Origin of the sequence: Streptomyces sp. MMG1121 (assembly GCF_001280015.1) — a bacterium.
Lineage (GTDB): Bacteria > Actinomycetota > Actinomycetes > Streptomycetales > Streptomycetaceae > Streptomyces.
This window is the reverse complement of the sequence record NZ_LGDV01000038.1, coordinates 1-57,031: the sequence shown is the minus strand read 5'-3', so window position 1 is coordinate 57,031 and position 57,031 is coordinate 1. Positions and strand designations below refer to the sequence as shown.

51 protein-coding genes, 2 pseudogenes and 1 riboswitch (1 of these 54 cut by a window edge) are annotated in these 57,031 nt (G+C 71.3%); of the genes and pseudogenes, 16 read left to right on the top strand and 37 right to left on the bottom strand.

The genetic code is table 11. The features are described 5' to 3' along the window. Positions 1–136: the 5' portion of an APC family permease gene (locus ADK64_RS05235; RefSeq protein ID WP_053655272.1), read on the bottom strand. 1,919 nt of this gene lie to the left of the window's left edge; only the first 136 of its 2,055 coding nucleotides appear in the window; its start codon is at positions 134–136; its stop codon lies off the left edge, out of view. 161 nt (positions 137–297) lie between these two features. Here ADK64_RS05235 and ADK64_RS48340 point away from each other — a divergent pair, with 161 nt between their 5' ends. The 3 genes from ADK64_RS48340 to ADK64_RS05225 all read left to right on the top strand — a co-directional run bounded on the left by ADK64_RS48340 (position 298) and on the right by ADK64_RS05225 (position 1,914). Next, positions 298–426, top strand: coding sequence for a hypothetical protein (locus ADK64_RS48340; RefSeq protein ID WP_267888525.1), 129 nt, complete (start codon positions 298–300; stop codon positions 424–426). Positions 427–571: 145 nt separating this feature from the next. Next, positions 572–1,243 (top strand): potassium channel family protein, encoded by a 672-nt coding sequence (locus tag ADK64_RS05230; RefSeq protein WP_053655270.1) that lies wholly within the window; start codon positions 572–574, stop codon positions 1,241–1,243. Further along, entirely contained in the window at positions 1,243–1,914 is a 672-nt protein-coding gene (locus ADK64_RS05225) for a potassium channel family protein (RefSeq protein ID WP_053655268.1), read from the top strand. The genes ADK64_RS05230 and ADK64_RS05225 overlap by 1 nt, the downstream gene beginning before the upstream one ends. Positions 1,915–1,988: 74 nt before the next feature. Here the strand turns inward: ADK64_RS05225 and ADK64_RS05220 are convergent, their stop codons facing one another. From ADK64_RS05220 to ADK64_RS05190, 7 genes are all read right to left on the bottom strand, one after another. Further along, positions 1,989–2,756, bottom strand: a complete 768-nt coding sequence (locus ADK64_RS05220) for a DUF3159 domain-containing protein (RefSeq protein ID WP_053655266.1) — start codon at positions 2,754–2,756, stop codon at positions 1,989–1,991. A 3-nt stretch (positions 2,757–2,759) separates the two neighbouring features. Further along, a complete protein-coding gene (locus tag ADK64_RS05215) occupies positions 2,760–3,158 on the bottom strand; it encodes an OB-fold nucleic acid binding domain-containing protein (RefSeq protein ID WP_053655264.1) in 399 nt (132 codons plus the stop codon). A gap of 73 nt (positions 3,159–3,231) precedes the next feature. Beyond that, complete coding sequence (locus ADK64_RS05210) at positions 3,232–3,918, bottom strand: response regulator (RefSeq protein WP_053655262.1); 687 nt, start codon at positions 3,916–3,918, stop codon at positions 3,232–3,234. Continuing rightward, positions 3,915–6,482 (bottom strand): sensor histidine kinase, encoded by a 2,568-nt coding sequence (locus tag ADK64_RS05205; RefSeq protein WP_053655260.1) that lies wholly within the window; start codon positions 6,480–6,482, stop codon positions 3,915–3,917. The genes ADK64_RS05210 and ADK64_RS05205 overlap by 4 nt, the downstream gene beginning before the upstream one ends. Positions 6,483–6,724: 242 nt before the next feature. Beyond that, positions 6,725–7,492 carry a DUF3710 domain-containing protein gene (locus ADK64_RS05200; protein ID WP_053655258.1) on the bottom strand — a complete coding sequence of 256 codons (768 nt, stop codon included), beginning with the start codon at positions 7,490–7,492 and terminating at the stop codon, positions 6,725–6,727. 1 nt (position 7,493) lies between these two features. Next, complete coding sequence (dut, locus tag ADK64_RS05195) at positions 7,494–8,039, bottom strand: dUTP diphosphatase (protein ID WP_053655256.1); 546 nt, start codon at positions 8,037–8,039, stop codon at positions 7,494–7,496. A gap of 14 nt (positions 8,040–8,053) precedes the next feature. Beyond that, a complete protein-coding gene (locus ADK64_RS05190) occupies positions 8,054–8,638 on the bottom strand; it encodes a PaaI family thioesterase (RefSeq protein ID WP_053655254.1) in 585 nt (194 codons plus the stop codon). Positions 8,639–8,696: 58 nt separating this feature from the next. Here ADK64_RS05190 and ADK64_RS05185 point away from each other — a divergent pair, with 58 nt between their 5' ends. Next, the gene (locus tag ADK64_RS05185) at positions 8,697–9,161 is read left to right on the top strand and encodes a DUF3093 domain-containing protein (protein WP_053655250.1); all 465 of its coding nucleotides are present in this window, start codon (positions 8,697–8,699) and stop codon (positions 9,159–9,161) included. Here the strand turns inward: ADK64_RS05185 and ADK64_RS05180 are convergent. The 4 genes from ADK64_RS05180 to ADK64_RS05165 all read right to left on the bottom strand — a co-directional run bounded on the left by ADK64_RS05180 (position 9,158) and on the right by ADK64_RS05165 (position 12,683). After that, complete coding sequence (locus ADK64_RS05180; protein ID WP_107092924.1) at positions 9,158–10,072, bottom strand: hypothetical protein; 915 nt, start codon at positions 10,070–10,072, stop codon at positions 9,158–9,160. The genes ADK64_RS05185 and ADK64_RS05180 overlap by 4 nt on opposite strands. 13 nt (positions 10,073–10,085) lie before the next feature. Continuing rightward, on the bottom strand, positions 10,086–10,382 hold the full coding sequence (locus ADK64_RS05175; RefSeq protein ID WP_053655247.1) for a DUF4193 domain-containing protein: 297 nt from the start codon (positions 10,380–10,382) through the stop codon (positions 10,086–10,088). Positions 10,383–10,775: 393 nt separating this feature from the next. Then, the gene (locus tag ADK64_RS05170) at positions 10,776–12,023 is read right to left on the bottom strand and encodes a sensor histidine kinase (protein WP_053655245.1); all 1,248 of its coding nucleotides are present in this window, start codon (positions 12,021–12,023) and stop codon (positions 10,776–10,778) included. Between the two features lie 6 nt (positions 12,024–12,029). Further along, positions 12,030–12,683 (bottom strand): response regulator transcription factor, encoded by a 654-nt coding sequence (locus tag ADK64_RS05165; RefSeq protein WP_003993508.1) that lies wholly within the window; start codon positions 12,681–12,683, stop codon positions 12,030–12,032. 416 nt (positions 12,684–13,099) lie between these two features. Here ADK64_RS05165 and ADK64_RS46530 point away from each other — a divergent pair, with 416 nt between their 5' ends. Continuing rightward, positions 13,100–13,273, top strand: coding sequence for a hypothetical protein (locus tag ADK64_RS46530; protein ID WP_167357479.1), 174 nt, complete (start codon positions 13,100–13,102; stop codon positions 13,271–13,273). Between the two features lie 94 nt (positions 13,274–13,367). Here the strand turns inward: ADK64_RS46530 and ADK64_RS05160 are convergent, their stop codons facing one another. Further along, a complete protein-coding gene (locus tag ADK64_RS05160; protein WP_053655243.1) occupies positions 13,368–14,183 on the bottom strand; it encodes an inositol monophosphatase family protein in 816 nt (271 codons plus the stop codon). Between the two features lie 8 nt (positions 14,184–14,191). Next, on the bottom strand, positions 14,192–15,319 hold the full coding sequence (locus ADK64_RS05155) for a ferrochelatase (protein ID WP_053655241.1): 1,128 nt from the start codon (positions 15,317–15,319) through the stop codon (positions 14,192–14,194). A 183-nt stretch (positions 15,320–15,502) separates the two neighbouring features. On the opposite strand from ADK64_RS05155, the gene ADK64_RS05150 reads away from it, so the two are divergent. Both ADK64_RS05150 and ADK64_RS05145 read left to right on the top strand, forming a co-directional pair. Continuing rightward, entirely contained in the window at positions 15,503–16,741 is a 1,239-nt protein-coding gene (locus ADK64_RS05150) for an MFS transporter (protein ID WP_053655238.1), read from the top strand. Beyond that, on the top strand, positions 16,701–18,020 hold the full coding sequence (locus ADK64_RS05145; protein WP_053655236.1) for a D-arabinono-1,4-lactone oxidase: 1,320 nt from the start codon (positions 16,701–16,703) through the stop codon (positions 18,018–18,020). The genes ADK64_RS05150 and ADK64_RS05145 overlap by 41 nt, the downstream gene beginning before the upstream one ends. Here ADK64_RS05145 and ADK64_RS42465 read toward each other — a convergent pair. Next, positions 17,944–18,672: a hypothetical protein gene (locus ADK64_RS42465; RefSeq protein ID WP_078992495.1), complete on the bottom strand. Its 729-nt coding sequence runs from the start codon at positions 18,670–18,672 to the stop codon at positions 17,944–17,946. The genes ADK64_RS05145 and ADK64_RS42465 overlap by 77 nt on opposite strands. Before the next feature lie 480 nt (positions 18,673–19,152). Here ADK64_RS42465 and sepH point away from each other — a divergent pair, with 480 nt between their 5' ends. Beyond that, positions 19,153–20,202, top strand: a complete 1,050-nt coding sequence (gene sepH, locus ADK64_RS05135) for a septation protein SepH (RefSeq protein ID WP_053655232.1) — start codon at positions 19,153–19,155, stop codon at positions 20,200–20,202. A 55-nt stretch (positions 20,203–20,257) separates the two neighbouring features. Here the strand turns inward: sepH and ADK64_RS05130 are convergent, their stop codons facing one another. Further along, on the bottom strand, positions 20,258–21,109 hold the full coding sequence (locus ADK64_RS05130) for a sulfurtransferase (protein ID WP_053655983.1): 852 nt from the start codon (positions 21,107–21,109) through the stop codon (positions 20,258–20,260). Positions 21,110–21,430: 321 nt separating this feature from the next. Between ADK64_RS05130 and ADK64_RS05125 the strand changes: the two genes are divergently transcribed. Continuing rightward, positions 21,431–22,222 (top strand): VOC family protein, encoded by a 792-nt coding sequence (locus ADK64_RS05125; protein ID WP_053655230.1) that lies wholly within the window; start codon positions 21,431–21,433, stop codon positions 22,220–22,222. Positions 22,223–22,242: 20 nt separating this feature from the next. Here ADK64_RS05125 and ADK64_RS05120 read toward each other — a convergent pair whose 3' ends face one another. From ADK64_RS05120 to ADK64_RS05105, 4 genes are all read right to left on the bottom strand, one after another. Beyond that, positions 22,243–22,893, bottom strand: a complete 651-nt coding sequence (locus tag ADK64_RS05120; RefSeq protein ID WP_053655228.1) for a thymidine kinase — start codon at positions 22,891–22,893, stop codon at positions 22,243–22,245. Between the two features lie 46 nt (positions 22,894–22,939). Then, positions 22,940–24,130 (bottom strand): alkaline phosphatase family protein, encoded by a 1,191-nt coding sequence (locus tag ADK64_RS05115; protein ID WP_053655226.1) that lies wholly within the window; start codon positions 24,128–24,130, stop codon positions 22,940–22,942. After that, positions 24,130–24,726 (bottom strand): DUF5998 family protein, encoded by a 597-nt coding sequence (locus tag ADK64_RS05110; protein ID WP_078992493.1) that lies wholly within the window; start codon positions 24,724–24,726, stop codon positions 24,130–24,132. The genes ADK64_RS05115 and ADK64_RS05110 overlap by 1 nt, the downstream gene beginning before the upstream one ends. Before the next feature lie 442 nt (positions 24,727–25,168). After that, positions 25,169–27,994 carry a bifunctional GNAT family N-acetyltransferase/acetate--CoA ligase family protein gene (locus ADK64_RS05105; RefSeq protein WP_199829486.1) on the bottom strand — a complete coding sequence of 942 codons (2,826 nt, stop codon included), beginning with the start codon at positions 27,992–27,994 and terminating at the stop codon, positions 25,169–25,171. Positions 27,995–28,171: 177 nt separating this feature from the next. Here ADK64_RS05105 and ADK64_RS05100 point away from each other — a divergent pair, with 177 nt between their 5' ends. After that, positions 28,172–28,453 carry an HPr family phosphocarrier protein gene (locus ADK64_RS05100; protein ID WP_053655224.1) on the top strand — a complete coding sequence of 94 codons (282 nt, stop codon included), beginning with the start codon at positions 28,172–28,174 and terminating at the stop codon, positions 28,451–28,453. Between the two features lie 146 nt (positions 28,454–28,599). On the opposite strand, the gene ADK64_RS05095 is transcribed toward ADK64_RS05100, so the two are convergent. The 4 genes from ADK64_RS05095 to ADK64_RS05080 form a co-directional block, all read right to left on the bottom strand. After that, complete coding sequence (locus ADK64_RS05095) at positions 28,600–29,286, bottom strand: GntR family transcriptional regulator (protein WP_053655222.1); 687 nt, start codon at positions 29,284–29,286, stop codon at positions 28,600–28,602. 209 nt (positions 29,287–29,495) lie between these two features. Then, positions 29,496–30,236: a M23 family metallopeptidase gene (locus ADK64_RS05090; protein WP_053655220.1), complete on the bottom strand. Its 741-nt coding sequence runs from the start codon at positions 30,234–30,236 to the stop codon at positions 29,496–29,498. A 12-nt stretch (positions 30,237–30,248) separates the two neighbouring features. Next, positions 30,249–30,413, bottom strand: a riboswitch (cyclic di-AMP (ydaO/yuaA leader). Between the two features lie 221 nt (positions 30,414–30,634). Next, a complete protein-coding gene (locus ADK64_RS05085; RefSeq protein ID WP_053655218.1) occupies positions 30,635–32,023 on the bottom strand; it encodes a M16 family metallopeptidase in 1,389 nt (462 codons plus the stop codon). Further along, positions 32,020–33,414 (bottom strand): M16 family metallopeptidase, encoded by a 1,395-nt coding sequence (locus ADK64_RS05080; RefSeq protein ID WP_053655216.1) that lies wholly within the window; start codon positions 33,412–33,414, stop codon positions 32,020–32,022. The genes ADK64_RS05085 and ADK64_RS05080 overlap by 4 nt, the downstream gene beginning before the upstream one ends. Positions 33,415–33,680: 266 nt before the next feature. Here ADK64_RS05080 and ADK64_RS05075 point away from each other — a divergent pair, with 266 nt between their 5' ends. Then, the gene (locus ADK64_RS05075) at positions 33,681–36,140 is read left to right on the top strand and encodes a DNA gyrase/topoisomerase IV subunit A (protein WP_053655214.1); all 2,460 of its coding nucleotides are present in this window, start codon (positions 33,681–33,683) and stop codon (positions 36,138–36,140) included. A gap of 16 nt (positions 36,141–36,156) precedes the next feature. Here the strand turns inward: ADK64_RS05075 and ADK64_RS05070 are convergent, their stop codons facing one another. Continuing rightward, on the bottom strand, positions 36,157–37,257 hold the full coding sequence (locus tag ADK64_RS05070; protein WP_053655212.1) for a CobW family GTP-binding protein: 1,101 nt from the start codon (positions 37,255–37,257) through the stop codon (positions 36,157–36,159). Between the two features lie 76 nt (positions 37,258–37,333). Next, on the bottom strand, positions 37,334–38,500 hold the full coding sequence (locus tag ADK64_RS05065) for a citrate synthase/methylcitrate synthase (RefSeq protein WP_053655210.1): 1,167 nt from the start codon (positions 38,498–38,500) through the stop codon (positions 37,334–37,336). Between the two features lie 113 nt (positions 38,501–38,613). Here ADK64_RS05065 and ADK64_RS05060 point away from each other — a divergent pair, with 113 nt between their 5' ends. The 4 genes from ADK64_RS05060 (at position 38,614) to ADK64_RS05045 (ending at position 43,385) form a co-directional block, all read left to right on the top strand. Continuing rightward, positions 38,614–39,870: a citrate synthase gene (locus tag ADK64_RS05060; protein ID WP_199829485.1), complete on the top strand. Its 1,257-nt coding sequence runs from the start codon at positions 38,614–38,616 to the stop codon at positions 39,868–39,870. A 65-nt stretch (positions 39,871–39,935) separates the two neighbouring features. After that, the gene (locus tag ADK64_RS05055) at positions 39,936–40,877 is read left to right on the top strand and encodes a sucrase ferredoxin (protein ID WP_053655206.1); all 942 of its coding nucleotides are present in this window, start codon (positions 39,936–39,938) and stop codon (positions 40,875–40,877) included. A 97-nt stretch (positions 40,878–40,974) separates the two neighbouring features. Continuing rightward, entirely contained in the window at positions 40,975–42,708 is a 1,734-nt protein-coding gene (locus ADK64_RS05050) for an ATP-binding protein (RefSeq protein ID WP_234384464.1), read from the top strand. Next, a complete protein-coding gene (locus tag ADK64_RS05045; RefSeq protein WP_053655202.1) occupies positions 42,705–43,385 on the top strand; it encodes a DUF7342 family protein in 681 nt (226 codons plus the stop codon). Before ADK64_RS05050 ends, ADK64_RS05045 begins: the two co-directional genes overlap by 4 nt. 163 nt (positions 43,386–43,548) lie before the next feature. Here ADK64_RS05045 and ADK64_RS46975 read toward each other — a convergent pair. From ADK64_RS46975 to ADK64_RS05015, 7 genes and pseudogenes are all read right to left on the bottom strand, one after another. After that, positions 43,549–43,743 (bottom strand): annotated as a pseudogene (locus ADK64_RS46975) (hypothetical protein); the annotation flags it as partial. A 168-nt stretch (positions 43,744–43,911) separates the two neighbouring features. Next, positions 43,912–45,504 (bottom strand): cation acetate symporter, encoded by a 1,593-nt coding sequence (locus tag ADK64_RS05040; RefSeq protein ID WP_053655199.1) that lies wholly within the window; start codon positions 45,502–45,504, stop codon positions 43,912–43,914. Further along, on the bottom strand, positions 45,501–46,049 hold the full coding sequence (locus ADK64_RS05035; protein ID WP_053655198.1) for a DUF485 domain-containing protein: 549 nt from the start codon (positions 46,047–46,049) through the stop codon (positions 45,501–45,503). Before ADK64_RS05035 ends, ADK64_RS05040 begins: the two co-directional genes overlap by 4 nt. A gap of 60 nt (positions 46,050–46,109) precedes the next feature. Continuing rightward, positions 46,110–46,808 (bottom strand): response regulator transcription factor, encoded by a 699-nt coding sequence (locus ADK64_RS05030; RefSeq protein ID WP_053655196.1) that lies wholly within the window; start codon positions 46,806–46,808, stop codon positions 46,110–46,112. Further along, the gene (locus ADK64_RS05025; protein WP_053655195.1) at positions 46,805–47,956 is read right to left on the bottom strand and encodes a sensor histidine kinase; all 1,152 of its coding nucleotides are present in this window, start codon (positions 47,954–47,956) and stop codon (positions 46,805–46,807) included. The genes ADK64_RS05030 and ADK64_RS05025 overlap by 4 nt, the downstream gene beginning before the upstream one ends. Further along, the gene (locus ADK64_RS05020) at positions 47,953–48,474 is read right to left on the bottom strand and encodes a hypothetical protein (RefSeq protein WP_053655194.1); all 522 of its coding nucleotides are present in this window, start codon (positions 48,472–48,474) and stop codon (positions 47,953–47,955) included. The genes ADK64_RS05025 and ADK64_RS05020 overlap by 4 nt, the downstream gene beginning before the upstream one ends. Before the next feature lie 843 nt (positions 48,475–49,317). Further along, positions 49,318–51,441: a DNA gyrase/topoisomerase IV subunit B gene (locus tag ADK64_RS05015; RefSeq protein WP_053655193.1), complete on the bottom strand. Its 2,124-nt coding sequence runs from the start codon at positions 51,439–51,441 to the stop codon at positions 49,318–49,320. A 440-nt stretch (positions 51,442–51,881) separates the two neighbouring features. Here ADK64_RS05015 and ADK64_RS05010 point away from each other — a divergent pair, with 440 nt between their 5' ends. After that, entirely contained in the window at positions 51,882–52,112 is a 231-nt protein-coding gene (locus ADK64_RS05010; RefSeq protein ID WP_053655192.1) for a DUF7455 domain-containing protein, read from the top strand. A 144-nt stretch (positions 52,113–52,256) separates the two neighbouring features. Here ADK64_RS05010 and ADK64_RS05005 read toward each other — a convergent pair whose 3' ends face one another. The 4 genes and pseudogenes from ADK64_RS05005 to ADK64_RS04990 all read right to left on the bottom strand — a co-directional run. After that, the gene (locus ADK64_RS05005) at positions 52,257–53,084 is read right to left on the bottom strand and encodes a serine protease (RefSeq protein ID WP_053655191.1); all 828 of its coding nucleotides are present in this window, start codon (positions 53,082–53,084) and stop codon (positions 52,257–52,259) included. Between the two features lie 122 nt (positions 53,085–53,206). Next, complete coding sequence (locus ADK64_RS05000) at positions 53,207–54,745, bottom strand: RNA polymerase sigma factor (RefSeq protein WP_053655978.1); 1,539 nt, start codon at positions 54,743–54,745, stop codon at positions 53,207–53,209. 446 nt (positions 54,746–55,191) lie between these two features. Continuing rightward, complete coding sequence (locus ADK64_RS04995; protein WP_078992491.1) at positions 55,192–56,079, bottom strand: FadR/GntR family transcriptional regulator; 888 nt, start codon at positions 56,077–56,079, stop codon at positions 55,192–55,194. A gap of 162 nt (positions 56,080–56,241) precedes the next feature. Further along, positions 56,242–57,031: pseudogene (locus tag ADK64_RS04990) on the bottom strand (ABC transporter); the annotation flags it as partial.

The window sequence follows — 57,031 nt, the reverse complement described above, 5'->3', positions numbered from 1 at the left end:
AGGCGACGGAGGACAGCGGGTCGGAGGCGAAGACGGGGAGTGCGATGCGCTTCGGCAGGAGCGTTTCACCCAGCCGGTCACTGCGCAGTGCGCGCCCGATCAGAATCCGTTTGGGCACGTCGGTCAGTTTGGACACGACAGAGGATCGTAGGCCTTCGAACAGGCAGCCGCCCACCCGGCGTCGGTGTTCTGCCTCACGAGTGAAATCACAGGCGCACGCGACTGCGGATTCCGTGGTCCGCGCGCTCCCCGTGCCTAGATGGCAAACCCCGCCCATTATCGCACTTCGGAGGTTCCATGCCCGCCACCGCGGAGCTGATCGGGGCGACGGTCGCCCTCTTCGGCGTCGGAATCCTGACCCTGTGCAGCGTGCGCAGCATCACTCGCCGGCGCCCGCGCCCGGTGACCGCCGACGCCGAGCGCTGACCCTGCTCACGCGCGTGATCGCGGACGGTGATCACGGCGAACCCCCGCACGGGGGTGCCCACGCCCCGGCGCCCGTGTGTAGCTTTGGGCGTCGGTCTGAGACCCTGATGCTGAGCAGTAACTTTTGAACACCGGAAGGACGGTCGTGCACATCGTCATCATGGGCTGCGGAAGAGTGGGTTCCGCTCTCGCCCAGACCCTGGAGCAACAGGGCCACACGGTCGCCGTGATCGACCAGGACCCCACGGCCTTCCGCCGCCTCGGCCCCGGATTCGGCGGTCGCCGGGTCACCGGCGTCGGCTTCGACCAGGACACGCTGCGCGAGGCGGGCATCGAGGAGGCCGGCGCCTTCGCCGCCGTCTCCAGTGGTGACAACTCCAACATCATCTCCGCCCGCGTGGCCCGCGAGATGTTCGGCGTGGAGAACGTGGCGGCCCGGATTTACGACCCCCGCCGCGCCGAGGTCTACCAGCGCCTGGGCATCCCCACCGTGGCGACGGTCCGCTGGACCGCCGACCAGATGCTGCGCCGGCTGCTGCCCTCGGGCGCCGAGCCGCTGTGGCGCGACCCCACCGGCGGGGTGCAGCTCGCCGAGGTGCACACGTCCGCGAAGTGGGTCGGCCACAAGATCAGCAAGCTGCAGGAGGAGACGGGCGTCCGCGTGGCGTTCCTGACCCGCCTGGGCGAGGCGATTCTGCCGACCTCGCAGACGGTGTTGCAGGAGGGCGACCTCGTGCACGTGATGATGCGGCCCGACGACGTGGACAAGGTCGAAGCCGCCTTCGCCCAGGGTCCGGAAGAGGAGGGCGGTCACTGATGAGGGTCGCCATTGCCGGAGCCGGCGCCGTCGGCCGCTCGATCGCGGGCGAGCTGCTGGAGAACGGCCACGAGGTCCTGCTCATCGACAAGGCCCCGACCGCCATCTCGGTGGAGCGGGTGCCGCAGGCGGAGTGGCTGCTGGCCGACGCCTGTGAGATCACGTCCCTGGACGAGGCGGCGCTCCAGCGCTGCAACGTCGTCATCGCCGCGACCGGCGACGACAAGGTCAACCTGGTGGTCTCGCTGCTCGCCAAGACGGAGTACGGCGTCCCGCGCGTCGTCGCCCGTGTCAACAACCCGAAGAACGAGTGGCTGTTCAACGAGGCCTGGGGCGTGGACGTGGCCGTCTCCACCCCGCGCCTGATGTCGGCCCTGGTCGAGGAGGCGGTGAGCGTCGGCGACCTGGTCCGGCTGCTCCGCTTCAGCCACGGCGACGCCAACCTCGTCGAACTGACCCTGCCCGAGGAGTCGGCGCTGGCCGGTACCCAGGTCGGCGACGTCGAGTGGCCCGAGGACACCTCCCTGGTCACGATCATCCGCGGCACCCGCGTGCTGACCCCGTCCAAGGAGGACTCCCTGGAGGCGGGCGACGAACTGCTCTTCGTGGCCGCCCAGGCCCGGGAGGAGCAGCTCGAGGAGCTGCTGTCGGTGCGCCGCGAGGAAGCCTGACGGCTTTCGCCGCTACGACGACGAAGGGCGCCCTTGACGATCAAGGGCGCCCTTCGTCGTCGTACGACGGCTCGCTACGCCTCCCGGCGGTGGCGTCCGCCGGCCGCGTCACCGCTCTCGGCGGCCAGAGCGGCCTTGCGCTCCTCCTCGGCCTTCTCCTGCGCCTCCATCTCCGCGAACACGTCGATGGGCGCCGGGGCCTTCGCGAGGAAGACCCAGGTGAGCCAGACCGCCAGCAGGAACGGCGGGATCTTCAGGGCTACCAGGACCCAGCCGAGCTTGGTGGTGTCGGACCACCAGTACAGCGGGAAGAGGATCGCGCACTTGGCGAGCAGGATCAGACCCCAGGCCCAACTGGCCTTCGCGTAGGCCTTCTTGCGACCGGGGTTGCGGGTGCGCCAGGAGAGGTTCTCCTTGAAGACCGGGCCCAGGATGAGGCCGATCAGGGGCACACCGGCGATCGTGGTGACGATGTACGCCAGCGCCAGGCCCAGTGTGTAGAGCATGCCGGGGAGGTAGAAGTCCTTGGCGTTGCCGGTGAACATCGCGAAGACGACACCGAAGGCCACACCGAAGACGCCGCTGAAGGCGTGCTTGACGGTGTCCTTCATGGCGAGCCGGACAACCACCAGAACGAGGGACACGACGAGCGCGGCGATCGCCGAGACGTGCAGGTTCTTGTTGACCGTGAAGATCGCGACGAAGAGCAGGCCCGGCACGACCGTCTCGACCATGCCGCGGACGCCGCCGAACGCCTCGAACAGCGCGGCCTCGGTCACCGCCCGGGCGTCGTCGGTCGGCGCCTGACCGGCGTCTTCGGTCGGCTTGTCGAGGGACGTCACCGGCTACTCCCGTCCGAGGGGTCGCAGTTCGTATTTCGGGTTGAACAGCACCCGGCGGCCCCGGCTCATCGAGATCCGGCCCGATGCGATCAGCTTGCGCCCCGGTTCTATGCCCACGATGGAACGCCTGCCGAGCCACACCACGTCCAGCGCCGCGGAGCCGTCGAACAGCTCGGCCTCCAGGGCCGGGACTCCGGCGCGCGGGCGCAGGGTGACCGTGCGCAAGGTACCAGTTACGGTGACGATCTGCCGGTCCTGGCAGTCGCCGATCCTGGTGCAGCCCGTGGTCTCGGCGTCTTCCCGCAATTCCTCGGACTCCAGGTCCTCCTGCGACGAGGAAAGCCGGTCGAGCATGCGCCGGAACCGGCCGGCCGGCTTCTCGGAACGGGGAACAGCACTCATACCTGAAGCGTACCGGGGCCCACCGACAGCGCCGTAGCCCCGCTCACATCGAGCCTGCTCACATCGGCCCCGCTCACTTCTCGAACCGGTAGCCCATCCCGGGCTCCGTGATGAAGTGCCTCGGGTGCGAGGGGTCCGTCTCCAGCTTGCGGCGCAGCTGGGCCATGTACACGCGCAGGTAGTTGGTCTCGGTGCCGTACGACGGCCCCCAGACCTCCTGGAGCAGCTGCTTCTGGCTGACCAGGCGGCCGGTGTTGCGGACCAGGACCTCCAGCAGGTGCCACTCGGTCGGGGTGAGCCGGACGTCCTTGCCGGCGCGGTTGACCTTCTTGGCGGCCAGGTCGACGGCGAAGCCCTCCGTCTCCACGGTCGTCAGGTCGTCCTCCCCCGGTCCGACCGGCTCGGCCCGGCGCACGGAGGCCCGCAGCCGGGCCAGCAGCTCGTCCATGCCGAAGGGCTTGGTGACGTAGTCGTCGGCGCCCGCGTCCAGCGCCTCGACCTTCTCGTCGGAGGAGTGCCGCGCGGACAGCACCAGGATGGGCACGCGGGTCCAGCCGCGCAGGCCCTTGATCACCTCGACGCCGTCCATGTCGGGCAGGCCCAGGTCGAGCACGACGACGTCGGGGTGGCGGGACGCGGCGAGTTCGAGGGCGGTACGGCCGTCGGGGGCCGCGTCCACCTCGTACTTGCGTGCCTTGAGGTTGATCACGAGGGCGCGCACGATCTGCGGCTCGTCGTCGACCACGAGCACCCGGGTCATAGGGTCTGCCTTTCTGGTTCTTCGATGTCCTCTCCGGTGTCCTCCCCGGCGGGAAGGGCCTCGGGACGCGATCCTGCCGCGCGGAGGCTGAGGACCATGGTGAGTCCGCCGCCCGGCGTGTCCTCGGCGTTGAGGGTCCCGCCCATGGCCTCCGTGAAGCCCCGGGCGACGGCGAGTCCGAGCCCGACCCCGGCGCCGCGCGGGGCGTCACCGTACCGCTGGAAGGGCTCGAATATCCGGTCCTTCGCCTCGTCCGGCACGCCCGGGCCGCGGTCCACCACGCGCACCTCGACCCGGTCGGCCATGGCGCTCGCGGAGACCAGCACGCGTTTCCCGCGCGGGCTGTACTTGACGGCGTTCTCCACCAGGTTGGCCACGGACCGCTCCAGCAGCCCGGGGTCGACCGCGACCATGGGCAGCGTCTCGGGGACCTCCAGCTCGACGCTGTCCTCGGGCACGCCGACCAGGGCCATCGGGACGACCTCGTCCACGTCGATCTCGCGGATGATCGGTGTGACCGTGCCGGTCTGGAGGCGGGACATGTCGAGCAGGTTGCCCACGAGGTGGTCGAGCCGGTCGGCGCCCTCCTCGATGCCCTCCAGCAGCTCCGCCCGGTCCTCCTCGGACCAGGCCACGTCGTCGGAGCGCAGGCTCGACACCGCCGCCTTGATGCCGGCCAGGGGTGTACGCAGGTCGTGGCTGACGGCGGCCAGCAGGGCGGTGCGGATGCGGTTGCCCTCGGCGAGCGTGCGGGCCTGGTCGGCCTCCTCCTGAAGGCGCCGGCGGTCCAGGGCCACGGCGGCCTGCGCGGCGAAGGCCGCGAGCACCCGGCGGTCCTCGGCGGGCAGCACCCGGCCGGTGAGCGCGAGGGCCATGTGGTCGCCGACGGGCATGTCGACGTCCGCGTCCTCGGGCCGCTCCAGCGGGCGTCCGAATCCGGCACGGCCCGCGCAGGTCCAGGGCTCGACGTCGCTCGCGCGTTCCAGCAGCGCGGCCGACTCCATCGCGAAGGTCTCCCGGACCCGTTCCAGCAGCTCCTCCAGGCTGGTCTCGCCGCGCAGCACGTTCCCGGCGAGGAAGGAGAGGATCTCCGACTCGGCGCGCAGCCGGGCCGCCTGATGGGTGCGCCGGGCGGCGAGGTCCACCACGGAGGCCACCGAGACGGCGACGCAGAGGAAGATCGCGATGGCCACGATGTTCTTCGGGTCGGCGATGGTCCACTTGTGCAGCGGCGGTGTGTAGAAGTAGTTCAGCAGCAGCGAGCCGAAGGCCACCGAGGCCAGTGCGGGCAGCAGGCCGCCGAGCAGGGCAGCGGCGACCGTGACGGCCAGGAACAGCAGCATGTCGTTGGCGAGGCCGACGTCGATGGTGTTCAGCAGCACCGCGAGCGCGGCCGGGCCGCCGAGTCCGGACAGCCAGCCCGAGATGATCCGGGCCCGCCCGAGCCGGGCGCCCCGGGAGACGGGCAGCCCACGGCCCTTGGCGACCGCCTCGTGGGTGACGATGTGGACGTCGAGGTCGGGGCCGGACTCCCGGGCGACGGTGGCGCCGACGCCGGGCCCGAAGACGTACTGCCAGGCCTTGCGCCGCGAGGAGCCGAGCACGATCTGGGTGGCGTTGACGCCGCGTGCGAAGTCCAGCAGGGCGGCCGGTATGTCGTCGCCGACCACGTGGTGGAAGGTGCCGCCCAGGTCCTCCACGAGGGTGCGCTGGACGGCCAGCTCCTTCGGGGAGCCCGAGGTCAGGCCGTCGCTGCGGGCTATGTACACGGCGAGCACCTCGCCGCCGGCGCCCTTCTCGGCGAGCCGGGCGGCGCGCCGTATCAGGGTGCGTCCCTCGGGGCCGCCGGTCAGGCCGACCACGATGCGCTCGCGGGAGCCCCAGATCTTGGAGACCCGGTGCTCGCTGCGATAGGCGTTGAGGTACTCGTCGACCCGGTCGGCCACCCACAGCAGCGCCAGCTCGCGCAGGGCGGTGAGGTTGCCGGGCCGGAAGTAGTTGGACAGGGCCGCGTCGACCTTGTCGGGCTGGTAGATGTTGCCGTGGGCCATCCGCCGGCGCAGGGCCTGCGGGGACATGTCGACCAGCTCGATCTGGTCGGCCCGGCGTACGACCTCGTCCGGGACGGTCTCGCGCTGGCGCACCCCCGTGATCGACTCCACGACGTCGCCGAGTGACTCCAGGTGCTGGATGTTGACGGTCGAGATCACGTCGGTGCCGGCGGCGAGCAGTTCCTCGACGTCCTGCCAGCGCTTGGCGTTGCGGGAGCCGGGGATGTTGGTGTGGGCGAGTTCGTCCACCAGGGCGACGGCGGGCGCCCGGCGCAGCACGGCGTCGATGTCCATCTCGCCGAAGACGGCGTCCCGGTACTCCAGCCGCTTGCGCGGGACCTGCTCCAGGCCGTGCAGCATCACCTCGGTGCGCGGCCGCTCGTGGTGCTCCACGAACGCCACGACGCAGTCGGTGCCACGCTCCACACGGCGGTGCGCCTCGGAGAGCATGGCATAGGTCTTGCCCACACCCGGTGCCGCGCCGAGGTAGATCCGAAGCTTGCCGCGTGCCATGGCTCCATTGTCTTCCGGTAACTGCTGTCTACGCAGCGTCGACCTTACGGCCAACGATCCCGACAAAACGGACGAGGGCCGGGTCAACGGGGCTCTTTGACGCAACTCTGACGGGACGTACCCCGAAGGGGCGCGAGGCTCCATCACCGTGCGGCTCCGCCGCGTGGGCGCGACCAGCGAAACGGGCCGCACCCCTCGAGGTACGGCCCGTGTACGACTTGCTGAACCCGGTGCAGCGCCGGTCAGCGAACCTCGGTGATCTCCGGTCCGCGCTGCAGCTGGCCCATACCGCCGGAGAAGCGCGAGGACTCCTCCTGCTGGACGCCCTCGGGGACCATCTGGGCGTCGTTGGGCAGCTTGAGGACGATCGGGTCGCGGGGCGCCATCGGGCCCTCGCCGCGGACCACGACCGTGTCCCGGAAGATCTGCTCCAGCAGCCCGGCGGCCTGCGGCTGCACGGCGCCCTGGCCGGAGATCACTCCGCGCAGGAACCAGCGCGGGCCGTCCACGCCGACGAACCGCACGACCTGGAAGCCACCGGTGCCGTCCGGCAGCTGCACCGGCACCTGGGCCCGCAGCTCCCAGCCCAGCGGGCCCTCGACCTCGTCGATGATGCCACCCTGCTGGGTGATGCCGGCCCCGATCTCCTCGCGGACCTCGCCCCAGATGCCCTCGCGCTTGGGCGCGGCGAAGGCCTGCAGCTGGACGGCGCTGTCACGCAGCACGACGGTCGCGGCGACGATCGCGTCACCGGCGACCTCGACCCGCAGCTCCATGCCGTCGACGCCCGGGATGAACAGCCCGCCGAGGTCCACGCGGCCCTCGTTCGGGTCGGCCACCTCGGTGCTGTCCCACGGCCCGTCGGGCCGGGGCCCGGGCTCCAGCCGCACGCGCTCGCGCTCGGCCTGCTCCTCTTCGTCGTCCGCCTCGGTGTCGACGCTGTCGACGACCTGCTCGGCCTCGCCGGCCGCATCCTCGGCGGCACCCTTCTTCTTGCGACGTCCGAACACGTCACTGTCCTTCCCGGTCGGATACGACCGAAGCGTATCGATTCCCACCCGTCGGACCGCCTACGGCGGCCTGACCGCTTGTGCCGCTCTCGCCGCCCACCGCGGCATGACCACCGGTGGACCCGAAGCCCCCTTCGGCCCGCGCCGAGCCGGGAAGTTCCGCCACCTCCTGGAAGCGGACCCTCTCGACCCGTTGGACGACCAGTTGGGCGATCCGGTCGAAGCGCTCGAACCGCACGGACTCGTGCGGGTCGAGATTCACCACGATCACCTTGATCTCCCCACGGTACCCGGCATCAACCGTCCCCGGGGCATTCACGAGGGCGACACCGCAGCGGGCGGCGAGACCGGATCGCGGGTGCACGAAGGCCGCGTACCCGTCCGGGAGGGCGATCGACACACCCGTGGGCAGCACGGCCCGCTCGCCGGGTGCCAGCTCGCGCGCCTCGGTGGTGCGCAGATCGGCTCCGGCGTCCCCGGGGTGCTCGTACCCCGGAAGCGGTACATCGGGATCGACGCGCCGGATGAACACGTCGAGGGGGCTCACGGGACTGACGGGACTCACGGGTTCACCTCGAAAGCGCGGGCACGCCGGATCTGGTCCGGGTCGTTCATGGCCGCCTGGATCTCCTCCCTGCGGCCGTGGTCGATGAAGTGGTCGACCTTCACCTCGATGAAGAGGGCGTCGGCGCGGACGGCGACGGGCCCCTCGGGGCCGCCGATGCGTCCGGTGGCGGTGGAGTAGATCTTCCGCCCGGCGACGGCGGTGACCTCGGCCTCCAGGTACAGCGTGGTGCCCACCGGGACCGGCCGGGCGAAGTCGGTCTCCAGCCTGCCGGTGACGGCGATGGTCCGCAGCAGCCAGTTCAGCGAGCCGAGGGTCTCGTCCAGGGCCGTGGCCAGCACACCGCCGTGCGCGAGGCCCGGGGCGCCCTGGTGGGCGGACTGGACGGTGAACTCGGCGGTCAGCGAGACACCCTCGCCGGCGCGCGCCTCCAGGAGCAGCCCGTGCGGCTGCCCGGGGCCACATCCGAAACAGTGTTCGTAGTGGGCGCCGAGGAGTTCCCCGGGCGCGGGCGCGTCGGGGTGCCGTACCGGTTTCACCGCGTCGGCGGGAGGCTGAAGAGCTGCGGAACTACCACTCACAGCCGCAGACCTTACCCGCGCGTCGGCCAAGTACGGATCCCGTGCCAAGCTTGGCTTCATGCAGCTTTCCGCCACGCCCTACGAAGAACGCCTCACCGCCCCCCGCTCGTGGTGGCTGCTCAGCTTTCTCGTGGGTGTCTCGTTCGCCCTGATCCTGCTCCCCTTCGGCACCCTGCCGCTGCTCGGCGGCCTGGTCGGCGGTACGGCGGCGGCGGCGGTGGTCGCCAGCGCGTACGGCTCGCCGCGCATCCGAGTGGTGGGTGACTCGCTGATCGCGGGCGAGGCGAAGATCCCGGTGTCGGCGCTCGGCGGGTCGGAGGTGCTGGATCCGGAGGAGGCCCGCGCCTGGCGTACGTACAAGGCCGACACCCGCGCCTTCCTGCTGCTGCGCGCCTACATCCCGCAGGCGCTGCGGGTGGAGGTCACCGACCCCGAGGACCCGACGCCGTACCTGTACCTGTCGACGCGTGAGCCGGAGCAGCTGGCGGCGGCGATCGAGGCGGCGCGGAAGGCGAACGCCTAGAACGCTCCGGGAAGCCCGCGGACCTCCAGGGGCTCCGCCGGCTTCTCCAGCGGCGGCTGCTCGGGCAGTTCGTCCCAGGGCACCTGGATCTTGCGCAGGTCGGTGCGGATGCGGGCGGCGAGCTTTCTGGTGTCCCGGCGGTTCATGACCGCGCCGACCGCCGCGCCCACCATGAACGGCATGAGGTTGGGCAGGTCGCGCACCATGCGCTTCATGATCTGCTGGCGCAGTTCGCGCTTCATGTGGCCGCCGAGGGCGGAGTCGTACGTCGACGGCTTCATCACGTCGATCCCGCGCTCCCCCGACCAGGAGGACAGATACGCGGTGCTGCGGTTCGTGAGGTTCCCCGGCGGTCGTACGCCGTAGACCTCGTGGAGTTCGGCGATGAGCTTCAGCTCGATCGCGGCGACCCCGGTGATCTCCGCGGCCAGTTCGGTCGGCATGGCGGGCGGCACCGGCAGCATCGCCGCCGCTCCGATCCCGGCTCCGACCGTCGAGGTCCCTGCCGCCGCCCCGGCCACGAGCTTGTCGGCGAGTTCCTCGGGTCCGAGGCCCGGGAACTGCCGACGCAGGGCCGCGAGGTCGCGTACGGGGATGCGGGGGGCGATCTCGATGATGCGGTCCGCGAGGTACGCCAGCCCCGCGCGGGCGCGGCTGCCGCCCTTGCGGGCCCCTTCCCGGGCCATCTCCCGGGCTTTGTCGCGCATCACCGCGACCCGTCGCCTTGCGACGGGCGCGGGCTGCCGCACCGGCGCCGGGTGGTCCGCCCGGTCGGCCGCCGGTGCGAGCGAGGCTCCCCTGCCGGATGAGCCCCGCTCCTGTTCACGCGCGCCGTGCGGGCCGCCGGACGGCCCTTGGTCCGCTTTCCCCAGCGGGAAGCGGCGCTTCCGGGGAGGGGTCGAGCCAGACATGGCCGACCCGTCCTCAGTCGCAGTCGCGGCAGATCGGCTGACCGTTCTTCTCGCGGGCCAGCTGGCTGCGGTGGTGCACCAGGAAGCAGCTCATGCAGGTGAACTCGTCCTGCTGCTTGGGCAGCACACGGACTGCCAGTTCCTCGTTCGAGAGGTCGGCGCCGGGCAGTTCGAGGCCCTCTGCGGCCTCGAACTCGTCGACGTCCACCGACGAGGTGGTCTTGTCGTTCCGGCGAGCCTTCAGCTCTTCCAGGCTGTCCGAGTCGACGTCGTCGTCGGTCTTGCGTGGAGTGTCGTAATCGGTTGCCATATCGCTCTCCCCCTCTGGGTGTCTGCGGTGTCTCCAGCGCACGTAACGCGTGAGAGGCCGGACTTGTGCCCGACCTGAGGCGGAGATTTTGCCTCACATCAAGGTCTGTTACTCAATCGACACCCAACCCGATCTCTCAAGAGTGATCGGCTTGGATGGCGGTGAGGACCGTACACGGTTCGAATGCCGCACCTCAAAGGCGCCTCATCGTGTACTTCCCGTGATCAAGAGCCCTGAAAACCCGGACTTTCCCGGCTTTCCACCTTCTGTCATGATCACAGAGAGTGCATGGCTGAAAATCCGCCCATGTGATTGATCACACAGCAACAACGGCATTCGGGGTCCTGAAAATTCCGCGCAAAGCGAACATCCTCCGCGTGTGTCGATTGCGGCTCACAGCGGCAGGGTGACACGCATCACCAGCCCGCCGCCCTCGCGAGGCCGTGCCGCGATCAGGCCACCGTGCGCGCGGGCCACGGACCGGACGATGGACAGGCCGAGGCCGACTCCCTTGTCGCTGCCCGTGCGCTCCGTGCGGAGCCGCCGGAAGGGCTCGAAGAGGTTGTCGATCTCGTACGCCGGCACCACCGGTCCGGTGTTCGTGACGGTGAGCACCGCCTGCCCGTGCTGCACCTCCGTGTTCACCTCCACCCAGCCTTCCTCGGACACGTTGTACCGCACGGCGTTCTGCACCAGGTTCAGCGCGATCCGCTCCAGCAGCACGCCGTTGCCCTGCACCACGGCGGGCTTGCGTCTGCCGCGGATCTCCACGCCCTTGGCCTGGGCCTCGCCGTGCACCTGGTCGATGGCCTGGGTGGCGACCTCGGCCAGGTCGACCGGTTTGCGCTCGACGATCTGGTTGTCACTGCGGGCGAGCAGCAGCAGGCCCTCGACCAGCTGCTCGCTGCGCTCGTTGGTGGCGAGCAGGGTCTTGCCGAGCTGTTGCAGCTCCATCGGCGCGTTCGGGTCGGACAGGTGCACCTCGAGGAGCGTGCGGTTGATCGCCAGCGGGGTGCGCAGCTCGTGGGAGGCGTTGCCCACGAAGCGCTGCTGGGCGGTGAAGGCCCGTTGCAGTCGCTCCAGCATGTCGTCGAAGGTGTCGGCCAGCTCCTTCAGCTCGTCGTCCGGGCCGTCCAGCTCGATCCGGCGGGCCAGGTCCGAACCGGCCACCTGCCGGGCGGTGCGGGTGATCCGGCCGAGCGGGGACAGCACGCGGCCGGCCATCGCGTAACCGAACGCGAAGGCGATCACGGCGAGGCCCAGCAGGGCCAGCAGCGAGCGGCTGAGCAGGTCGTCCAGGGCCGCCTGGCGCTGTCCGTCGACACACTGGCTGATCGCGTGGTTGAAGTCCGCGAGCGACAGGCTGGTCGTGCTGATCGCCGGGCAGTTGTCGCTGGAGACCTTCAGGCTCTGGTAGCTGACGATCTTGAACAGCGGCTGGTTTCCCGTGCTGATCGCCTGCGCGGCCAGCAGGTAGATGATCGACAGCAGCAGGATGCCGGCGATCAGGAACATGCCGCCGTACAGCAGCGTGAGCCGTATACGGATGGTGGGACGCAGCCACGGGAACGGGGCCTGCGGTCGCCTGGGGTCCCAGGTGGGCTTCGGTGGCGCCTGAGCCGGCGCGGGTGTTGCGGCCACGGCGGATCAGATCCGGTAACCGGAGCCGGGGACGGTGACGATGACCGGCGGCTCGCCCAGCTTGCGGCGCAGCGTCATGACCGTCACCCGCACCACGTTGGTGAACGGGTCGGTGTTCTCGTCCCAGGCCTTCTCCAGCAGCTGCTCGGCCGAGACGACAGCGCCCTCGCTGCGCATGAGGACCTCCAGGACCGCGAACTCCTTGGGCGCGAGCTGGACCTCCTTGCCGTCGCGGAAGACCTCGCGGCGGTTGGGGTCGAGCTTGATGCCGGCGCGCTCCAGGACGGGCGGCAGGGGCACGCTCGTACGGCGGCCGAGTGCGCGCACGCGCGCGATCAGCTCGCTGAACGCGAAGGGCTTGGGCAGATAGTCGTCGGCGCCGATCTCCAGGCCCTCGACACGGTCGCTGACGTCGCCGGACGCGGTGAGCATGAGCACGCGCGTGGGCATGCCCAGCTCGACGATCTTGCGGCAGACGTCGTCCCCGTGCACGAGGGGGAGGTCGCGGTCGAGGACGACCACGTCGTAGTCGTTGACGCCGATGCGCTCCAGGGCGGCCGCACCGTCGTACACGACGTCGACGGCCATGGCCTCCCGGCGCAGTCCGGTGGCCACCGCATCGGCGAGCAGCTGCTCGTCCTCGACGACGAGTACGCGCACGTCGCAAGTCCTTCCTCTGTCCGCCCGCCGCGCCACCGTGGGCGCATGCGGGCAGGGGTGTTCGTGGAGTGTGGCCTCCATCCTGCCCTTTTCGGCCGTAAGTCGGCTGTAAGGCGGGTTGTGGACCGTACGGATCGGCGTTCCGGGGCGGGAATACGAGATTTCCTCCTCCGGTTGAGGTTTCCGGGTGAGGGAGCGGGGGGAGGACGGCTGTACACCCCGCGATCACGCTCTGCATGTGCCGCAGCACCATGCGGTACTCCGCCATCCGCTTCTCCAGAGTGGGCGTGGATGTCCGGCACCGTCGCCGCCCGGCACGGCAGCGCCGGGCACCCGCGAGAGACGTGATCGCCCCTTTCCCACAACCGGCACACCCCCGTGCCACCGACCCACGACCCAGGACGAGGGGGCGCAGCATGGACGCTTTCACCGCAGGACTTCTGCAGCGCATAAGGACGACCGAGTCCGACCTGTCGCGGGCTCGTGACGAGGGCGACGACTTCCTCGTCGAGGTGGAGCAGGCAGAGCTCGACGACCTGCGACGCCTCGCCGCCGAACACGGTGTGGAGGTCGGCGCGTCACGCGTCTGATCGGCCCGCAAGCGCACACACGGGACCCCCGGCGAATCCAGCGCCGGGGGTCCTGTGTGTCCGGGGTGCGCGATCTCGCGTGGGGGCCGTGCGGCTAGTCGTGCCAGGCCCCGAAGTCCTCCAGCAGCCCCTGGAGCGGCTCGAACACTCCGGGCGACCCGGCGACCGTCAGTTCCCGTGACGGCCGCTCACCGGGCCGTCCACCGGCCAGCGCGCCCGCCTCCCGGGCGATGAGCTCCCCCGCGGCGAAGTCCCACGCGTTGAGCCCGCGCTCGTAGTACCCGTCCAGCCGGCCGCAGGCCACGTCGCACAGGTCGATCGCCGCCGAGCCCCCGCGCCGGATGTCGCGCAGCAGCGGGATCAGCCGGGCGGCCACCTCGGCCTGACGGGCGCGTACCTCGGTGACGTAGTTGAAGCCGGTGGAGACCAGCGCCTGGTCCAGCGGGGGCGCGGGGCGGCAGGCCAGCGCCCGCTCGCCCGCCCACGCACCGGTCGCCCACGCACCGCCGCCGCGCACGGCGTGGTACGTCTCGCCGCGCATCGGCGCCGCGACGACCCCGGCGACGGTCTCGCCGTCCTGCTGCGCCGCGATGGACACCGCCCAAGTGGGCAGTCCGTACAGGTAGTTGACGGTGCCGTCGAGCGGGTCGATGACCCAGCGGACGCCGCTCGTGCCCTCGGCACAGGCGCCCTCCTCGCCGAGGAAGCCGTCGTCGGGCCGCCGGCCGGAGATCAGGTCGGTGATCAGCTTCTCCGCCGCGATGTCCATCTCGGTCACGACGTCGATCGGGCTGGACTTGGTCTTCGCCACGGCGAGGTCGGCCGGGCGGCCGTCCCGCAGCAGCTCTCCGGCGCGGCGGGCGGCCTCCTGGGCCAGCCCGAGCAGGTCCCGGTACAGAGCGTCGGTCACGGGGCTCCTCACGCGTAGGGGCTGTCGGCGCCGGCGGCGGCCGGGCGCGGGGCGCGGGCCGGGCAGCAGCCGACGGGGCAGAGGTCGTGGCTCGGGCCGAGGGCGCCCAGGGCGCAGGGGGTGACCTCCTGGCCGCGCTCCACGGCGGCGCGCTCCGTGATCAGCTCGCGGACGGCGGCGGCGAAGCGCGGGTCGGCGCCCACCGTGGCCGAGCGGCGCACCGGCAGGCCCAGTTCCTCGGCCTTGGCCAGGGCCTCGGTGTCGAGGTCGTAGAGGACCTCCATGTGGTCGGAGACGAAGCCGATGGGCGCCATGACGACGGCCGGGGCGCCCGCCGCGTGCCGCTCCTGAAGGTGGTCGCAGATGTCCGGCTCCAGCCACGGGATGTGCGGGGCGCCGGAACGCGACTGGTACACGAGCCGCCAGGGGTGGTCCACGCCGGTGCGCTCGCGGACGGCGTCGGCGATCAGCTGGGCCACGTCCAGGTGCTGCTCGACGTAGGCGCCGCCCTCGCCATGCGCCTCGACGGGGCCGGAGGCGTCGGCGGCGGCGGTCGGGATGGAGTGCGTGGTGAAGGCGATGTGGGCGCCCGCGCGGACGTCCTCGGGGAGGTCGGCGAGGGAGCGCAGCACGCCGTCGATCATGGGCTCGACGAAGCCGGGGTGGTTGAAGTAGTGCCGCAGCTTGTCGATCTTCGGCAGCTGGAGACCCTCGGCTTCCAGGGTCGCCAGCGCGTCGGCCAGGTTCTCCCGGTACTGCCGGCAGCCCGAGTAGGAGGCGTAGGCGCTGGTGGCCAGGACCAGGATGCGGCGGCGGCCGTCGGCGACCATCTCGCGCAGGGTGTCCGTCAGGTACGGCGCCCAGTTGCGGTTGCCCCAGTAGACCGGCAGGTCCAGGCCGTGCTCGGCGAAGTCCTTGCGCAGGGCGTCCAGCAGGGCGCGGTTCTGGTCGTTGATCGGGCTGACCCCGCCGAACAGGAAGTAGTGCTGACCGACTTCCTTGAGGCGTTCCTTCGGGATGCCCCGCCCGCGCGTGACGTTCTCCAGGAAGGGGACCACGTCGTCCGGGCCTTCGGGACCGCCGAAGGAGAGCAGGAGCAGGGCGTCGTACGGGGTGGCATCGAGCGCGTCTGGCATGACTCGATCCTGCCACCCGGTACTGACAGCCGGGGAACAGCCGGGTGACGAGTCGGGTTCCAGTGGGTTTAGGGCGGTTTTTCCGCTCGCTTTCCGATGGCCGGACCAGGTGCTTTCAGGGGCGCCCGACTCGTAAGCTGTATCGGCCGCATTCGCGCCTTACCGAGCCGCTTCGGAGACCCCGTGCCCAGCCCCTACAGAGCCCTGTTCACCGAGCCCGGCACCAAGGCGTTCTCCACCGCGGGATTCCTCGGCCGGATGCCGCTGTCGATGATGGGCATCGGCGTGGTCACGATGGTCTCCCAGCTCACCGGGCGCTACCGCCTCGCGGGCGCGCTGTCGGCCACCATCGCGCTGTCCGCCGCGGCCATCGGACCCCAGATATCCCGGCTGGTCGACCGGCACGGGCAGCTCCGGGTGCTGCGCCCGGCGACGCTGGTGGCGCTCGCGGCCGCGGCCGGCCTGTTGCTCGCCGCGCATCTGCGCTGGCCGGACTGGGTGCTGTTCGTGTCGGCCGCCGGGATCGGTTCCGTGCCGAGCCTCGGCGCGATGATCCGGGCCCGCTGGGCGGCCCTGTACCGGGGCACCCCGAAGCTGCACACGGCCTACTCGTTCGAGTCGGTCGTGGACGAGGTGTGCTTCATCTTCGGACCGATCATCTCCATCGGGCTGTCCACCGTCTGGTTCCCGGAGGCAGGGCCCCTGCTGGCCGCCTGCTTCCTGGCCGTGGGCGTCTTCTGGCTCACGGCCCAGCGCGCCACCGAGCCGCAGCCGCACCCGCGCGAGAAGCACGGCGGCGGCACGGCCCTGCGCTCGGCCGGGCTGCAGGTGCTGGTGGCCACCTTCACGGCGACCGGCGCGATCTTCGGCTCGGTGGACGTGGTCACCGTCGCCTTCGCCGACGAGCGCGGCCACAAGGGCGCCGCGAGCCTGGTACTGGCGGTGTACGCGGCCGGTTCCTGCGCGGCCGGGGTGGTCTTCGGGCTGCTGCGGTTCGCCGGAGCGCCGGAACGTCGCTGGCTGCTGGGCGTGGCGGCGATGGCCGTGAGTATGATCCCCCTCCTACTGGTCGGAAACCTGCCGCTTCTGGCCGTGGCGCTGTTCGTTGCGGGGCTGTCCATCGCACCGACGATGATCACGACGATGTCCCTCATAGAAGAGCACGTACCTCGCGCGAAGCTCACCGAGGGCATGACCTGGGTGAGCACCGGCCTCGCGGTCGGCGTCGCGCTCGGCTCCTCCGTGGCCGGCTGGGTCATCGACGCAGCCGGGGCGCGGGCCGGGTACGGGGTTCCGGCCGTGTCCGGGGCCGTCGCGGTCGCGGTCGGTTTTCTCGGGTACCGCCGGCTGCGCAGGCCGGCCGCGGGGCGGGGAGGCACCGTTGAGCAGCACAGCGAGCGGGAAGAACGGCACCTGGCGTAACTGGTGCGGGAACGTGGCCGCCCGGCCCGCCCGGCAGGTTGCGCCGGCCTCGGTGGAGGAGCTGGCCGAGGCGATGCGCCGGGCCCGCGAGGACGGCCTGAAGGTGAAGGCGGTCGGTACGGGGCACTCGTTCACCTCGATCGCCGCGACCGACGGAGTGTTGATCCGCCCTCAACTGTTGACCGGCATCCGCAACATTGACCGGGAGGCCATGACCGTCACGGTCGAGGCGGGCACCCCGCTCAAGAGACTCAATGCCGCTCTCGCGCGCGAGGGCCTGTCGCTCACCAACATGGGCGACATCATGGAGCAGACCGTCTCCGGGGCCACCAGCACCGGCACGCACGGCACCGGCCGCGAGTCCGCCTCCATCGCCGCCCAGATCAAGGGCCTCGAACTGGTCACGGCGGACGGATCGGTGCTCAGCTGCTCCGAGAAGCAGCACGCCGACGTCTTCGCCGCCGCGCGGATAGGCCTGGGCGCTCTCGGCATCGTCACCGCGATCACGTTCGCCGTGGAGCCCCTCTTCCTGCTCACCGCGCGCGAGGAACCGATGCCCTTCGAGCGGGTCGCGGCCGAGTTCGATCAACTGTGGGCCGAGAACGAGCACTTCGAGTTCTACTGGTTCCCGCACACCGGCAACACGAACACCAAGCGCAACAACCGCAGCGCCGGCCCGGAGCAACCAGTGGGACAGCTGGCCGGCTGGTTCGAGGACGAGCTCCTCTCCAACGGCGTCTTCCAGGTGGCCCAGTGGGTCGGCCGCGCCGTCCCGGCCGCCGTTCCCGCGATCGCCCAGGTCTCCAGCAAGGCCCTGTCCGCGCGGACGTACACCGACATCCCCTACAAGGTCTTCACCTCGCCGCGCCGGGTGCGCTTCGTGGAGATGGAGTACGCCGTGCCGCGCGCGGCCCTGGTGGAGACACTGCGCGAGCTGAAGACCATGGTCGACCGCTCGGACCTGCGCGTCAGCTTCCCGGTCGAGGTGCGCACGGCCCCGGCCGACGACATCACCCTGTCCACCGCCTCCGGCCGGGACAGCGCCTACATCGCCGTCCACATGTTCCGGGGCACGCCGTACCAGGCCTACTTCACCGCCGCCGAGCGCATCTTCACCGCGCACGAGGGCCGGCCGCACTGGGGCAAGGTGCACACGCGGGACGCCGAGTACTTCGCGCGCGTGTACCCGCGTTTCGGTGAGTTCACTGCGCTGAGGGATCGCCTTGACCCGGATCGGCTGTTCCAGAACGACTACTTGCGGAGGGTTCTGGGGGCGTAGGCGTCGCGGCGGACCCGCTGGGCGTCGGGGTCGGCGTCGGGGTGTCCGGGCCGTCGCTCGGCTGCCCGCTCGGGGAGTCGCCGGGGGCCGGCGTCGCGCTGTGCGTCGTACCGCCATCGGAGCCGGGCGTGTGCGCGGGGGACCGCGAGTCCGAGGGCGCCGGCGCCTGCCCGGGCGTGGCGGGGGTGTCGGACGTCGAGGCGGACGAGCCCCGGCCGCTGACGGCGTCGCTGACCGTCGTACCCCCGCCGCCGCTGAAGCTGCTGCCGGAGACCAGTTCGTACGTCGTGATGCCGGCCATGGTCACGCCGAACACGAGGGCGGCCGCGACCACCGGGCGCCGCCAGCTCCTGACACGCGCGCGGTAGACCGTGCCCGCGCCGAACTCCCCTGGAGCCGGTGACACTTGTTCCCGGGGACGGACCGTGACGGTCGCCTCCTTCAGCTGCTCCCCGGTCCGCTTGAAGAAGTGCTGGAACAGGGTGCCGCCACAGGTGGCGACGATGCTGACGACTCCGGCCCCGAGGATCGTGCCGTACACCCCGAAATACGACGCCAGTTTGGCCGCGAAGACCGCCGCCAGGGCACTTCCCGCGACCTGGGGGACGCTCAGATCGATCCGCTTGCGACCCGCGTCGGGCGTTTCACGCATACCCGGAACTTGCCTGCCTTTCCCGTACTTGATCGACATTGACCGACCCACTGCACGAGAAAGGGACGTACGGTCGAAACCATTAGTTCCGTTTCTGGCGATTGCGTGAAGTTCGCCACGTTCATGATCGGTAAAACCGGTTGCCGAGGGCCAAGTCGCGGCTCTTGGCAGAAGTTGGGCGGCGCGCCCATCCACGCACATGGTCCAAATGGAGTACTGTTGCGAGCCCTGGGCCCGGTCCTCCACCAGGGTGTCCGGGTCCTTGCAGGACCGCTGGGAGGGGGCTAGTTGCACAGGGTGACGGATTTGGTCACTTAGCGTTGCGAACAGGTAACCGTGCCATAACGGCGGTCCAGGGCCCGTGCCCGACACGCCGGGCAACTCGGCAAGGTTGTGGCAGGCTGCACCCGGGCAGGCCACACTCGACTAGCGGAAGCAGCGACGCACGTGACGTCGGCAGGCACCACCCGGGAGGTCCCCATGCCCGAACTGCGTGTCGTGGCCGTCTCGAATGACGGCACACGGCTGGTGCTGAAGGCTGCCGACGCAACGGAGTACACGCTTCCGATCGACGAGCGGCTCCGCGCCGCCGTCCGCGGCGACCGGCCCCGCCTCGGCCAGATCGAGATCGAGGTCGAGAGCCATCTCCGCCCGCGCGACATCCAGGCGCGGATACGTGCCGGTGCCAGCGCGGAAGAGGTCGCGCAGCTCGCCGGCATCCCCGTCGACCGGGTACGGCGCTTCGAGGGCCCGGTGCTGGCCGAACGCGCCTTCATGGCCGAGCGCGCCCGCAAGACCCCCGTCCGCCGCCCCGGCGAGAATTCCGGTCCACTGCTCGGCGAGGCCGTCCAGGAGCGGCTGGTGCTGCGCGGCGCGGAGAAGGACACCGTGCAGTGGGACTCCTGGCGCCGCGACGACGGCACCTGGGAGGTGCTCCTCGTCTACCGGGTCGCGGGCGAACCGCACGCGGCGAGCTGGACGTACGACCCGCCCCGGCGGCTCGTACAGGCCGTGGACAACGAGGCGCGCTCGCTCATCGGCGAGTCCGACGATCTCGCCGCGCCCGAGCCGAGCTTCCCGTTCGTCCCGCGCATCGCCCGGCTGCCGCGCGAGCGTTCGATGGACCGCGCACTCGACCGGGGCGACCGCGGCGAGCGCGACCGGCCGAGCCTGCCCGCGCAGCCGGCCGAGCCCGCCGAGGAGACCAGCAGCGAACGCGACTCGCTGACCAGCCTCCTGGAGGCCGTGCCGAGCTTCCGGGGCGACCTGGTGGTCCCGGAGCGCCCGGCGGAGACACCGGAGGAGCCCGTCGACGAACCGGAGGCGGAGGAGCCACCGGCGCCCGCCGCCTCGGCCGGTTCGGCCTACGCGGACGTCCTCATGCCCCGCTCCGTCGGCAGCCACCGCGACCGGCTCATCGGCGCCACCGACCGCCAGGCCGAGGCCGACGGCGTCCGCCCCGGCCGCCGTGCCGCCGTGCCGAGCTGGGACGAGATCGTGTTCGGCACGCGCCGCAAGAAGCAGGAGTAACGGGATCGCGGGGGAACAGGGGCACGCGCGCGCGTGCCCCTGTTTCTCGTGTCCGCTACTGGGGGTCCGCCCCCACCGCCACCGGGCGGGACGGGTCGGCGGACCACTCGGACCACGAACCGGCGTACAGGGCCGCCGGGATGCCCGCCACCGCCAGCGCGAGGACCTGGTGGGCGCCGGAGACGCCCGAACCGCAGTACACGCCCACCTCGGCGTCCGACGCGACGCCCAGGGCCTTGAAGCGGTCCCGCAGCTCGGCCGCGGGCAGGAAGCGGCCGTCGGGGCCCACGTTCTCCGTCGTCGGGGCCGACACCGCGCCCGGGATGTGCCCGCCGACCCGGTCGATCGGCTCCACCTCCCCGCGGTAGCGCTCCCCCGCGCGCGCGTCCAGCAGCACGCCCGTGCGCGCCAGGGCCGCGGCCGCGTCCGCGTCCAGCAGTCCCGTCGCGGCCGGCGCGGGCCGGAAGTCGCCCTCGGCCGTTTCCGGCACCCGCGTGGACAGTTCGCCCTCCCAGGACGGCAACCCGCCGTCGAGGACCCGCACGTCCGGGTGACCCGTCCAGCGCAGCAGCCACCACGCGCGCGCGGCGGCCCAGCCCTGGCCGCCGTCGTACACGACGACCGGCCGGCCAGCCGACACACCCGCCCGGCGCATCGCGGCGCCGAACTCCGCGAGGTCCGGCAGCGGATGCCGGCCCCTTGCCCCGGGGGCGGAGGCGAGCTCCCGGTCCAGATCGACGAAGACCGCGCCCGGAATGTGTCCGGCCGCGTACTCGGCCCGCCCGTCGAAGGCCGGCCCGCCCGCCGCCTTCGCCACGCTCAGCTGCCAGCGCACGTCCAACAGCACCGGCGGGCGGTCGCCGGTCAGTTCATGTGCGAGATCGGTTGCGGTGATGATGACTGTCATGGCGTCCATGCATACGCCAGGGGTGGCCGTGGCGTCCAGGTGCGGCTACTCTGCTCGGCCGGGCACGCTCGATCACGAGGCGTATGGGATCGAGCACGTGCTGTACAGCCGACGGGCACCCACCGGGCACCGTCAGGAAGCGCCGAAAGTCGGCAGAACGGGCATCCTCCCGGAGGTGTCGCCGAGCGGCGGCGCGGTATCGCCCGCCACGGCGTGGAGGATGCGGGCACCGGCACGGGCGTACCCGGCGCCGGCGTGGACACCCCTTCCGGGGAGCGGAAGCGACACGGCCACCGCAAGGGGCCGGGGAGAGAGTGATCGATGACCGAGGCACGGGAGTCGGCCGGTCCGCACGCGCGGCGCGCGCCCGGCACGCCCTGCTGGGTGAGCCTGATGGCGCACGGGCTGACCGCCACCGAGGAGTTCTACGGCGAGCTGTTCGGCTGGGAGTTCCGGCCGGGCCCGCGGCAGCTCGGCCCGTATGTGCGGGCGCTGCTCGACGGGCACGAGGTGGCCGGCATGGGCCAGTTGCCGCCGGACTACCGGCTGCCGATCGCCTGGACACCGTACTTCGCCTCGGACGACGTGGACCAGACGGCCGACGCGGTACGGCTGTGCGGCGGCACGCTGGCGGTCGGTCCGCTGGATGCCGCAGAAGCCGGGCGGATGGCCATCGCCGCCGACCCCTCCGGGGCGGTGTTCGGCATCTGGCAGGGCTCCGCGCACCTCGGCACGGCGATCACCGGTGTGCCCGGGACGCCCGCCTGGAACGAGCTGGTGACGTTCGAGACCGAGAGCGTCGCCAAGTTCTACGCGACCGTGTTCGGTTACGAGGAGGAGCCGGTGGTGTCCGCCGGCTTCGACTACGTGACCCTGCATCTCGGCGGCCGCCCGGTCGCCGGACTGCACGGCGTGGGCCACGGCCTGCCCCGGGACCGGGGGCCGTACTGGCAGACGTACTTCGAGGTCGCCGACGCCGACCTGACGCTGCGCCAGGTCGCGGAGCTGGGCGGCCGGGTCGTCCGGCAGGCGAACGACAGTCCGCACGGGCGGGTGGCGACGGTGGCGGACCCGGAAGGCGCGGAGTTCTCGGTGATCCAGGACCCGCGCTGAGCGCCCCTCGGGGCACCGGCTCAGGCGGGTGAGACGGGCAGGACGTCCGGGGACAGGGCCGCCGCGCGGGCGGACGCGGCGGTCATCCGGCGCCGGTGGTGGCGGCGGCACAGCACCTCGTAGCCGACCTCGCTCGTGGAGTGGTCGACGTCGCCCACGACCACCTGGGCGCCCTCGACCACCATCTCGCCGCCGACCGTGCGGGCGTTGTGCGTGGCGCGGGCGCCGCACCAGCACAGCGCCTCCACCTGGAGCACCTCGATGCGGTCGGCCAGCTCGACCAGCCGCTGCGAGCCGGGGAAGAGCTTGGAGCGGAAGTCCGTGGTGATCCCGAAGGCGTACACGTCCAGGCCGAGATCGTCCACCACGCGCGCGAGCTGGTCGATCTGCCCGGGCGCGAGGAACTGCGCCTCGTCCGCGATCACGTAGTCGGCCCGGCGGCCCTGCGAGAGGTGCTCCACGAGGTAGGCGTAGAGGTCCTGGTCGTCGGCGACCTCCACCGCGTCGGTGACCAGGCCGAGCCGGGAGGACAGCTTGCCCTCGCCCGCACGGTCGTTCCGGGTGAAGATCATGCCGACGAGGCCGCGAGCGGACCGGTTGTGCTCTATCTGCAGAGCCAGCGTCGACTTCCCGCAGTCCATCGTTCCGGAGAAGAACACCAGCTCGGGCATGAGGAGTTGAGCACCTTTCGGCGAGGAGTCGGCAGGGGCCGCGGGGTCAGGAGCGTACTTCGAGCAGCGGGACGAGCTGCTCGGCGGGAGTCATCGAACCGTGGTTGCCGACCAGCGCCGACTCCTTCGGCTCCCGCTCGGTGGCGATGATCAGGACGTCGTCGTGCGCGGCCGCGATCACGTCGCCGAGCCGTGCGTAGACCCGCTCGTCGATGTGCGGCCCGAACCAGCCCGCGGCGATCGCCTCGTCCCGCGAGGCCACCCAGAACTGCTCGCCGAGCACCTCGCGCCAGCAGGTCAGTACGTCGTTCTCGGCGCCCGGCACCGCGTACACGTGCCGCGCCCGACCCTCGCCGCCGAGCAGGGCGACCCCGGCGCGCAGCTCCCAGTCCGTGTCGAAGTCGAAGCGGTGCTCGTCGTCGAACGGGACGTCGACCATGCCGTGGTCGGCGGTGACGTAGAGCGCGCTGCGCGGGGGCAGCTGCTCTGCCAGGCGCTGGGCGAGCCGGTCGACGTACATCAGCTGGCCGCGCCAGGTGTCGGAGGCGACGCCGTAGCGGTGTCCGGAGCCGTCCAGCTCGGAGTAGTACGTGTAGACCAGCGAGCGGTCCCCGGCGGCCAGTTGCTCGGCCGCGACATCCATGCGCTCCTCGCCGGTCAGCCGGCCGTGGAAGGTGCCGCCGCTGAGCGCGATCTTGGTGAGCGGGGTGTGCTGGAAGGTCGGCGAGGACACCTGGGCGGCGTGCACCCCGGCCTCGTGGGCCAACTGGAAGACGGTGGGGTACGGCTGCCAGGGGCGCGGGTCGGCGTACGGCTGGAAGCGGAGCTGGTTCATCAGCTCGCCGGTGGCCGGATTGCGGACGGTGTAGCCGGGCAGGCCGTGCGCGCCGGGCGGCAGGCCGGTGCCGACGGAGGCGAGGGAGGTCGCGGTGGTCGCCGGGTAGCCGGCGGTGAGCGGACGGCCGGTGCCGCCGCGCGAGCTGCCGAGCAGCGAGGTCAGGAAGGGGGCCTCGTCGGGGTGGGCCTTCAGCTGCTCCCAGCCGAGCCCGTCGACCAGGAAGACGCAGACCCGGTCGGCAGCGGTCAGTTCCTCGATCGTCGCGGTCAGGCCGGGTACGCCCAGACCGGCGGCCAGGGTGGGCAGCAGGTCGGCGAGGGAGCCGGTGCCGTACTCGGGCAGCGGGGCGGTGTCCAGGGCGAGTGGTTCCGGGTGGTCCCAGGCGGAGAGCTGGGACATCAGCGCGTGAGGTCCGCGGTCGCCTCCGAGATGGCCTGCGCGAAGGCGAGCGCCTGGCGCACCGTCTCCGGGCCGTCCCCGGCCTCGCTGACGCGCAGGCTGAGGTCGTCCGCCGTGGAGCTGCCCGTGTAGCCGTGGTCGGCGTCGCAGTTCGGGTCGCCGCAGGCGGCGGGCTCCAGGTCGATGCGGCTGACGGCACCCCAGCCGATGGTCAGCACGATCTCGCGGGGCAGGGTGCCCGGCGTGTACTGCTCGGGGTTCGCGACGACCCGGCTGACCACGACCGAGGAGATCCGGCCGATCTTCACGGACTCGGTGGAGGTGGTGGCGTAGGGCGTCGGGGAGGTGGTGTCGGCGGCCTGCTCGTCGGTGTGGCTGACGATGAAGCGGTTGCCGGTGAGGACCAGGACGGTCACATGCCGGCGCACCTCGTTCTGGTCGAACGTGGTCTCCTGGTGGACCAGGTACGACCGGATCGGCTCGCCGCCCACAGCGGCCTCCACCGCCTCGGCCACGAGGGCCGGGTAGTAGCCGCTGCGCTCGATCGCCGCGCGCAGCCCCTGGGTCGTCGTACTGGTCTTGGCCATGACGTCCATCCTAATCCGTGGGCAAGGGCGCTCCGGGCCAGTCGCGGGGACCGGGGGCGGCCTCTTCGCGCGCGTGCGTGCTCGGGTGGGTGGTGCCGGACGAACCCCGGCACGATGTCCAGCCGCTCGGCCGCGACCAGACAGGAGACGGGTTCAGGTCCGCCCGCGTCCGCCTCGAACGCCACCACGACGGGAGGTGCTTCGCCGAGCGCCCGCCGCAGCCGCGCCGTCTCCCCGGCGGTGGGCTCACGGAAGACGGGGTCCTGGAAGGCGGCGGGGCACGAGACGAAGCCGGCGTCGGTGAAGACCACCTCCAGGCCGTGGTGGTACGCGAGGTCGTACCCGGCGGCCAGCCGCAGGTGCCCGCCGTTCCAGATGATCACCTCCCAGTCCCACCAGCTGCCCTCGGGCAGCCGCCGGCCGGCGATCTCCATCTGGCCCCCTTCCCCGTTCAGTACGCCGGCAGCGTGCGCGGCCCGAGGTCGTCGCGGGCCGGTGGTGGCGCGAGCCGTACGGTGGCACCGAGGACGCTCACGCCGTGCGGGGCGACGACGACCGGTTCCAGGGTGACCGCGACCACCTCCGGATGATCGTCGACGAGCCGGGACACCCGCAGCAGCAGCTCCTCCAGCGCCGGGGTGTCGACGGGGGTGGAGCCGCGCCAGCCGAACAGCAGCGGGGCCGTGCGGATCGACCGCACCAGGGAGGTCGCCTCGCGGTCGGTGACCGGGACCAGCCGGTGCGCCATGTCCCCGAGCAGTTGGGAGGCGGCCCCGGCGAGCCCGAAGGACAGCACCGCGCCGGCGGCGGGATCGATCACCGCGCGGACGACCGTGTCGACCCCCCGGGGCGCCATGCCCTGCACCACCGGGCGCAGTTCCTCCGGCGCCCCGAACAGGTCGGTCAACTCGGCGTACGCCCGGCGCAGTTGCTCTTCGTCCGCGAGGTCGAGGCGCACGCCGCCCAGGTCGGCGCGGTGTCTGAGATGCGGGGCGGTGGCCTTGAGGGCCACCGGGTAGCCGAGGGTGCGGGCGGCCTTCGCGGCGGTGTCCGGGGTGGGGCCGGGCAGCGCGCGGCGCACGGGGATGCCGTACTTGCCGAGCAGCTCGCAGGTCTCGCCGGCGGAGATCGTGAGCCCCTCCCCGCGCGCGAGCAACTCCGCGATCAGCCGCGCGGCCCCCTTCTCGTCGATGTCGTCGTACTCGGGCACCTTCCCGGGCTCGGCCGCCTCCCGCCGCCACTGCCCGTACTTCACGGCCTCGGCGAGGGCACGAACGGCGCGCTCGGCGGCGGGGTACGCGGGGATGGCCTTCTCAGCTGCCGGTTCCGCGGCGGGCAGGCGTTCCGCGAGGCGGAACGGCCGGGCGCCGCCCGCGGTGCCGGGTGTCTTGTCGGCGGCCTGCGGTGCCGTACTGGCCGCGGCCGACAACGCCTCGGCCAGCCCCCCGAGCTCCACGTGCACGACAAGCACCGGCTTCCCCGGAACCGCCGCCGCGGCAGACCGCAACGCCTCCGCCAGCTCGGCGTCCCCCGGCGACCCCTCCCCGATCGCGGGGATCGCGGTCACCACGACGGAGTCGCACGTGTCGTCGGCCAGCGCGGTACCCAGCGCCCGGTGGAAGTCCTCCGCCGTCGCCCCGGTCGTCAGGTCCAGCGGCCGCGACGGCCGCAGCCCCTCGGCGAGGCAGCGGTCGTACGCCAGCACGCCCAGCGACTCGGAGTTGCCGAGGATCGCCACCCGGGGCCCGGCCGGCAGCGGCTGGCGGGCGAGCAGCAGACCCGTGTCGACCAGCTCGGTGATCGTGTCGACCCGCAGCACCCCGGCCTGCCGCAGCAGCGCGGAGACCGTGGCGTGCGGCAGCCTGGTCGCCCGTACCGCGTGCCCCTGCGGCGCGGAGCCGACCCCCTGCACCACGACCAGCGGCTTCGCCGCCGCCGTCCGCCGCGCGAGGCGGGTGAACTTGCGCGGGTTGCCGATGGACTCCAGGTACATGAGGACGACGTCGGTCTCGGGGTCGTCGTACCAGTACTGGAGGACGTCGTTGCCGGAGACGTCGGCGCGGTTGCCGGCGGAGACGAAGGTGGAGACGCCCGTGGTCCCGGTGACCCCTCCCCCGCGCCGGTGCAGCCGGGACAGCAGGGCGATGCCGATGGCGCCGGACTGGGCGAACATGCCGATGCGGCCGGGGCGGGGCATCTCCGGGGCCAGGGAGGCGTTCAGCAGGACGTCCGGGGCGGTGTTGATGACCCCGAAGGCGTTCGGGCCGATGATCCGCATGCCGTACGCGCGTGCGTGCCGTACGAGGGCCCGCTGCCGCTCCCTGCCCTCGGAACCGCTCTCGGCGTATCCGGCGGAGAGGACCACGAGCCCCTGCACCCCGTGTTCACCGCACTGCGCGACCACCGCCGGCACGTGGTCGGCCGGTACGGCGATCACGGCGAGGTCGACCGGGCCGTCGATGTCCCGCACCGAGCGGTGCGCGGGCGCCCCGTCGACCTCCTTGAGGTCCTCGGGGAAGGCCTGGTTCACCGCGTGCAGCACGCCCGGGTAGCCGGCGTCCCGGATGTTGCCGAGGACGCTGCGGCCGACCCCGCCGGGGGCGCGGCCGACGCCGATGACCGCTACCGAGCCGGGCGCGAGCAGCCGCCGTACCGAGCGGGCCTCGGCGCGCTGCTCCCGCGCGCGCTGCACGGCGAGCGAGCGGTCGGTGGGTTCGAGGTCGAACTCCAGGCGGACGACGCCGTCCTCGAAGCTGCGTTGCTGGGTGTACCCGGCGTCCGTGAACACCTTGATCATCTTGGCGTTGGCGGGCAGCACCTCGGCGGCGAAGCGTCGGATGTCCCGCTCGCGCGCGACGGCCGCGATGTGCTCCAGCAGGGCGGAGGCGACGCCGCGGCCCTGGTGGGCGTCCTGCACCAGGAAAGCGACCTCGGCCTCGTCGGCGGGCGCGGAGGCGGGCATGCCGTCGGCGCCGATGCGGTCATAGCGTACGGTGGCGATGAACTCGCCGCCGATGGTGGCGGCGAGCCCCACACGGTCCACGAAATCGTGATGCGTGAAGCGGTGGACGTCCTTGGCGGAGAGCCTGGGGTACGGCGCGAAGAAGCGGTAGTACTTCGACTCGTCCGAGACCTGCTCGTAGAAGCTGACCAGGCGGTCGGCGTCATCAACGGTGATGGGCCGGATGCGCGCGGTGCCCCCGTCGCGCAGCACCACGTCCGCCTCCCAGTGGGCGGGGTACTCGTGCCGGTCCTGCCGGCCCGCCGAGGTCTGCATGGGCCCCAGAGTACGGCTCGCGTACGACAACGGCGCGAGGCAGTCTGTGGGGGACGTCAGCCGGACCGAGGCCGCGGTCCGACGACACGCCGGGACAGGACGAAGGTCCGCTCCGGGCATGCTTCACGATATGGGAAACTGGTCTAGACAACCCTGAGCACTGAAGGGCAGCAACACATGGCTGAGCGCCGCGTCAACGTCGGCTGGGCCGAGGGCCTCCATGCCCGTCCCGCCTCCATCTTCGTCCGAGCCGCCACGGCCGCAGGCGTCCCGGTGACGATCGCCAAGGCTGACGGCAACCCCGTCAACGCGGCCTCGATGCTGGCCGTCCTGGGTCTGGGCGCCCAGGGCGGTGAGGAGATCGTCCTCGCCTCCGACGCCGAGGGCGCGGACGTCGCCCTGGACCGCCTGGCCAAGCTGGTCGCCGAGGGCCTGGAAGAGCTGCCCGAGACGGTCTGAGTACCGGCGCACGGCACATCTGAGCCGCGTCACCCTTTTCGGGGCGACGCGGCTCAGCCGTTTCTCGGGAATATCTGAGGCCTCCCGAATTCGGGCAGCAGAAATACCCCCCGCCGAATTACTCTTCTTTGTATACGGCGTCGGTGTTAATGCCGCACCCCTGACATGTTTACGGCATGTTGCGAAGTCCTCACACGCTCGCCGGAACCGGAAAAGCGCAGCCGGTGCGCGGCCGTCGTACGCTCGCCGTGCAGCGCCGTGAGCGCCCGCGCGCGCTCGCCGTCGCCGCGCGCCACCGCGTCCACGATCGCGCCGTGCTCCGCCCAGGACTCGGCCGGACTCGGCGGTACCTCCACCGCGTACATCCAGGCGATCTTGTGGCGCAACTGGGTCAGCATGGAGGTGAGCGAGGGGCTGCCGCAGGCCTGGGCGAGCGTCTCGTGGAACCAGCCGCCCAGTGAGCGCAGATCCTCGCTACTGCCCCGTCTGGCCCGCTCCTGGCCCAGCCTGACCAGGCCGCGCAGCACCTTCAGATGCGCCTCCGTACGGCGCTGTGCGGCCCGGGCGGCGCCGAGCGGCTCCAGGAGCATGCGCATCTCCAGCAGGTCGGCGGCCTCCTGTTCGGTCGGCTCTGCCACGCACGCGCCCGCGTGCCGGCGCGTCACCACGAAACCCTCCGCCTCCAGGGTGCGCAGGGCCTCACGGACGGGAACGCGCGAGACGCCGTAGCGACGGGCGAGGACTTCCTCGGTGAGACGGCCGCCGCGTTCGTAGACACCGCCGACGATGTCGTCCCGGATCGCCGTGCATACCGAGTGCGCCGGAATACGCATGACCGACCTCCGCCTTAATCCCCGTGAAACGTCGACGATGGACGCGTGTTCCGTGACTCTATTCCAATGAGCCGGAATTTCCGACGGCGGGCCGGAATCCATGGATATTTTTTGGCCGTCGACTCTCGCGGACATCCGGCGGACACCACGGAAATACGGCGAAAGCCCCGGCTCGTGAGCCGGGGCTTCGGATGCCGTGCGCGGGTGCGTCAGGCGTTCACGCCGTGCTTGCGGAGATAGGCGACGGGGTCGACGTCCGAGCCGTAGTCGGGGGTCGTCCGGGCCTCGAAGTGGAGGTGCGGCCCGGTGACGTTGCCGGTCGCGCCGGACAGGCCGATCTGCGCGCCCGGGGTGACCTGCTGGCCCACCGTGACGCCGATGGACGACAGGTGGCCGTACTGGGTGTACATGCCGTCGGCCATCCGGATCACGATCTGGTTGCCGTACGCGCCGCCCCAGCCGGTGGAGACGACGGTGCCGGAGCCGACCGCGTGGACGGGTGTGCCGCTGGCCGCGTGGAAGTCGATGCCGGTGTGGGAGCCGGAGGACCACAGCGAACTGCTGGCCTTGTAGCCCGTGGAGACGTACGAGTGCGCGATCGGGGCGACGAAGGCGTTCAGCCGCTCGCGCTCGGCCTCGCGGGCGGCGCGGACCTTGGCCTCACGGACCTCCTGGGCCCTCTTCGCCGCGGCCTGCTCGGCGACCCTCTGCTCGGCGGCCTGCCGCTGGGCGGCGGCCTGGGCGTCGATCTGCTCGGCGATGTCGTCGCCCACGCTGATCACCGGGGTGAGGCCGGTCTGCTGGGCGGAGTTCTCGGCGGCGAACGCCGGGGCAGCCGCGAGGGTGCCGACGACTCCGGTGGTGAGGGCCGCGATACCGGCCGCCTGAGCGGTGGTGCGCTTGACCCGGCCGGGCTTGCGATGCTTCCCGGTGGCGCACATGAACGCCATGAAGTGGCTGGTCCTTTCCTTCCCTCTCGCCTACCGGGTTAGCTGACGGGTTCGGAGCAGGAAGGTCTCCTACGGACCCCCACGCGCACGCGTGGGCATCCGATTCACCCCAGGGACTGCGTTTGGGTCCCCGGCTCCCCTGGCTCGCGCCGTACGGGGACTCGGCGATGACTGTCCGGTGCCGCGGGTGCGGCGCACTGTCTGACGAACAGCCCGGACGACGCTAGGCGGACCCGTCGGCAATCCCCAAACGGATCCGGGTTTTTGTAGCGCATCCCACAGCAAGGAAAGGCAACCTACGCCCTAAATCGGGCATCTGGGGAAGGGAGTGGAACAGCAAGGGGCCCTGACAGCCTGTAGGCCGTCAGGGCCCCACGCGCGCGTGCGCTTCGCGGGTGCTACTCCGCGGTGACGACGGTGACTTCGCCGATGCCGAGCGCCTCCACCGGCGCCTTGATCTGGGAGGCGTCACCGACGAGGACGGTCACCAGGCGGTCCACCGGGAAGGCGTTCACGACCGCGGCCGTGGCCTCCACCGTGCCCGTCGCGGCCAGCTGCTGGTACAGCGTCGCCTGGAAGTCGTCGGGCAGGTGCTGCTCGACCTGGTCGGCCAGCGTGCTCGCCACGGCCGCCGCCGTCTCGTACTTGAGCGGCGCCACCCCGACGAGGTTCTGCACGGCCACGTCCCGCTCGGCGTCGGTCAGGCCCTCCGCCGCGAGGGTGCGCAGCACCTTCCACAGGTCGTCGAGCGCGGGACCGGTGTTCGGCGTGTCCACCGAGCCGCTGATGGCGAGCATCGAGGCGCCCGTGCCGTCCGGGGCGGACCTGAGGACCTGCCCGAAGGCACGCACGCCGTAGGTGTAGCCCTTCTCCTCGCGCAGGACGCGGTCCAGGCGGGAGGTGAGGGTGCCGCCGAGGCAGTAGGTGCCGAGCACCTGAGCGGGCCACACGCGGTCGTGCCGGTCGGGGCCGACGCGGCCGAGGAGCAGCTGTGTCTGGACGGCGCCGGGCCGGTCCACGATGACCACGCGCCCGGTGTCGTCGGCGCTCACCGCCGGGACGGGCCGGGGCTGGCCCGGGGTGCCGGTCCAGGCGCCCAGGGTGTCGCCGAGCAGGGCGTCCAGGTCGATCCCGGTGAGGTCGCCGACCACGACCGCGGTGGCCGTGGCGGGGCGCACGTGACGGTCGTAGAAGGCGCGTACGGCCGACGCGTCGATCTTCTCGACCGTCTCCTCGGTGCCCTGGCGCGGGCGCGACATGCGCGAGGTCGCCGGGAACAGCTCCTTGGAGAGTTCCTTGGCGGCCCGGCGGGAGGGGTTGGCCAGCTCGTGCGGGATCTCGTCCAGGCGGTTGCGGACCAGCCGCTCGACCTCGCTCTCGGCGAACGCGGGCGCGCGCAGGGCGTCGGCGAGCAGGCCGAGGCCCTTGGCCAGCCGGGAGGCGGGAACCTCCAGGCTGATGCGGACGCCCGGGTGGTCGGCGTGCGCGTCCAGCGTGGCGCCCGCGCGCTCCAGCTCGGCGGCGAACTCCTCGGCGGAGTGCTTGTCGGTGCCCTCCGAGAAGGCCCGCGCCATGATCGTGCCGACGCCGTCCAGACCGGCCGGCTCGGCTTCCAAGGGCGCGTCCAGCAGCACCTCGACGGCGACGACCTGCTGGCCGGGGCGGTGGCAGCGCAGCACCGTCAGGCCGTTGTCGAGCGCGGTGCGCTCGGGGGCCGGGAACGCCCACGGCTTGGCCTCGCCGGGACGCGGCTGGGGATGGAAGTCCATGGTGGCGAGCTCGGTCACTTGGCCGTCTCCTCGTTCTCGTTGCCGGCCTCTACGGTCGCTTCCTGCTCCGGGTCCTCGGGGACGTCGGCATCCGCGACGGCCTCCGGGGACTTCGGCTCGTAGACGAGGACCGCGCGGTTGTCCGGGCGCAGGCGGGCCTTGGCGACCTCCTTGACCTCCTCGGGGGTCACTTGCAGGACGCGCTGGACGGCGGTGAGGGCGAGCTGCGGGTCGCCGAACAGGACGGCGAAGCGGCACAGTTCGTCGGCACGGCCCGAGACCGTGCCGAGCCGGTCCAGCCACTCGCGCTCCAACTGGGCCTGGGCGCGCTCCATTTCCTCCGGCGTGGGGCCTTCCTCGGCGAACCGGGCCAGTTCCTCGTCGATGGCGGCCTCGATGACCGGCACCTCGACGTCCCCGGAGGTCTTCACGTCCAGCCAGCCCATCGAGGGCGCGCCGGCGAGGCGCAGCAGGCCGAAGCCGGCCGCGACGGCCGTACGGTCGCGGCGCACCAGCCGGTTGTACAGGCGGGAGGACTCGCCGCCGCCGAGGACGGTCAGCGCGAGGTCGGCCGCGTCGCACGCGCGCGTGCCGTCCTCCGGGAGGCGGTAGGCGGCCATCAGGGCGCGCGCCGGGACCTCCTCGACGACGACCTCGCGCAGCTGCTCGCCGATGGTCAGCGGCAGCGAGCCGTCGCGGGGGGCGGGCTTGCCGTCGTGCGCGGGGATCGAGCCGAAGTACTTCTCGATCCAGGCGAGGGTCTGCGCGGGGTCGATGTCGCCGACCACGGAGAGCACCGCGTTGTTCGGCGCGTAGTAGGTGCGGAAGAAGTGGCGGGCGTCCTCCAGGGTGGCCGCGTCCAGGTCCGCCATCGAGCCGATCGGCGTGTGGTGGTAGGGATGGCCCTCCGGGTAGGAGAGCGCGGTCAGCTTCTCGAAGGCGGTGCCGTAGGGCACGTTGTCGTAGCGCTGGCGGCGCTCGTTCTTGACGACGTCCCGCTGGTTCTCCATGGACTCGTCGTCCAGGGCGGCCAGCAGCGAGCCCATGCGGTCGGCCTCCAGCCAGAGCGCCAGCTCCAGCTGGTGGGCGGGCATGGTCTCGAAGTAGTTGGTGCGCTCGAAGCTGGTGGTGCCGTTGAGCGAGCCGCCGGCGCCCTGCACCAGCTCGAAGTGGCCGTTGCCCTTGACCTGCCCCGAGCCCTGGAACATCAGGTGCTCGAAAAGGTGAGCCAGGCCGGTACGCCCCTTGACTTCGTGGCGGGAGCCGACGTCGTACCAGAGGCAGACCGCCGCCACCGGGGTCAGGTGGTCCTCGGAGAGCACCACGCGCAGACCGTTGGCCAGGCGGTGCTCGGTCGCTGTCAGGCCCCCGGAGCCTGCCTCGGCTGTGGTCGTGTGACCCATGGGCATGTACGTCCCTTCGCGAGCGGAGCGGTTGTGAACCGCGGTTTTCCTGCCGTTCCTGCCACTGTATGCACAGCGTGCGGGCCCTCGGCGAAGTTCCCGCGGGACGTACGCCGACAGCGGATTGCACGGCCCGCCTCCAGCCTGCCCGGCAAGGTCCGCCGACACCGGACAGGGCGGCTGGAACCGGGTCGTGGCACGGGTTGTCAGTGCCGCGGTCCACAATGGTCCGCGTCAGATCAGTCAATCGCTTCAGCAAGGAGCCGGCAGCGATGGCCCGCCGCAGCACGAAGACCCCGCCGCCCGACGACTCGTACGAGGAGAGAATCCTCGACATCGACGTCGTGGACGAGATGCGTGGCTCCTACCTCGAGTACGCGTACTCGGTCATCTATTCGCGTGCCCTGCCGGACGCCCGCGACGGGCTCAAGCCCGTGCACCGCCGGATCGTCTACCAGATGAACGAGATGGGCGTGCGCCCCGACCGGGCGTATGTGAAGTGCGCCCGTGTCGTCGGCGAGGTGATGGGCAAGCTGCACCCGCACGGCGACGCGTCGATCTACGACGCGCTGGTGCGCATGGCGCAGCCCTTCTCCATGCGCGTGCCGCTCGTCGACGGCCACGGCAACTTCGGTTCGCTGGGCAACGACGACCCGCCGGCCGCCATGCGGTACACCGAGTGCCGCATGGCGGAAGCCACGAGCCTGATGACCGAGTCGATCGACGAGGACACGGTCGACTTCACACCCAACTACGACGGCCAGGAGCAGGAGCCGGTGGCGCTCCCGGCCGCCTTCCCGAACCTGCTGGTCAACGGCTCTTCGGGCATCGCGGTCGGTATGGCGACGAACATGCCGCCGCACAACCTGCGCGAGGTCATCTCGGCCGCCCGCCACCTGATCAAGTACCCGAACGCCGACCTGGACACGCTGATGCGGCACGTCCCGGGCCCCGATCTGCCCACCGGTGGCCGGATCGTCGGCCTGGACGGCATCCGGGACGCGTACGCGACGGGCCGCGGCACGTTCAAGATGCGCGCGACGGTCTCGGTGGAGCCCGTGACCGCCCGCCGCAAGGGCCTGGTGGTCACCGAACTGCCCTTCACGGTCGGCCCCGAGAAGGTCATCGCGAAGATCAAGGACCTGGTCAACGCGAAGAAGATCCAGGGCATCGCCGACGTCAAGGACCTCACCGACCGCGAGCACGGCCTGCGGCTGGTCATCGAGATCAAGAACGGCTTCGTGCCGGAGGCGGTCCTCGAGCAGCTGTACAAGCTGACCCCGATGGAGGAGTCCTTCGGCATCAACAACGTGGCGCTGGTGGACGGCCAGCCGCTCACGCTGGGCCTGAAGGAGCTGCTGGAGGTCTACCTCGACCACCGCTTCGACGTCGTCCGGCGCCGCAGCGAGTTCCGCCGCGGCAAGCGCCGCGACCGGCTGCATCTGGTCGAGGGTCTGCTGACCGCGCTGGTCGACATCGACGAGGTCATCCGGCTGATCCGGTCCAGCGACAACTCCGCTCAGGCCAAGGAGCGCCTGATGGAGCGCTTCTCGCTGAGCGAGATCCAGACGCAGTACATCCTCGACACGCCGCTGCGCCGGCTCACCAAGTACGACCGCATCGAGCTGGAGGCGGAGAAGGACAAGCTCACTGCGGAGATCGAGGAGCTGACCCGGATCCTGGAGTCCGACACGGAGCTGCGCAAGCTGGTCTCGGCGGAACTGGCGGCCGTGACCAAGAAGTTCGGCACCGACCGCCGCACGGTGCTGTTGGAGTCCGCGGGCACCCCGGTAGCCGCCGTTTCGCTGCAGGTCGCCGACGACCCGTGCCGGGTGCTGCTGTCCTCGACCGGTCTGCTGGCGCGTACGTCGACGGACGAGCCGTTCCCGGAGGAGGCCGACGCGAAGCGCGTCAAGCACGACGTGATCGTCTCGGCGGTCCCGGCGACCGCGCGGGGCGAGATCGGCGCGGTGACCTCGGCGGGCCGTCTGCTGCGGATCAACGTGGTCGACCTGCCCCAGCTGCCCCCCACCGCGGCGGCCCCGAACCTGTCCGGGGGCGCCCCGCTGGCGGAGTTCGTCTCCCTGCAGGACGACGAGACGGTGGTCTGCCTGACCACGCTGGACGAGTCGTCCCCGGGTCTGGCGCTCGGCACCGAGCAGGGTGTCGTCAAGCGCGTGGTGCCCGACTACCCCTCCAACAAGGACGAGTTGGAGGTCATCTCACTCAAGGAGGGCGACCGGATCGTCGGCGCGGTGGAGCTGCGCACCGGCGAGGAGGATCTGGTGTTCATCTCGGACGACGCGCAACTGCTGCGCTTCCAGGCGTCCGTCGTGCGCCCGCAGGGCCGCCCGGCGGGCGGTATGGCCGGCATCAAGCTCGTCGAGGGCGCCAAGGTGATCTCCTTCACCGCGGTCGACCCGGCCGCCGACGCGGTGGTGTTCACGGTGGCGGGCTCGCGCGGCACGCTGGACGACTCCGTGCAGACGACGGCCAAGCTGACCCCGTTCGACCAGTACCCGCGCAAGGGCCGGGCCACGGGCGGCGTGCGCTGCCAGCGGTTCCTCAAGGGCGAGGACTGCCTGTCGCTCGGCTGGGCCGGACCCGCTCCCGCACGCGCGGCGCAGAAGACCGGCACCCCGGCCGAACTGCCGGAACTGGACCCGCGCCGCGACGGCTCGGGCACATCACTGCAGAAGACGGTGTCCGTCGTCGCCGGGCCGGTGTTCTAGGGCTCGTGCGACGCCTCTACGGCGCGGCGTCGGGCTCCTCCTCGGAGCCCTGGACGTAGCGCAGGACGCTCCACATGCCGCGCTCGTCGGCGTGTGGGGCGCCGTCGTTCCTGGACGCCTCCAGCTCCTTGCCGAGGGCGTCGGTGTCGACGCCGGAACCGATCAGCACGAGCTGGGTGAGCCGGGCACCGGCCGCGGCCCACGGCTCGGGGTAGAAGCGCAGGAACCGGCCGACGGCGTGCACGGCGTACCGGTTGAGGGTGTCGTACGGCCCGAAGTCGACGTACCCCTTGATCCGGTACAGCCCCTCGGGCCGGCTGTCCAGGAACCGCATGAGCGCGCGGGGGTCCAGGGGCAGGTCGGAGGTGAACGACAGGCTGTCGTAGGCGGTGTGCAGGTGACCGGCGTGGCCGTGCGCGTCGTGCTCGTGCGGGTCGTGTTCGTGCAGGTCGTGTTCGTGCAGGTCGTCGAAGGACAGCTGCCCGATGCGCTCTTCGCTGGGCCTGCAGTCGAAGAGGAACTCCGGGTCGATGCGGCCGTAGGTGGCGGGGACGACGGCGGCACGGTCCGCGAGGGAGCGCACGAGGCCGAGCACCCGGTCGCCGTCCGCGGCCCGGTCGAGCTTGTTGACCACCACGAGGTCGGCGAGGGCCAGATGCCGGTCCAGTTCGGGGTGCCGGGCACGGGTGTCGTCGAACTCGGCGGCGTCCACGACCTCGACCAGACCGCCGTAGACGATCCTCGGGTGCTCGCTGGCCAGCACCATCCGCACGAGTTCCTGCGGCTCGGCGAGCCCGCTGGCCTCGACGACGATCACGTCGATGCCGGTGCCGGGGGCGGCGAGCCGGTCCAGGTAGCCGTCGAGTTCGCTCGCGTCGACGGCGCAGCACAGGCAGCCGTTGCCGAGAGATACGGTCGAGTCGCCGAGGGCGCCCGCGACGGCCATCGCGTCGATCTCGATGGCCCCGAAGTCATTGACGATCGCCCCGATCCGGCTGCCTCCGCTGCGGTGCAGCAGGTGGTTGAGGAGCGTGGTCTTTCCGGAGCCCAGGAACCCGGCGAGCACGACGACCGGGATCTGCTGCGGACCGCTGCTGCTGCCCGGGCTGTTCGCCATGGTGTTCCCCAACGGGCGACCTCTCTCACGTGGACCGACTGCCGGACCAGGATAAGAGCGGCACCCTGGGGCGGGCTCACGGCTGAGCCGGTACCGCCACCGGGGGCTCCGGTCCGACATAGCGGGCGACCGGGCGGATGATCTTCGAATCGGCCGCCTGTTCCAGGATGTTCGCGCTCCAGCCCACCACCCGGGCCGCGGCGAAGGTGGGGGTGAACATCTCGCGGGGCAGGCCGCACAGCTCCATGACCACGCCGGCGTAGAACTCGACGTTGGTGTGGAGTGCGCGACCGGGCTTCAGCTCGGCGAGGATCGCCTCGACGCCGCGCTCGACCTCCACCGCGAAGTCGACGCGCGGGCCGCCGAAGCTCTGGGCGATCTCGCGCAGCATCCGTGAACGGGGGTCCTCCGTGCGGTAGACGGCATGTCCGAACCCCATGATCCGGTCACCGTCGAGCACCCGCTCGCGGACCCAGGAATCGATCCGGTCCGGCGTGCCGATGGCGTCCAGGGTCTCGAGGGCCCGGCTGGGCGCTCCCCCGTGCAGCGGCCCGGACAGGGCACCCACCGCTCCGGTCAGGCAAGCCACCACGTCGGCGCCGGTGGAGGCGATGACACGGGCCGTGAAGGTTGACGGATTGAATCCGTGATCAATGGTTGAGATCAAGTATTGCTCGACAGCACGGGCCCGCTGCGGCTCGGGCTCCTCGCCCGTGAGCATGTACAGGTAGTTGGCCGCGTGAGCCAGGTCCTCGCGCGGCTCGACCGGGTCGAGGCCCTGCCCGAGCCGGTACAGCGCGGTGAGCAGTGTGGGTACGGCCGCGCAGGCGGCCAGGGTGTCGGCCCGGCGCCGGTCGGCGTCGATGTCGTACACCGGCCGCATGCCCTGTGCCGCGCCCAGCAGGGACAAGGCCGTGCGCAGCCCGGACAGTGGGCCGGAGACGCGGCTCGCGGCGGCGATCGCGGGCAGCGCGGCGCGGACCTCCTCGGGCAGCCGCCGCAGCACGGCGGTCTCCGCCGTGAAGGCGGCTCGGCGCTCCGCGTCCGGGAGCGCGCCGTGGACCAGGAGATGCCAGACGTCCTCGAAACCGCGGGTCTGCGCGAGCTCGACGGCCGAGTACTGGCGGTAGTGGTAGAAGCCCTGCCGTCCCCGGACGTCACCGATCTCGGTCTCGGCGACGACGACGCCCGCGAGGCCGCGCGGGGCGTCGATGAGCGGGGTGGCGGTCCTGTTGATGGACATGGTTTTCCTCCCTGGACTTGATCCGACTGTCCATGCTTGACTTATTCCCTGTCAATATTGATTGAATCAATACACCTCTATCAAGCTGTACAGAGACGACTACGGTGGCCCCCATGCGCGATCACGAACCCGCTCCCGGCCGTCCCGAACGAAGGCTGACCACGAAGGAGACCGCCGAACTGCTCGGTGTGAAGCCCGAGACGGTCTACGCGTACGTGAGCCGCGGTCTGCTCAGCAGCAGACGCGAACCCGGCGGGCGCGCCAGCACCTTCGAGGCGAAGGAGGTCGAGGCCCTCGCCCGCCGCAACCGGCGCGAGGCCGCAGGCAGCCCGGGCAGTGGCGGCGACCTGTCGGTCCGGACCCGCATCACGCTGATCGAACAGGACCGGTACTTCTTCCGCGGCGTGGACGCCGTCGAGCTGGCCCTGCGCCACTCCTACGAAGAGGTCGCCGAGTGGCTGTGGACGGGACGGCTGACCCCGGGGGCGACGCTGTCCGCGCCCGAGGCCACGGTCGAGGTCGCCCGCCGCGCGGTGAACGCTCTGTCCGAGCACGCCTCCCCCACCGACCGGCTCCGGGTGGCGGCGGTCGCCGCGGCGGCCGAGGACCCGCTGCGTTTCGACCTCTCCGAGGACGCCGTGCTGAACACTGCGCGGATCCTCATCCCCACGCTCGTCACCGCGCTGCCGCCGGTCCGGTACGACCACCGGGACGACGGCCCGCTGGCCCACCGCCTGTGGGCCCGGCTGACCGGACGCCCCGCCGACGAGGCGTCCCTGCGGGTCCTGGACACCGCGCTCGCCCTGCTCGCCGACCACGACCTGGCCGCCTCCACGCTCGCCGTCCGGGTCGCCGCCTCGGCCCGCGCGCACGCCTACGCGGCCGTCTCGGCCGGGCTCGGCGTCCTGGAGGGCCCCCTGCACGGCGCCGCGAGCGGGATGGCCCACCGCATGCTGCTGGACGTGCTCGACCAGGGCACGGCGGTCCCGGTGATCGCCGACGAACTGCGCGCGGGCCGCCGCATCCCCGGGCTCGGCCACCGGCTGTACACCGGTGAAGACCCCCGCGCGCGCGTGCTGTTCGAACTCCTGGAGGAGGTCCCGCACGCGGAGTCCGCCCTGCTCGCCGCCCGGGACATCGCCGCCACGACCGCCCGGCACACCCCGCTGCACGCCAACGTCGACCTGGCCCTGGCGGTGTTCACGGCGTCCAGCGGCATGCCCGCCACAGCCGGCGAGACGATCTTCGCCGTGGCCCGGACGGCGGGCTGGATCGCGCACGCGCTGGAGGAGTACGGCGAGCGCCCGCTGCGCATGCGCCCCGTCGGCCACTACGTCGGCACGCGCCCGCCGCAGCCCCTGCCGGAGTAAGCCCCGGGGCAGACTCCGCCCCGGCCGGAAGTCGCCCCGCGCAGAGTCAGGTTAGGCTCACCTCTGTGAGTAGGTGCACAACCGTCTCCCGGAGCCTCGACGAGCCCGTTTCCGGTACGGCGGCCACGGCGACGACGTGGCTGCTGTTGGAACAGCCCGGCCCGTGGGGCGCCAAGGCGCTCACTTCGAGCCACCTGGACCCCCGGGTGGGCCGGGCGCTGGAGCAGGCCACCGAGGGCACCGGCGTACGCGTCGCCCTCATCCGGCGCCCCGGGCGCCACGCCGACCCCGGTACGCCGCCGCTCCGGCATGTGTACGCGGCCCACACCGTTCCCGGAAACGTGTGGCTTCATACCGCCACCGTCCGCGATCCGGGCCGACTGCTCGACCTCGACTTCGCCACACTCGGCGCGGGCGACCACCGGACCTTCGCAGCCGCGCTCGACGGCCGGCCGCACACGGACGACCCGCTCGCGCTCGTGTGCACCAACGGCAAGCGCGACCGTTGCTGCGCCCTCCTGGGCCGTCCCCTCGCCACCGAACTGGCCGCTTCGGGAGTGCCCGGAGTCTGGGAGGTCACCCATCTGGGTGGACATCGCTTCTCGCCGACGGTGCTCGTCCTGCCGTACGGATACGCGTACGGCCGCGCCGAGGCGCACACCATCAAGGAGGCCCTGCACGGCGTCCAGGAGGGGCGCGTGGTGGTCGAGGGGTGCCGGGGGTGCTCCGCCTGGGAACGGCCCGGCCAGGCGGCCGAGCTGGCCGTCCGCTCGGCGGCGCGCGAGGACCGCGCGGGCATGCTGAGCGTCGTACGGACCGACGGCGGGGGGCCGCGCTGGGAGGTCACCGTCGGACACAGCGACGGTCGCCTGTGGCGGGTCACCGTGGCACAGGGCACGTCGCTGCCGCCGCGCCCGGAGAGCTGCGGCGCCGCGGTGCTCGGCACGCCCGCGCGGATGGACGTAGTGGCCGTGCGCGAGCTACGGCGGACGGCACTGGCGAGCTGACTCCACGCGACCCACCCCGACTTCTTCAAGAATTGGTCAAGAGATCCACGCCACACCCTCTGGGGACGCACCCGTTGCTGCACGTACCGTCGTGGGCATGCGCCCCACTCCCCCTGCACGCCGCCTGCGCCTGGGCCTGCCCCGACGGGTGTTCTCCCAGGTACTGCTCATGCAGGTGGCCATCGCCGCAGGGGTGGCGGTACTCGCGACCGGACTGTTCCTCGCCCCGCTGAGCAAGCAACTGGACCAGGAGGCGATGCGCCGCGCACTGGCCATCGCCCAGACCACGGCCCAGGACCCGCAGATCGCCGAGGGCGTCCAGAACACCCCGCCGACCCGGAACGGCCCGGTACAGCGGGAGGCCGAGCGGATCCGGCGGGCCACCCAGGCCGAGTACATCGTGGTCATGGACACCCACGGAATGCGCTGGTCGCATCCGACGGCCTCGGAGATCGGCGCACCCGTCTCGACAGATCCCCGCGACGTCCTGGCCGGCAACGACGTCATGGAGATCGACAAGGGCACCCTGGGCCGCTCGGCCCGCGGCAAGGTGCCCCTGTACGACGCCGGCCACCGGATCGTCGGGGCGGTCTCGGTGGGTATCGCCTACGACAGCGTGCGGGCGCGGCTGATCAGCGCGATCCCGGGGCTGTTCGCGTACGCCGGCGGCGCTCTGGCGGTGGGCGCGCTGGCCGCCTGGCTGATCTCGCGCCGGGTCCAGCGGCAGACCCGGGACCTGGCCTTCTCCGACATCTCGGCGCTGCTGGCGGAACGCGAGGCGATGCTGCACGGCATCCGGGAGGGCGTGGTCGCCCTCGACCGCGAAGGCCGCGTCCGTCTGCTCAACGACGAGGCACGGCGGCTGCTGTGCCTCGGTGACGAAGCGGTCGGCCGGACGCCTGACGAGGCGCTCGGTGCGGGCCGCACGACGGACGTCCTGGCCGGCCGGGTCACCGGCACCGATCTGCTCACGGTGCGCGGCCAGCGCGTGCTGGTCGCCAACCGTATGCCCACCGACGACGGCGGCGCCGTGGCCACCCTGCGCGACCGCACCGAACTGGAGCAGCTGGGGCGGGAACTCGACTCCACGCGCGGGCTGATCGACGCCCTGCGCGCCCAGGACCACGAGCACGCCAACCGCATGCACACCCTGCTCGGGCTGCTGGATCTGGAGATGTACGACGACGCCGTGGAGTTCGTCGGCGAGGTGGTCGGCGACCACCGGGTCACCGCCGAGCAGGTCACCGAGAGGATCCAGGACCCGCTGCTGGCCGCGCTGCTGGTCGGCAAGGCGACCGTGGCGGCCGAGCGCGGAGTCGCCCTGTGGGTGTCGGAACGCACCCGGCTCCCGGACCGGCTGATCGATCCCCGGGGCCTGGTCACGGTCGTGGGCAACCTGGTGGACAACGCCCTGGACGCGGTCGCGGGCACGCTGCACGCGCGCGTGGAGGTCGAGTTGCGCAGCGAGGGCCGTACGGTCGTCCTCCGGGTGCGTGACACCGGCCCAGGTGTCCCGGCGGACCAGCGGGAGTTGGTCTTCACGGAGGGCTGGTCCACCAAGGAACCGCCCGCGCACGGCAAGCGGGGCATCGGACTCTCCCTGGTGCGCCGGCTGGCCGAACGGCAGGGCGGCACGGCGGCAGTGGGCACCGCGGACGGCGGCGGCGCGGAGTTCACGGTGGTCCTGCCGGACGCGCTCACCGAGCCGGGGCCGGAGCCGAGACCGGAACCGGAGTCAGAACCGGAGCCGGTGCCGGAGCCCGCGCTCACAAGAGCGGCGGAGCCGGCCCCCGGGCGCGTTCCCGCCGCCGTCGAGGAGGAGACGCGATGATCGAGGTCCTGGTCGTGGACGACGACACCCGCGTCGCCCGGGTCAACGCCGCCTACGTGGAGAAGGTCCCGGGCTTCCACGTGGCCGGCGAGGCGCACAACGCCGCCGAGGCGTTGCGCCTGGTGGAGACGCTGCCGCGGCTGGACCTGGTCCTCATGGACCACTACCTGCCGGACGACACCGGTATCGCGGTCGTGCGGGAGATGCGCCGGCGCGGCCACCAGACCGACGTGATCATGGTGACGGCGGCGCGGGACGTGTCGACCGTGCAGGCGGCCATGCGGCACGGAGCACTGCAGTACCTGGTGAAGCCGTTCGCCTTCGCCGGACTGCGGTCCAAGCTGGAGGCGTACGCCGACCTGCGACGCACCCTGGACGGCGGCGGCGAGGCCGAACAGGCCGAGGTGGACCGGATCTTCGGCGCCCTGTCCGCGCCGTCGGAGCCCGGCCTGCCCAAGGGCCACTCCCCCACGACGGCCGAGCTGGTGCGCCAGGCACTGATGAACGCCCAGGGGCCGCTGTCCGCACAGGAGATCGCCGAGCGGACCGGGGTGAGCCGGCAGACCGCCCAGCGCTATCTGAAACTGCTGGAGCGCACGGGACGGGCCCGGTTGACCCTCAAGTACGGCGACGCGGGCCGCCCGGAACACCGCTACGTGTGGGCGACGCGCGTCTGAACGGACAAGGTGTGCAAGTTACTTGAGGACCTTCTGCAGACCTTGCCGCCTTCTCGACCAGGATCGTCGCGACGATCGGGTCGGTGATCATGCCGCCGTCGATCGCGCCCTTCTGCGGGGCCGCGACGAAGGCCACCCCGGCCGGTGGAGGAACCCAGCCCGGTCATCTCCGGCTCGCGGCCCTCGAAGTCCTGGGCGACCTGAGGCTGCCCGCCCGCCTTGCCGGAGACGGCCTCGACCTCGCCGGGCGCGTGCGGACCTCTTCGCCGAGCGACTCCCAGATCTCGCGGTGGATCTCGATGCACCGCGGCTCGAGGCGCACCGATTCGGCCTGCGCGGGCCCCGGCAGGTCGATGTCGAGTGCGACGCCCGACCACTGTCTGCCGGACCAGACCGGTCTACCGTTCACCTTCGCCGCGCTGCGCCGCACCATGGACCGGGTGGTCGGCCGCAACCTGACGGTCAGGAACAGGCCGGCCGGAGCACCGGTCCGCCTGGACGGCGCCGTAACGATCCGCCCGGTCCGCTACACGGCCCCGGCACCGGTCAGCGATCGCACCTCGGTCTCGGCGTACTTGGCCTCGTCCGCGACCTCGTCCGAGGTGACCGTGCCCAGCCAGCCGGCCAGGAAGCCGAGCGGGATGGAGACGATGCCCGGGTTCTGCAACGGGAAGTACTGGAAGTCGACGCTCGGGAACAATGCACCCGGACTGCCGGAGACCACCGGGGACAGCAGCACGAGCCCGAGCGCCGGGACCAGCCCGCCGTATACGGCCCACACCGCGCCGCGGGTGGTGAAGCCACGCCAGAACAGCGAGTACAGCAGCACGGGCAGGTTCGCCGACGCGGCGACCGCGAAGGCGAGGCCGACGAGGAAGGCGACGTTGAGATCGCGGGCCAGCAGGCCGAGCGCGATCGCCACGACGCCGATACCGAACGCCGCGAACCGCGCCACCGCGACCTCGCTGCGCGGCTTGCCGTGCCGCCGTCGCAGCGACGCGTACAGGTCGTGCGCCACCGAGGCCGACGAGGCGAGCGTGATGCCGGCGACCACGGCGAGAATCGTGGCGAAGGCTACGGCGGCCACGACGGCGAACAGAACCGTCCCACCCGTGGAGCCCGCGCCGCCGCCCAGGTCCAGGGCGAGCAGCGGGACCGCCGTGTTCCCGGCCGCGTTCGAACCACGCACGGCGTCCGGCCCCACCACCGCGGCCGCGCCCAGACCGAGGACGATCGTCATCAGGTAGAAGCCGCCGATCAGCCCGATGGACCACACCGCCGAGCGGCGGGCGGCGCGCGCGGTGGGCACGGTGTAGAAGCGGGACAGGATGTGCGGCAGCCCCGCCGTACCCAGCACCAGGGCGAGACCCAGGCTGATGAAGTCGAGGCGCGCGGTCCAGGTCCCGCCGTACTTCAGGCCCGGCGCCAGGAACGCCCTGCCGTGGCCGCTGCGCTCCGCGGCCGCGAGCAGCAGCCGGTCGAAGTCACCGTGGAAGCGCAGCAGGACGAGCACGGTCAGCACGACCGTCCCGCCCAGCAGCAGGACCGCCTTGACGATCTGGATCCAGGTCGTGGCCCGCATCCCTCCCATCGACACATAGATCACCATGAGCGCGCCGACCCCGATGACCGCCCAGGCCTGCGCCATCCCGCTCGACCGCCCCAGCAGCAGCGCCACCAGGCTGCCCGCGCCGACCATCTGCGCCACCAAATACAGAACGGACACCGTGACCGAGGACGTTCCCACCGCGATCCGCACCGGCCGCTCGCTCATCCGCGCGGCCACCACGTCTGCCAGTGTGAACCGCCCGCAGTTGCGCACCAGTTCCGCCACCAGGAACAGCACCACCAGCCACGCCACCAGGAACCCCACGACATACAGCAGCCCGTCGTACCCGTAGAGCGCGATGAGCCCGGTGACCCCGAGGAAGGATGCGGCCGACATGTAGTCCCCCGCGATGGCGAAACCATTTTCCATAGGCGAGAACAGCCGCCCGCCCGCGTAGAACTCCTCCGCCGAACCCTGCCTACGACGACTCACCCATGTCGTGATCCCGAGCGTGACGGCCACGAAGCCGCTGAACAACACCAACGCCAGCGTCTGATGGCCCCCGGTCACGAAGCGCCTCCCCGCACACCGCGGGTCAGTTCCTGCGTGTCCCAGCGCAGCTCGAGCGCCGCCCGGTCCCGGCGCAGCCGCGCATGCCGAGCGTAGGCCCAGGTGAGCAGGAACGTGGTGAGGAACTGCCCGAGCCCGGCCAGCATGCCCACGTTCACCGCTCCCGCCACGGGCCGGCCCATAAGGCCTGGCGCGGTCGTGGCGGCGACCACATACCCCACGTACCAGACGAGGAAGGCGACGGCTCCCGGCACGACGAACCGTCGGTACCTCCTGCGCACTTCCTGGAAAGCGGCGCTGCTCTGCACCTCGACATACACCTCGCGGGCGCGAACCTGCGGTCCGCTTCGCTCCCCACGAGCGGACGGAACCACTGCCGCCGGCATACCGGCACCGTCCAGCTCACCCCAGCCGGAGGCCAGCGCGTCGTACCAAGGGTCCTCGTGCGTCGCGTCGCGCGAGGGCGCGCCGTGATCTTCCCGGTTCTCGGCCGAACTCTCGGAACCGTCCCCGGCTCCGCGGGCACGACCGTTGCTTGACTGCATGCCCAAGGATGGACAGACCGGGAAGATCCCTGACTCTTCTTCCTCCGGCTCTTCACCCCATCAGGTGATTCCCTGTGTGGGCGGTCTCACCAACCCCCTGCTGTAGGCGTAACGCACCGCCTGAGCACGGTCCTTGAGGCCCGTCTTGGAGAAGAGGTTGTTGATGTGCGTCTTCACCGTCGCCGTCGACACATGCAGCGTGCGGGCGATCTCCTGGTTGCTGAGGCCGTCGGCGATCAGCAGCAGGACCTCGGTCTCGCGCATGGTCAGCCCGTCGGGCGGCTCCTCGGCGGCCGCGGACGGGCCGGGCTCGGGCTGCGACAGCCGCTCCAACAACCGGCGCTGGACACTCGGCGACAGCCCCGCGTCCCCCGACAGCACACTCTCCACGGCTCGCACGATCTCGTCGCCGCCCGCGTCCTTGGTCAGATAGCCCCGGGCGCCGGCGCGCAGCGCGGGGAACAGCGACTCGTCGTCCGCGTACGTGGTGAGCACCACGACCTGGGTCTTTGGATACTGTGCCCGGATCCGCCGGGTGGCCTCAACTCCGTCGCATCGGGGCATCCTGAGGTCCATCAGGACGACATCCGGGGCGAGTTCCCCGACCAGCTGGACCGCCTCCTCACCGTCCCCCGCCGCACCGACGACCTCCACGCCGGGCAGCAGTCCGAGCAGCATCACGATGCCTTCCCGGACCACGGTCTGGTCATCGGCCACCACCACGCGTGCAGGCTTCTTCTCCCCTTCCGTCTCGGTCATACAGGCACCTTCAGCGTCACCACGAACCCCTCCTCGTCCGGCCCCGCGTCCAGCGAACCGCCCAGCAGCTCAGCGCGCTCACGCATACCCAGCAGACCGTACCCGCCTCCGGATCTCGTGAGTTCGCCCGGCGGCCCACCCGAGTCCCGTACGTCCAGCGTCACTTCATGGTCGTTGTAGTCGAGTCGCAGCCGTACCTTGGCGCCCTGGGCGTGCTTTCGGACGTTCGTGAGCGCCTCCTGCGCGACCCTGCGCACGGCCTGGGAGGCCTCGGCGGACAGGGGTCTGCGCTCACCCGTGACGGTGACCTCGGCACCGTCGGTTCCGGTCACGAGTTCGCTCAGGAAGTCCTCCAGCGGGGTCAGTTCGCCCCGCAGGGCGGACAGCGCCTGCCGGGTCTCCGCAAGCCCGTCCCGGGCCATTCCGCGCGCGGCGACCACCCGCTCCAGGATCCTGTCACGGTCGGCGCCGTTCTCGATCAGCAGCCGGGCGGCCTCCAGGTGCACGAGCTGAGCCGAGAGGCTGTGGGCCAGCACATCATGAATCTCCCGCGCGATCCGAGCCCGCTCGGCCAGCGCCGCGGACTCGGCCTCGGCGGCCCGCGCGGCCCGCTCCTGGGCGAGCAGCCGCTGGGCGCTGCCCCGGGCTTCCGCGTCCAGCCGCAGGACGTATCCGGCCAGGGCCATGCCCGCCGCTGTGGCGGCCGTCGTCAGCCAGACGTCGTTGTTGAACGCGGAGTACGAGGCCAGGGCCACCGACGTCACAGGCAGTGCCGCCGCAAGCGGCAGCCGCTCCAGGGCACTGATTCCGCAGCCGCACCAGAGCATCAGGGCCGGTCCTCTGAACCCTGTGGCCTCGGCGGCGACCGCGATGGCCAGGAGCACACCGATGAGCGTGAGAGACGGCACCAGCCGGTGTTGGTAGGTGGTCCGGAAGAAGGCCCAGGAGACGAGACCTGCGACGAGGACCGTCGCCGCTGCCGCGAGGGCGCCCCAGGTGCCTACGTGCCTCTGGTGGAACGCCCCCCACAGCAGCAGGGCGAGCACGACGAGCCTCACGGCCCAGGCGAGCATCCGCCGGGGCCGGCTGGTGCCCGCTCGGCCGAGCGCCTCGCGCGACGGCCAGCGGATCCAGGCGTTGTCCGTCACGCGTGCTCCTTCCAGGCCGACCGCATGTCGTCACCGTACGCCGGTGCGGGACGGGTCGCGGTGTCGACGGCCTTGGCCCGATAGACCAGGAAGCCGCTGCGGACCAGCAGGGTGCCGGCGAGGCCGAGCATCAGGGCGGAGCTGTCCTGGTGCAGCCCCAGTACGGAACCGAGGGCGTAGACACCGATCCGCAGGGCGATGCCCACGGCCCACACGGCACCGCTCGCCTTGGTGCTCTTGGTCCACACGACGCCGTCCTGAGCCGTCCAGACACGGGTCGTCCAGGCCCAGCCGGCACCGATGGCCAGACCTATGAGCAGCTCCACCGCGAGCAGTGTGGCGGACTCGGCACGGTGGTGGGCGTCGAGGAGGCCGGGCTCGCGCAGCGCGACGACGGCGAGGACCACGGGAACCAGCCACCAGCGCCGGTCGGTGTTGATCGGACGGGCACGGAACTGCCGCACGATCACTATGGCGACCACGGCCACGATCATCAGCGCGTTGACGAGCCCGGACATCAGAGCCTCCGTGAGGGAGAAGGTGGTGCCGGAGCAGGCGCTGCCGACACCTTCGAAGTTACGGAAATTGGCAGGTCCGGAGATCGGAGCGGAGGTGGATCACGGGTGGAAACCTTGAGCCGCTCGTCTCCACCCACGGGTGCAGACGCCGGGCGATGGAAGGGTTGAACGGCGGGGTCACGGGCCGGGGGCCACGTCTCAGACGCCGGTCGGAGCCTGGTGGGCCGCCGATAGCCGGGCGCGCCCGTGGAACGCGGGGACCGGTGACGCTGACCGGGCTGCGATGCGCCGGCGGCGCTGTCAGCACCAGTCCGACCGTTGACTCGCTGAGGGCACGTGCAATGGCCACCGGCCGTGGCGATCAGGCGGCCCACCGCTCGGAGGGCGGGTGCAGCGCGCCAACCGGCCCGGGGCCTGATGCAACCCCCGGTCCATGTGCGTGCGTCGACGGCCGGCCGGAAGCGGGTGCGTCACCGGTCAGCGACTGACGGGCCAGGTGAGACGGCGACCGGCCGGGGGCAGGTGGGATAGCGGCCGGCGGGGCAGGTGCGACACACACCGCCTATGGACGCCACGGCGACCGGGCAGGCGTACTTCTCCCTCGCTGCCGCCGGTCCAGGTGCGCGGCGAACCGCCATCGTCGCCCTGGGCCACGCACCCGACTGCCACCGTCCTCCTGGGTCCGTCCCGGCGACCGGTGTCGGGCCCAAGTCCGCGCCCGACGGCCGCTGTCCGCCCGGGCACGCACCCTACAGCCGCCTCGGCCCGGACCAGCGCCGAACCGGCACCGGAGGCCGCCAGGCCCGTCCAGCCCGCCCGGTCGGCCGAGGCCCAGCGCAGTGGCTACGCGTCGATGCGTGACCGGTCCAGCGTCGCCGCCGAGCTGGAGATGAACTCCTTGCGGGGTGCCACGTCGTTGCCCATGAGCAGGTCGAAGACCTGTTCCGCGGCGTCCAGGTCGGAGAGGTTGATCCGGCGCAGGGTGCGGTGGCGCGGGTCCATCGTGGTCTCGGCCAGCTGGTCGGCGTCCATCTCGCCCAGACCCTTGTAGCGCTGGATGGAGTCCTTGTACCGGATTCCCTTGCTCTGGAACTCCATCAGTTGGTCGCGCAACTCGCGGTCCGAGTACGTGTAGACGTACTTGTCCTGGCCCTTCTTGGGCTGGATGACCTCGATCCGGTGCAGCGGCGGCACCGCGGCGAAGACCCGGCCGGCCTCGACCATGGGCCGCATGTAGCGCTGGAACAGCGTGAGCAGCAGGCAGCGGATGTGGGAGCCGTCCACATCGGCGTCCGTCATCATGATGATCTTGCCATAGCGGGCCTGGTCGATGTCGAAGGTGCGGCCCGAGCCCGCTCCTATGACCTGGATGATCGCGCCGCACTCGGCGTTCTTGAGCATGTCGGTCACCGATGACCGCTGCACGTTGAGGATCTTGCCTCGGATCGGCAGCAGGGCCTGGAACTCGGAGTTCCGCGCCAGCTTCGCCGTACCGAGCGCAGAGTCGCCCTCGACGATGAACAGCTCGCTGCGGTCGACGTCGTCGCTGCGGCAGTCGGCGAGCTTCGCCGGCAGGGACGAGGACTCCAAGGCGGTCTTCCGCCGCTGGGCGTCCTTGTGCTGGCGGGCCGCGACGCGCGTACGTGCGGCGGCCACCACCTTCTCCATGACGACCCGGGCCTGCGCCGCGGCATCACGCTTGGTGGCGGTCAGGAACGCCTTCAGTTCCTTGGTCACCACGTTGTTCACGATGCGGCGGGCCGCCGAGGTACCGAGGACCTCCTTGGTCTGGCCCTCGAACTGCGGTTCGGCCAGTCGCACGGTGACGACTGCGGTGAGGCCCTCCAGGGCGTCGTCCTTGACGATGTTGTCCTCGGCCACGCGCAGCATCTTCTTGGCACGCAGCACGTCGTTGAGCGTCTGGGTGACGGCCTGCTCGAAGCCGGTCAGGTGGGTGCCGCCCTTGGGGGTGGCGATGATGTTGACGAAAGACCTGACCGTCGTGTCGTAGGCCGTGCCCCAGCGCAGCGCGATGTCCACGCCGAGTTCGCGGGTGACCTCGGTGGGGGTCATCTGGCCGTGCTCGTCGAGGACCGGGACGGTCTCCTTGAAGGTGCCCTGGCCCGAGAAGCGGAGGACGTCGCAGACAGGCTTGTCGTTCGCCAGGTACTCGCAGAACTCGCTGATGCCGCCGTCGAAACGGAAGGACTCCTCGCCCTTGCTGCCGCCCTCGCCCAGGCCGAACTCGTCACGGACGACGATCGTCAGGCCGGGTACCAGGAAGGCGGTCTGCCGGGCGCGCTGGTGCAGGGTCTCCAGGGCGAGCTTGGCGTCCTTGAGGAAGATCTGCCGGTCGGCCCAGTACCGCACGCGTGTGCCGCTGCGGGTCTTGGGGACCTTCTTGGTCTTGCGCAGGCCGCTCGTGGCCTCGAACTTCGCGTCGGCGCCCTCGGTGGCGAAGACGCCCGGCACGCCCCGGCGGAAACTGATGGCGTGCGTGTGGCCGCCCCGGTCCACCTCGACGTCGAGACGGGCGGAGAGGGCGTTGACCACGGAGGCACCGACGCCGTGCAGACCACCGGAGGCGGCGTACGAACCGCCGCCGAACTTGCCGCCGGCGTGCAGCTTGGTCATGACGACCTCAACGCCGGACAGGCCCGTCTTCGGCTCCACGTCCACGGGGATGCCACGGCCGTTGTCCCGCACCTCGACGGAGCCGTCGTCGTGGAGGATCACTTCGATGTGGTCGCAGTAGCCGCCCAGGGCCTCGTCCACGGAGTTGTCGATGATCTCCCACAGGCAGTGCATCAGACCGCGGCTGTCGGTCGAGCCGATGTACATGCCCGGACGCTTGCGCACGGCTTCGAGGCCCTCGAGGACGAGCAGGTGCCGCGCGGTGTAGTTGGAACCGTCCCGGTCTGCTCCTGCCAGCAGCGCTGTGGACGGCACGGACGTATCGGCGGTCACGCGGTTCGCTCCTCGCTGAATTTCAGTTGACCCCCTCTTGCGCGAGGGGGCGGCTTCGGTCGCCGCTCAGAGGGTACCGAGGCCTGGTAGAGCCGGTGTAACGCCACCCTCATCACAAACTCAGACTAGTCCAGACTCGTATGCATGTTCGATCCCTCGATGGAGTGAAGCACACATCACGTTCCCTTGGAGGCATGAACCATTTAGGCTCCGGGCACGTCCTCATGAACAACCGGCAACCCGGCCGGGAGGATCGAGACACAACACTGCGCGAAACCGTAAGCACTCAAGACACGCACTACGGCCCATTCGCCGCCAACCGGCAGCAGACAGCCGCCACGGAAGATTTTTTTCGAGGAAAAGCCACGAGCGGGAACGTTTTCGGGCTGGTTGGATGTTGACCCTGGTACGACAGCTCGTCGAGCTAGAGAAGAGGCGACGTGACTACTGTTCTGACCCCCGCGAGCCCGCTGACGGCCGCCGATCGCTGCGACCGCTGCGGCGCCCAGGCATACCTGCGCGTCGTCCTGCTGAGCGGCGGAGAACTGCTCTTCTGCGCCCACCACGGTCGCAAGTTCGAGCCGGAACTCAAGAAGATCGCCGCTGAAATACAGGACGAGACTGAGCGGCTGACGTCCGCTCCGAACACCGCTTCCGACGAAGAGCGCTGATATCTCGCACACACGACGAGCCAGCCCCGGCACAGGCCGGTGTACGGGCGGCCGCTCCCGGACCGGGAGCGGCCGCCCGTACGCGTGCCCCCACGCGACCCACGGGAGCCCTCAGAAGCGCATGCGGGGCCGTTTCCGGCCCCCTCAGAACCCGTCCAGGGCTCGTACGACCTCGGAGACCCGCGTGTAGACCCCGGGGCTTCCCGGCTTACCGCAGCCACTCCCCCACGACACGAGACCGATGAGCCGCCCCTCGGCCACCAGCGGGCCACCGCTGTCGCCCTGACAAGCGTCCGGACCGCCGGCGGACTCTCCGGCGCAGAGCATGCTGCCCGACCGGTAGGTACCATCCGGGCCGCCCGGGTAGGCGCGGGCGCAGAGATCGTCGGACAGCACGCGCACGTGTGCGGCATGGAGCCGGCGCGCGTAGGCGCCGCTGCCGCTCGTATCGCCCCATCCGGAGACCAGGGCCTGGGTGCCTGGCCTGTAGGCCGGGTCACCCGCACCGGCCATGGCCACGACCGCGCCCTGCGGCAGCGGCTTGGCGAGGCTGAGGACGGCGAAGTCACCGGTGTTCGTCGCGGTGTCGTACCCCGGGTTGACGCGGGCGTCCTGTACGGCGATCTCCTCACCCTTGCCCGACAGCAGGTCCGTACGGCCCGCGATGATCCGGAGGTCGCGTACACGATTCGGCGGAGCCCCCAGGACGTCCTCGCCCAGACAGTGGGCAGCAGTGAGCACCGTGGTCCGCGCGACCACCACGCCGCCGCAGAACTGGCCCGCCCGCGTACCCCCGAACCGGTCACGGCTGGACAGCGCGACCGTCCACGGGGCCTGGGAGACGTCTATCGGAAAGCCCCCGACCACCACGCTGTCGGCGGCCACGGGGGCCGCGCTCACCAGGGGTATGACGGTCATGATGGCCGCCAGGGCCAGCGGCCGGATCAGTGCCCGGGCAACAGAAGAGCGCATACAGGATCCTCACTCTCGGGTGGTTCCGGAACACCTAGAGTGATTCACTGCACCGCTGCGCGCAGCACGAAGGCCCGGCCCCCGCGCAGGGAACCGGACCTTCGGCGTCGTTCGGACGCGACCTAGTCGAGGTAGTCGCGCAGCACCTGCGAGCGCGACGGGTGGCGCAGCTTCGACATGGTCTTGGACTCGATCTGGCGGATGCGCTCACGCGTCACGCCGTAGACCTTGCCGATCTCGTCGAGAGTCTTCGGCTGACCGTCGGTGAGACCGAACCGCATGGAGACGACGCCGGCCTCGCGCTCGGACAGGGTGTCCAGAACGGAGTGCAGCTGCTCCTGCAGGAGCGTGAAGCTGACGGCGTCGGCGGGGACGACGGCCTCGGAGTCCTCGATGAGGTCACCGAACTCGCTGTCGCCGTCCTCACCCAGCGGGGTGTGCAGCGAGATCGGCTCGCGGCCGTACTTCTGGACCTCGATGACCTTCTCCGGGGTCATGTCGAGTTCCTTGGCCAGCTCCTCCGGGGTGGGCTCGCGGCCCAGGTCCTGGAGCATCTGGCGCTGCACGCGCGCGAGCTTGTTGATGACCTCGACCATGTGCACCGGGATACGGATGGTGCGGGCCTGGTCGGCCATGGCGCGTGTGATCGCCTGACGGATCCACCAGGTGGCGTACGTGGAGAACTTGTAGCCCTTGGTGTAGTCGAACTTCTCGACCGCGCGGATCAGACCGAGGTTGCCCTCCTGGATGAGGTCCAGGAAGAGCATGCCGCGGCCGGTGTAGCGCTTGGCCAGGGAGACCACCAGACGGAGGTTGGCCTCCAGGAGGTGGTTCTTGGCGCGGCGGCCGTCCTCGGCGATGATCTCCAGCTCGCGCTTGAGCTTCGGCGCCAGCTTGTCGGCGTTGGCCAGCTTGTCCTCGGCGAAGAGACCCGCCTCGATGCGCTTGGCCAGCTCGACTTCCTGCTCGGCGTTGAGCAGGGGGACCTTGCCGATCTGCTTCAGGTAGTCCTTGACCGGGTCGGCGGTGGCACCGGCCGCGGCGACCTGCTGCGCGGGCGCGTCGTCCTCGTCCTCGTCCGAGAGGACGAAGCCGGCGCTCTCGGCGCCCTCGGGCTCGTCGGTGGCCTTGGTCTCCTCAAGGACCTCTTCTTCGAGGAGCTCGACGTCGTCCTTCTTGGCCGTGGTCTTCTTGGCGGCCGTCTTCTTCGCGACGGTCTTCTTGGCTGCCGCCTTCTTGGCGGTCGTCTTCTTGGCGGCGACCTTGGCGGAGGCGGCGTCCTCGGGGGAATCGGCTGCGACCGCCGCGGCGGGCGCCGCGGGAGCGGCCGTGGTGGCGGTGGCCTTCCTGGTCGTCACCGTCTTCGCCGCGACCGTCTTGGTGGCGGTGCGCTTGGCCGGACTCTTCGCTGCGACGCTCTTGCGGGTGCGCTTGGGCTCTGCGGCACTGACCATCAGCGTCACACCCTCTTCCTCAAGGATCTGGTTGAGGCTGCGCAGTACGTTCTTCCACTGAGTGGCCGGAATCTGGTCAGCTTCGAAGGCCCGACGCACATCGTCGCCGGCGATCTGCCCCTCAGCCTTTCCCCGCTCAATGAGCGCCATGACAGAGACGGACTCGGCGATCTCCGGCGGGAGCGTACGGGATGTGCTGGCCGACACGAACAACCTCTCGGAACGTTGGAAAACGGCTTCCGGCACCGTCCACTGTGGACAGGAGCCGACCACCGGCCTGGGGATGGGCCGACGGAGCGGGCGGGGGCCGGGAAGATACACAGCGCCTGTGATGGCGTCCGTATTCCCTCCGCGGCTGTCACCTCTTAGGTCATCGCGCTGTTCCCACAAGCGTTACGCCCAATCTACGTGGCCCGAGTCACACCCCGTAAGCATTCAAAAACGGTCAGACACGGGCAGAGGGGATCACCACCAGCCTGACCCCGGTCACGCGCGGGACCATGGCGGCCCGTCGCACCGCCGGACCCCGCCGGATCCTGAGCGGACCGGCGGGGTCCGGCGGCGGCCGGTACCCGAGCCCGGCGTCGACACGCGAACCGCGAGAACCACGCTGACGCCGCACACCGGCGACCTCACCGTCCTCGTCGCGGAAGTCAGTGCTCGCGCGGGGCGGGCACCACACGTTCGACCTCGGGGTGGACCGTGAGGAGTTGACGCATGGCCGCCTCCGCAGCCGCGCCGTCGCCGGTGCCGAGAGCGTCGACGATGCGCGCATGCTGCGCGAGGGACGCCTCGTTCGGCCGGTCGCAGCCCGTGACCGGGCCGCCCGACACCTGGAGGGCGGCCGAGACGATCCCGGACAGGTGCTCCAGCATGCGGTTGCCGGCGATCTGGATGAGCAGGCCGTGGAACTCGTTGTCGGCACGCGAATAGGTCAGCGCGTCGCCCTGGGCCATGGCGTGGCTCATGATCTCGACCATGTCACAGAGGCGCTGCTGCACCTCCTCGCGTCCGTGCCCGGCGGCGAGGCGGGCGGCGAGCGGCTCGATGGTCCAGCGCAGCTCGCTCAGCTCTCGGCGCTGGTCGTCCCGCTGGGGCCCGAAGGCCCGCCATTCGATGATGTCCGGATCGAGCAGGTTCCAGTCGCTGACGGGACGCACGCGCGTGCCGACGTTCGGGCGGGCACTGACCAGGCCCTTGGCCTCGAGGACACGGAGGGACTCACGGACGACGGTGCGGGAGACCTCGAAGCGCTGGCCGATCTCCTCGGGCACCAGCGGGCGGTCCGCACCCAGGTCCCCCGAGACGATCATCTGCCCCAGCTGCTGGACGAGTTGGCCGTGCAGTCCGCGTCCGCGGCTGCCTGCGGCACGCCTGCCGACGCGGCCCAGCTCCGGGTCCACGCCGTCCCAGGAAGGCGTTCCCACGCGGTCGGCCACCGGGGCCTCGGCGTAGGGGTAGCGGTCGAGTTCGCCCGGACCGGCCAGACCGGAGTCGGCGGAGCGGGCGGCGGTCATCATGGTGTGCGCAAGGGTACTCACGGATCCTTTGTCGGCGCCGTCTCCAACTCCCTTGAGGTCTTTGGTGAAAAGCACACGAAAGGGTGATCGCTCACCCCGTCGCAATTGACGCCTTATCGGAAAGAAATGGGCTTTCTGTGGGGAGTTGCACACATGGCGAGATCGGAAGTGAACGCACACTCCTTACCGGAACCTGGTACGCAGCGTCGTGAACAGATACGCGCACAGCAGTGCCGACAGCGACAACGCCAGTGCGCCGCCCACGGGTTGGGCCAGAACCCGCGCCAACCCCAGGAGGTATCGCTCCCCTCCGAAGGGCCACTGCGACAGGAAGACCTCCCTCATGCGCTCCGGAAACCCGGCCGCCAGGCGTAGAGCGGGTCCCTGCATCGTCTGGTGTACGACAGGGACGACAAGGACGGGTACGGCGAGCACGGCGGCCAAGCCTCCCGTGGTGGACCGGAAGACACCGGCCGCGAGGACACCGGCCCAGGCGCAGCCGACGACGAGACCGAACCAACTCGCCCCCGTCGAAAGCCAGTCCGCGGGAACTTGTGTCACATCCCGTCCGTAGACGATGTAGAGCACTTCGGCGTCGCAGCCCACGGTGAGGAAGGCGAGCAGCAGCGCGGTGGCCCCGGACACGAGGAGTTTCGCGGTCAGAAGCCCCAGCCTGCGGGGCACGGTGCCGCGGTCCGCCGCCAGCGCGGGGTGGCGGAACTCGTCCCCGAAGGCCAGCGCACCGAGCAGCCCCGCCGCGAGCGCCGCGGGCGGCAGCGGCAGCTCCCGCGGCCACGCCGCGAACAGCCGCGCCTGCGGGGTGTGGCCGAGTCGTGCCAGCAGTACGGCGGTGAGCGCGGACACCGCCAGCACGACACCGCAGGTGAGGAAGCCGACGCTGATTCCGCCGGCGCGCCGGATCTCGTATCGCAGGGGGCGGAGGGGGCTGGGGGCGGGGCGGACGGAAATGGGG

Bases quoted from the DNA above. Each gene is read 5' to 3' on its own strand.
- ADK64_RS05020 (WP_053655194.1), bottom strand. From the start codon at position 48,474: ATGTCCGGGCTCGTCAACGCGCTGATGATCGTGGCCGTGGTCGCCATA.
- ADK64_RS05065 (WP_053655210.1), bottom strand. From the start codon at position 38,500: ATGTCCATCAACAGGACCGCCACCCCGCTCATCGACGCCCCGCGCGGC.
- ADK64_RS05125 (WP_053655230.1), top strand. From the start codon at position 21,431: ATGACCGAGGCACGGGAGTCGGCCGGTCCGCACGCGCGGCGCGCGCCC.
- ADK64_RS46530 (WP_167357479.1), top strand. From the start codon at position 13,100: ATGGACGCTTTCACCGCAGGACTTCTGCAGCGCATAAGGACGACCGAG.
- ADK64_RS05130 (WP_053655983.1), bottom strand. From the start codon at position 21,109: ATGACAGTCATCATCACCGCAACCGATCTCGCACATGAACTGACCGGC.
- ADK64_RS05035 (WP_053655198.1), bottom strand. From the start codon at position 46,049: ATGCAGTCAAGCAACGGTCGTGCCCGCGGAGCCGGGGACGGTTCCGAG.
- ADK64_RS48340 (WP_267888525.1), top strand. From the start codon at position 298: ATGCCCGCCACCGCGGAGCTGATCGGGGCGACGGTCGCCCTCTTCGGC.
- sepH (WP_053655232.1), top strand. From the start codon at position 19,153: ATGCCCGAACTGCGTGTCGTGGCCGTCTCGAATGACGGCACACGGCTG.
- ADK64_RS05110 (WP_078992493.1), bottom strand. From the start codon at position 24,726: ATGGACGTCATGGCCAAGACCAGTACGACGACCCAGGGGCTGCGCGCG.
- ADK64_RS05210 (WP_053655262.1), bottom strand. From the start codon at position 3,918: ATGACCCGGGTGCTCGTGGTCGACGACGAGCCGCAGATCGTGCGCGCC.
- ADK64_RS05005 (WP_053655191.1), bottom strand. From the start codon at position 53,084: ATGCGCTCTTCTGTTGCCCGGGCACTGATCCGGCCGCTGGCCCTGGCG.
- ADK64_RS05100 (WP_053655224.1), top strand. From the start codon at position 28,172: ATGGCTGAGCGCCGCGTCAACGTCGGCTGGGCCGAGGGCCTCCATGCC.
- ADK64_RS05225 (WP_053655268.1), top strand. From the start codon at position 1,243: ATGAGGGTCGCCATTGCCGGAGCCGGCGCCGTCGGCCGCTCGATCGCG.
- ADK64_RS05175 (WP_053655247.1), bottom strand. From the start codon at position 10,382: ATGGCAACCGATTACGACACTCCACGCAAGACCGACGACGACGTCGAC.
- ADK64_RS05115 (WP_053655226.1), bottom strand. From the start codon at position 24,130: ATGTCCCAGCTCTCCGCCTGGGACCACCCGGAACCACTCGCCCTGGAC.
- ADK64_RS05105 (WP_199829486.1), bottom strand. From the start codon at position 27,994: ATGCAGACCTCGGCGGGCCGGCAGGACCGGCACGAGTACCCCGCCCAC.
- ADK64_RS05030 (WP_053655196.1), bottom strand. From the start codon at position 46,808: ATGACCGAGACGGAAGGGGAGAAGAAGCCTGCACGCGTGGTGGTGGCC.
- ADK64_RS05095 (WP_053655222.1), bottom strand. From the start codon at position 29,286: ATGCGTATTCCGGCGCACTCGGTATGCACGGCGATCCGGGACGACATC.
- ADK64_RS42465 (WP_078992495.1), bottom strand. From the start codon at position 18,672: ATGCGTGAAACGCCCGACGCGGGTCGCAAGCGGATCGATCTGAGCGTC.
- ADK64_RS05120 (WP_053655228.1), bottom strand. From the start codon at position 22,893: ATGCCCGAGCTGGTGTTCTTCTCCGGAACGATGGACTGCGGGAAGTCG.
- ADK64_RS05080 (WP_053655216.1), bottom strand. From the start codon at position 33,414: ATGCCCATGGGTCACACGACCACAGCCGAGGCAGGCTCCGGGGGCCTG.
- ADK64_RS05185 (WP_053655250.1), top strand. From the start codon at position 8,697: ATGCAGCTTTCCGCCACGCCCTACGAAGAACGCCTCACCGCCCCCCGC.
- ADK64_RS05045 (WP_053655202.1), top strand. From the start codon at position 42,705: ATGATCGAGGTCCTGGTCGTGGACGACGACACCCGCGTCGCCCGGGTC.
- ADK64_RS05180 (WP_107092924.1), bottom strand. From the start codon at position 10,072: ATGTCTGGCTCGACCCCTCCCCGGAAGCGCCGCTTCCCGCTGGGGAAA.
- ADK64_RS05155 (WP_053655241.1), bottom strand. From the start codon at position 15,319: ATGCCAGACGCGCTCGATGCCACCCCGTACGACGCCCTGCTCCTGCTC.
- ADK64_RS05090 (WP_053655220.1), bottom strand. From the start codon at position 30,236: ATGGCGTTCATGTGCGCCACCGGGAAGCATCGCAAGCCCGGCCGGGTC.
- ADK64_RS05215 (WP_053655264.1), bottom strand. From the start codon at position 3,158: ATGAGTGCTGTTCCCCGTTCCGAGAAGCCGGCCGGCCGGTTCCGGCGC.
- ADK64_RS05070 (WP_053655212.1), bottom strand. From the start codon at position 37,257: ATGGCGAACAGCCCGGGCAGCAGCAGCGGTCCGCAGCAGATCCCGGTC.
- ADK64_RS05050 (WP_234384464.1), top strand. From the start codon at position 40,975: ATGCGCCCCACTCCCCCTGCACGCCGCCTGCGCCTGGGCCTGCCCCGA.
- ADK64_RS05075 (WP_053655214.1), top strand. From the start codon at position 33,681: ATGGCCCGCCGCAGCACGAAGACCCCGCCGCCCGACGACTCGTACGAG.
- ADK64_RS05205 (WP_053655260.1), bottom strand. From the start codon at position 6,482: ATGGCACGCGGCAAGCTTCGGATCTACCTCGGCGCGGCACCGGGTGTG.
- ADK64_RS05060 (WP_199829485.1), top strand. From the start codon at position 38,614: ATGCGCGATCACGAACCCGCTCCCGGCCGTCCCGAACGAAGGCTGACC.